The sequence below is a fragment of the Nostoc sp. PA-18-2419 genome (assembly GCF_005869855.1).
GTDB lineage: Bacteria > Cyanobacteriota > Cyanobacteriia > Cyanobacteriales > Nostocaceae > Nostoc.
In genome coordinates this window covers 230,685-288,355 of sequence record NZ_SZNH01000003.1, presented here as the reverse complement: position 1 = coordinate 288,355, position 57,671 = coordinate 230,685, and the positions used below count along the sequence as shown (strand labels likewise).

Sequence of the window (57,671 nt, the reverse complement as noted above, 5' to 3'; positions counted from 1 at the left end):
AAAGTTCCAAAAGACCAATTTTTTGTTATGGGAGATAACCGTAACGACAGTAACGACTCACGTTACTGGGGCTTTTTACCTGAAAAAAATATCATCGGTAGGGCAACATTTCGCTTTTGGCCTCTCAATCGCATCGGGTTTATTTAATTAGAAATGGTCAGTTGTTTTTTGACAACTGACCATTTCTAACAGTTAATTGTAGTTGTGATTAAAGACATCAAGTTCGCATTGCTCAAAAATAGTTGAACTATAAAAACAGTTAAAATTTGCGAGATTGTCTCAGAGGTTGATAAATACGATGAAAAAGAGCAGCCTCACATTTTAACTCCAAACGGTGTAACTCACAATAACCTGTTAAAAACGGAGAAAATACATTAACTGAGCGATCGCATCACCAGGTAGGTCTAGCCGCCGCTGGAAATCAGCTAAGTTATGAAAAGGGCCAGCAGATTGGCGATTTTGCACTACTGCTTGTGCTAAAGATAAATCGAGAAAGGGAATTTGTGCTAAATTTTCGACTGTTGCTGTGTTGGGATTAACTAAATGCGTAGGACGATCTAAAGATTCTTGGTCATAATAGCTAAAATTTAATAGCGGTTTTAATGGTTCGAGTCGTAGTACTGGGATACTCAAAGCCGCAGCAATGTCTTCTATACAGTAAAATTTCACACCTGAGAGTGAAAGTTCTACCAGCGATCGCGCTTGATGAATTGACAAACCTGGTAGACGTAACCAATCATCTACAGTTGCTTGATTAGCATCAATGCAAATACCCAATTTTGCCGCGATTTGAATTTCTTCTCCAGATTGCAAGCGATAATAGGGATCGTTGAGCAGCTTGGCACGAAGTTTTTGCAGTTTCAAGTTCAAAGGTAGCCAATTGTTCATGATTTTCGCTAATCTCAAGAAATTTGGTCTAACAGTTGGCGGCGTTTTTGCTCAAATTCATATTCTGAAATTAGTCCATCTTGGCGTAGAGCATCTAATTCACGCAAAGCATCAGCAACTGCTCCTACTTGATTACTTAAGCGCTGTGAATTCTTGGGAGCTGACTTGCCTAGATTAAAATTGCGATCAAAAGCTTCTTCATCTTGGGCTAAATACCAAACTCCCTCAATAGCACTAGCTACCTTGGGAATAGGCGTCCAGGAAAGCAACACATACAAAATACCCCATAGGTGCTGTCCCAGATAAAATTTATGTAATCCAGAAATTGTCAGCGTGCCAGAAAAAGCTAGAACAGCGGCAACACTTCGGCTTTTGCGCTTAGTCAACATATTCCTAACAAATATACGAGTACCATAGTCGTGACAATCAAACAGCCATAAACAATTCAAAATTTTCAATCAATAAATACAATGGTGGCAACTATCCTGACTATATTCCTAAATTTTTATTTAATAGTGGTCATATAATTATTATTTTAGTCAACTAACCTACCTTACCTTTGCGACTTTTGGTGCAAAGTTTTACGATTTAGTATTTGAGAATAAACTTGAGTAGGTCTCATCTGACTGTGCATTGAGCTTTGATGCTAATTTGAAGTATTTAAGGGATCGGATTATTACGATGTCACAGACTTTCCTACCGCCAAAATGGCTTGAACAGCTTTGCGATCCTTTTGCTGTGCTGGGAATTTCCGTGACTGCTGACGATCGCCAGCTTCTCAAACGCTATCACACTTTAGCAAAACTATTGCATCCAGACGGCCAGACCAAAAGCAGCAATCCAGACCAAAAATTAGCAACGGCAATATTTAGCCATTTAATCAACCCAGCTTATGAACAGTTAAAAAACCAACACAAGCGCTTTAACGCTATAGCTATGCTGCTTTCACAAGCAAGAGTTATCAAACAAGCTTTGTCTTCAGATGCCATAACTGAGGAAATTCGGCAAATGTCTGCACCCGAAGCAGAGTTATTTTATGAAGAAGCGATCGCTTGCTATGCAGAAGCGCAATACAAATCACTACATCAGTTTTATCAAGTAACCCAACAAATTAATATACTGAATTTAGCCTACTTACAATTGCATAAACCTTATCTGTCGCTACCTGAAGAACCCCTCCCCATCATTTCTCAGGTAGAAGTCAAGCCAGTTGAATTGACGTTATCTGAAAAAACTAATGTCAAACCAGTTTTGAAAAACTATGCTCAACGTCACTACGAGCGAGCTATCGAATATACTAAACTAACCAACTGGACGCTAGCTGTCAGAGAACTCCGTGATGCCATCAAGTTAGAGCCAAATAATAGTGATTATCACGCTTTATTAGGTTTTGTACATCTTCAACAAAAATTATTAGGGATGGCTAGGGTTTATATAACTCAAGCATTGAAACTTAACCCGCAAGATTCACTAGCTTTAAAATGCGCTTCCAGACTGAAAATTAAACCTGGTGAAAACCCCAATCCGAAATCAATTGCTAAAGCTTTGAGTATTGCGGCCTTATTAGGTGGGTTTAGAGACGGGAAACGTTCACAAGTCAAGTGTTGAAATTTCGGTAATAAACCGCACTTAAACCGAAGCTTGGTGATTAGATTACTTGCCTAGACTAAAATAATAAATATAAGTCAAACTATTAAGCTACTGAGTCTGGGCGCTCAGTTTTATATAGGCAACATGGGATTCTTCGATTCTGAGATAGTTCAGCAAGAAGCAAAGCAGTTGTTTGATGACTATCAAGCACTTATCAAGCTTGGCAACGACTACGGTAAATTTGACCGCGAGGGCAAAAAGCTATTTATTGAGCAAATGGAAGCCATGATGGAAAGGTATCGCATCTTTATGAAGCGCTTTGAGCTATCAGAAGATTTCATGGCACAAATGACAGTAGAGCAACTGAAAACCCAGTTAGGTCAGTTTGGTGTTACTCCGCAACAGATGTTTGACCAAATGCACCTCACTTTAGAACGAATGAAAACCGAGCTAGAAAAACAGCCTTAACATCAAGTTAGGAGTTATAAGTTATCTGAAATTATGTCTTTAAAACTTTGTTATTGACTTGATTTATCCAAAATTGTAATCTTGCGGAACTTTGGAAAACCTTATTGAACAAGATGTGAAGCCATATCAGGTCTAACTTAGTTAATAACTCATAACTCCTAACTCTAATTAGACTTGGGACGAGGAAACTGAGAAGGTGACTTGAAGTTTTCTACTGGTACGTTCTTAAGTGCCTTCTCCATAAAATCTTTCCAGATCGGAGCAACCATTACACCACCGGTTGCATGGTCAGCTAATTGTCTATTATCGTCTCTCCCCACCCAGATAGCAGTGGTTAACTGGGGCACAGTGCCAACAAACCAAATATCTTTTTCTGAGGAAGTTGTACCTGTCTTCCCAGCAGCCGGGCGACCAATAGCAGCACCCTTACCTGTACCACTAGTAATTACTGTTCGCATCACATCGATAATCGTTGCTGAAGCCCAAGGGTCTAAAACAAGCTGTGGCTTCGGGGTATTATCTAGTAACACGTTACCACTACTATCGCTGACACGGGCAATTACAGTAGGTGGCGACTGCCAACCATAATTAGCAAAGGTAGCATAAGCACTAGCCATTTCTAAGGGAGTGACACCAATTGCGCCCAGAGGCAGAGAAGTAACCGGTTCCATCGGACTCATAATACCCAAGGTACGGCAGGTTTCGATGACTCTATTCATCCCTATAGCCTTACCAACCTTAATTACAGGAATGTTACGTGACTGGGCAAGGGCTGTACGAATTGGCATAGGACCGCTAAAACCGCCATCGTAATTTCTCGGATAGTACCAACCGTTACCATCTCGATAGCTGACTGGAGCATCTACCACTGTTGTGTCTGGGGTGTATTTACCCGTAGAAAATGCAGTATAGTATACAAATGGTTTAAAGGAAGATCCTGGCTGCCGTTGAGCTTGAGTTGCCCGATTAAATTCACTAGTCTTTGGATCTATACCGCCCACGAGTGCTTTAATAAAATGCGTGCGCGGATCGATTGACACCAAGGCCATTTGGTTTTTTGATAATCCTTGTCCCAACAGTGATTGATGCCACTTCGCAACAGTTTCCTCTGCCATAGTTTGGAAACTGGCGTCAACTGTAGTTTGCACCCGCATTCCGCCTTTGAGTAGTGCCTCACGCCCAAACTTCTTAGCCAATTCCTGCGCTACAGTGTTAGTTATGTAAGGTAAAGCACTACCTTGAAAGGATTTGATTTTACCAAGTTTAATTTCTTGCTTGAGCGCATCGTCGTACTCTTGCTGGTTAATCCAATTCAATTCCAGCATTCGTCCCAGTACTTCTTTTTGTTTTTGTTTTGCAAGTTTCATACTCACAAACGGGCTAAATTCTTCTGGTGCTTGAATCAAACCCGCCATCATTGCTGACTCACCCAAGGTCAAATATTCTGATGACTTATTAAAGTAACTGCGTGCTGCTGTCTGCACACCATAGTTATTATGACCCCAATAAACTTGATTGAGGTACATTTCCAAAATTTGGTCTTTGGTGAGAATCTGCTCTAACCGAATCGCTAGTACTCCCTCTGCTAATTTGCGAGTAAAAGCACGCTTGTGAGTTAAAAACAGGTTTTTTACCAACTGCATGGTAATAGTAGAGCCACCTTCACGCACTCCACCAGCTACCGCGTTAACTACTACAGCACGTCCAACGCCAGTAGGGTTTATGCCGTGGTGATCGTAGAAGTGACTATCTTCACTTGCCAATACTGCCCGTTTGAGATTTGGGGAAATTCTATCTAAGGCAACTACCTCTCGGTTAGCTTCTCCGTGGACACTAGCTAAGAGTTTACCTTTAATGTCATAAATGTAAGTTGTTTCTGAAGGAAAGAAGTTACGTAGCTGTCTGACATCTGGCAAATTACGGAAACTAATCGCTAAACCAACCAGTCCTCCGGCTACAATGGAACTTGCCAGCATGGTGATTGATAGGAGAGTACCGCCAGTTACTTGACCAACTCCTTTCAAAAACTCAAAACCTGATGAAGCCCGACGTTGCGGCTGTTTCTCTTCAAAAGTCCTAGATGACACGGCGATTTCACTTCCTCACTTGTAAATTTAACTGTAATTTATTGAGCGAAGCAAGGCGGTTAATTTTTTGCAATTATAGTAGTTTGGCAGATGAGAAAGTGGATAAATTGCCAGTGAATATAACCAACTTAACTTCTAGTGTACAAAGTATAGCTAACAGTGGGTCTTCTAGTATGACGCAAGATATGAGTTGGTTGCGTCGTGGTGTAGTAGAAGTTTTTCCACAACCAGTTGATGTTAACAGTGAAACTTTAGAAAAGCGCTTATTAACTACAAACCAACCTTTGAGGATCAAATTGGGAATCGATCCTACAGGTACTGATATTCATCTAGGTCATAGCATACCAGTACGAAAACTGCGAGCTTTTCAAGATGCTGGTCATATAGCAGTTCTAATTATTGGTGATTTTACAGCACGTATTGGCGATCCGACTGGAAAATCAGAGGTGCGTCGTCAGCTTACCCAAGCAGATGTAGCCCAAAACGCCCAGACTTATCTTGACCAAGTACGTCCTATCTTGGATTTTGACACACCAGGAAGGTTAGAGGTACGGTATAACTCTGAATGGCTTTCCCAGCTAAACTTAGAGAAAATTTTAGAGTTACTCTCCACAATGACAGTCGGACAGATGTTAGCTAAAGAAGGATTTGCCGACCGCTACAAAAAAGAGAATCCGATTTTTATCCATGAGTTCCTCTACCCATTGATGCAAGGTTTTGATTCTGTTGCCGTTAAAGCAGACGTGGAATTAGGAGGAACCGATCAAAAATTTAACATTGCTGTGGGTAGAGATTTACAGCGCCATTTTGGTCAAAAGCCACAGTTTGGGATGCTGCTGCCGATTTTGATTGGGACAGATGGGGTACAAAAAATGTCTAAATCTTTAGGTAATTATATTGCATTGTCGGAACATCCGGGTCAAAAGTATCAGAAGTTACAAGGAATACCAGATAATTTGTTAGAGCAGTATTTTGAATTGTTGACAGATTTACCTTTAGATCGGCTGCCAGAAAATCCCCGCGATCGCCAAACACTCTTAGCATCGGAAGTTGTCAAACACTACCACGGCGAAACAGCAGCTCAAGAAGCGAAAGAAGCCGCCCAAAGTGGCGGTAAGGAAGGTGCAGTTCCAGAATTCTCTTTAGCTGAGATATTACAATTTCCTGTCAAATTAGCCTATCTTCTGAATGTGACTGGCTTGTGTAAAAGTACAGGGGAAGGAAAGCGGAAAATTCAAGAAGGTGGAGTGCGTTTAGATGGCGATCGCATTTCTGATGCCGATACCACTTTCGCTGCTACTGCTGATTTACAAGGTAAAGTTTTACAAGTTGGCAAAAATAAATTTGTACGTTTAGTGCTTTAAATGGGAGCAGAGAATGGGGAGTGGGCAATCGGCACAACAACGAGTAATAGTGGCTTTGGATATGCCGGATGAGAAAAGTGCGATCGCCCTTGTGGAGCTACTTGAGGAAGTGACTTTCTGGAAAGTAGGTTTGGAATTATTTACCAGCACTGGGCCGAAAATTCTAGAAATCCTCAAGTCGAAGCAAAAGCGGATTTTCCTAGATTTAAAGTTTCACGATATCCCCAACACCGTTGCTGGTGCTTGTCGAGTTGCAGCCAATTATGGGGTAGATTTATTGACAATTCATGCTACATGTGGTGTGGAAGCTCTGAAAGCTGCAACCGAGGCAGTACACCAGGGAGCTGCCCAAGCGGGTTTAAAACCATCTAAGTTAATTGCTATTAGTTTGTTAACTAGCATTTCTGGTAGACAGCTGGCATTTGATTTAAAGATTCCTTTAGAATTACCAGAATACGCTTTAGAAATGGCATTGATGGCTCAAGAGGCGGGGTTGGATGGGGCAGTTTGTTCGCCTCAAGAAGTGGCACAACTACGGCAAACTTGTGGAGATAATTTTTTGTTAGTTTGTCCAGGAGTTAGACCGACTTGGGCAGACAAAGCCGATCAAAAGCGATCGCTCACTCCAGCACAAGCAATGATTGCAGGGGCAGATTACCTAGTAATTGGGCGTCCCATCACTACTGCTGCTGACCCTGAGCTAGCTTGGAAGAGAATTTGTGAGGATTTGAGTGCGATCTCATGAACGCAGAAGTTAGAAATCAAATTTATGGCTTGTGGCTTGTAGCTTGTGGCTTCTGGTTTCTAATACCAAATACTTTTAATAACTCAGCATTCGCAAAAAATAACCCTAACCCTTCTTGGTTAGCAGAGAAGAGAAACGTCAACAATGAAGCAAAGTCTTTATGTTCTGAGCAAGATTTAGAAACATTAACTACACACTTGTTACAAAATTTACCTAGTTACACTAATCGCGCTAGTCAACGCGCCCGCAGCCGGAGCGCTGACCTATACAGTTATATGCTGGTAGCAGGAAGACCTGAGTTTACTCCCTTACCCCTTAACCTGGAAGAATATAGTCCACATACTCCAGAAAGTGCTGCATCAGGAGTTGAGCAAGTTTTTTTTAGTACCTTAGAGCGCCAGTACATCAGTAATAAACCAATAGAATTACAAGAATTTCACTGGTTATTGTTGACTAAAACTAAAAGTGGTTGGCGTCTAGTGATGATGTTTTCTCAAATCGGTGCTTATCCAAAAAAGCAGCCACCATCGCCGCCACGCGATAGTAGTAATGGAGCGATCGCTCAAGGAGTTAAAGCTTGGTTACGCGATTGTGAAGCGGGAAGTGTGCGTCAATAAGTCAATTAGGAGAATATTAAATAATGTCTGAAATACTTACTCAAATTCTTTATCAACAGGATTATCAATTATGGCTAGAAACTACATTGAAACAATTGCAAGAACGAGATTTAGCTCATCTTGATTAGGAGCATTTGATTGAGGAGCTTGAAGCATTGGGTAATGAACAGAAACACAAGCTCGAAAGTTATCTACTGCAACTTCTCAAACATCTGCTTTTGTATCAACATTGGTGTCTTCTTAACTGTAAAAATCATTGGGAAGTAGAAATTGATAATTTTTGGGTAGAACTCAGGAAATTAATCAAATCTAAAAATCTCTACAATTATCTGCTTTCAATGGTTGAGGAAGTCTAGATTGATGCATTACGACAAGCAAAAAAGAAAAGTGGGTTAAATTCTTTCCCGCAAACTTGTCCCTACACTATTGAGCAAATTTTAAATATCGATTATTTACCATCATTTTCTTCTTAAAAAGAGGGTAATGTCCACCCTGGAACTTTCCAAAATATTAGTAAAGTATCACGTAGTTACTAACTAGTTATTTAACTGAATTTCATCTAACTTGGCACGCACTGCTTGAATATCCTGCCACATTAACCATTTTGGGCTGCCTCTTTCTTTAGAAGGGTTACGCAGCAAATAAGAAGGATGAAAAATTGGCATACACAAACGCCCTTCCCACTCTAGCCACTGTCCGCGAATTTTAGTAATCGCCCGCTTATCACCTGTTAAACCTTTGAGTGCAGTTGCACCTGTTAAGAGAATGATTTTGGGGTCAACTAAGCGAATTTGTTCTAGTAAATAAGGTTTGCAAGCCGTCATTTCTTCAGTAGTGGGAACTCTGTTATCTGGTGGACGGCATTTATTAATATTAGCAATGTATACATATTGCTCAGTACTCAAATTCACAGATGCTAGAATTTTCTCCAGCAATTGCCCTGATTTGCCGACAAATGGTAAACCCGTTTCGTCTTCATTTTGACCAGGCGCTTCTCCCACAACCATTATTGGTGCTTTGAGGTTACCGCGTCCAACAACAGCATGGGTACGAGTGTTTCCCAATACACATCGGTGGCAGCGATCGCAATCCTGTGCCAACTCGGTAATAGCGGAATAGGTTCCGGGAGGGATAGGAATTTTGGCATCTGTAGGAATCAGCTCTCGTTGGTCAAAGGTTGAGTCGTCAAAGAGGCTGAGTTGGGTTTCACTGCTCATGAAAATTACGATTTTGGTATTAGCATCAGTCTTATTTAACTCAAGTATGTCTTTAGCTGGGTACTTATCAAAAATAGACTTTTACTGAATACATATTTATTTATACAAATCTTATTTTATCAGTTAATTTGAGACAAAATTCAGTCATGATAAAAGTAGTGCTGTCCTAAGACGCTGGGGGAAACTATGTCACAGACCCCACTTTTTGCCGATCGCATCCATGCAGGTGAGGAGTTGGCGCGAGTAATTCACGAGCTTTTGATTCAACAAACCATTGATTGTGGTGTAAAGCCTGAACCAATTGTTTATGCTTTGCCGAGAGGAGGAGTACCAGTAGCAGCACCAATAGCACGTCTTTTGGGTTGTCCATTAACAATAGTTGTAGCGAAAAAAATTAGTCATCCACAAAACCCAGAATTAGCCATTGGTGCAGTCACTAGTTCCGGAAATGTTCTCTGGACTGAGCAAAATCTACTCCACCCCAACCATGATTTGCGCTGGCAAGAAATAGCTTTAAATAAAACCATTCAGCAAGCGAAGTTGTTGGAAGAGCAATTAATATCTGCTTGTCCCCAAGTTAATCCAGAAGATGCGACGCTAATCCTAGTTGATGATGGTATTGCCACAGGTATGACTATGGCAGTAGCTGCTAGTGCCATCAAAGCCCTTTCTCCAGCAGCAGTTTGGCTATGTACTCCAGTAGCGCCACGAAAATTGCTACCCAGGTTGAACCAATGGGGCGATCGCACAATTGTCTTGAATGCACCAGAAACTTTCTGGAGTGTGAGTAATTTTTATCTGCAATTTCCTCAAGTAGAGATATTAGAAGTTATCGCATATCTTCAGCAACAAAAAAGAATCAGTATGGATTTGAACGAGTAATTTTTAGCTTTTTATTTTTTTGCAAGAATTCCTGGAGCATAAGCCTCAATGACTTTGCCAGTAAGAGTGCAACTAATCATCAGGTAGTCACAACTTGGGCATTGTGTCCGAGTTAGGTGATTATCAGTAATATAATAACGCTCAGCATGGCTACCACAATTTGGGCAGTAAATCTTTTGTACTGTCTGCATTTTAAAACCTCTATTTTTAATTATTCTTATTTAAAAAAGCTACTAGTTAAACCAGCAAAATTTCTGGTTCGACCCAACTTAACAAACTGTCGTGAGATTGGCTAATTATTTTAAACAAAATTTTATGTTTAAAAACTTTTAGATATCTTTAATCTATTATCATCAAGTTTACGTGATTTTACCCTCCTACTTAAGATACATAAACTAGTTTTAAATAAATTTTATTTAGAGATTTAGTGATCCCTATGGTTAATCTCTTGAGAGAGGATGATTTTTAGTTCTTTGAGATAAAAAGAAAAAAAGCCTTTCATTGTAATATTCAAAAATTAAAACTATAAAAAAACTGTATCTTTAGCTACAGAATTTCTGTCTTAAGATTTAGTTCATATTTATAGCCGTAGTCACACCCTTTAGGAGATAATGACAAGCGTGAATTACTAGCAACAGTAATAGTTTTATCTCCTGCCTTCTGCCTGCTACTATAAGAGGTCGTTTGAAAAGTATCAGCTTGAGCCTTAAATGCAACTCAGAGAAGCGATCGCAAGTCCCAAAACCCTGATTATCTCGTTCAACTTCTCGATAGCCAGAGTAGTCAAACATACGTTAGATGACTTTTTAAACATCCTTTAAGAAAAGCATGAGATGCTCCGCCCTCAATTGTTTCCAAGAGGAGATCGTCTTGCTATGCGTGCGGTAATACTTGAGATATCTACCTTCGGCTTGTCACTTCAAGAAACGATAGAACGGGCAATTGGTAGGTTCCACAAAACTAAGTAGACTCGACAATAGAGCTTTTGTACATTAAAAGCCCTATTTCGCTATGTGCATATCTTTTTACCTATATCAAGATGGATGAAAATAGTCATAAATATCTTGAGCCAAACGCGGTCCGATTCCAGGAACTTCCGCTAATTGTGTAGTTGTCGCTTGTCGAATATAATCAACTGAACGAAAATGCCCTAATAGCTGCTTTTGTCGATGATGTCCTAAACCAGGAATTTCATCTAAGCGCGATCGCTTTAATTTATCACTGCGTTGCTGACGATGGAAACTCACTGCAAACCGATGCGCTTCATCTCGCAGTCGTCGCAACAACTGTACCCCTGGTTGTTCTGCGTCAGTAGTTAAGGGTTTAGATTCTCCCGGTAAAAAAATCTCTTCTCGCTGCTTCGCTAAACTAACAACTCGCAAGTCTTCTAATAAATTCATTTCTTGCAAAACAGCAACAACTGATGATAATTGACCTTTACCACCATCAATCATAATTAGATCGGGCCAGTCAGGATTACCCAAACGTGCTAATTGTTGATCCTCAGCATACTTGCGAAACCGACGCTGAATAACTTCTGCCAGACTAGCAAAATCATCTGAATGTCCGGCTGTGACGGTGGGATTTTTAATTTTGTAGTGGCGATAGTGCTGCTTAGCGGGTAAGCCATCGATAAATACAACTTGTGAAGCTACAGCATTTGAACCTTGAATGTGGGAAATGTCATAACCTTCAATGCGATGAGGAACATCTGGTAAATCGAGGATAGCAGCTAAATCTTGCATTGCTTGGTGGTTGCGATCGCCTAACTTTTGCATTCTTTGCAATTCATACTGGGCATTTCGCTCTACCATCTCTATTAATTCTGCCTTGGTTTGCCGTAAAGGAGCCAAAATCGTCACTTTTTTACCTTTACGTCCACTCAAAACATCTGCCAATATTTCTGTATCTGGTAACTCGTGCTGTACCAAAATTTCTGTGGGTATTTCCACTGAATCAGCAGTTTGGTAATGTTCTTCTAAGGCTCGTTGTAAAATCGCTCCTGGTTCTGCATGAGTATCTGCGACAAACGCTAAACGTCCCACCAATTGTCCAGCGCGAATCTGGAATAGTTGAATGCAGGCGTGTTGTGCGTCGGCTGCCAAGGCGATCGCATCCCGCGATACTGTATCATCTGGTAAGGATACTTTTTGGTCAGCTGTGAGCGACTTTAACCCGGAAATTTGATCACGAATTCGCGCAGCTGACTCAAAGTTCAAGTCCTCAGCAGCAGCGTTCATCTGTTGGGTCAAAATATCAATCAACTCTTGAGTCCGACCTTGGAAGACCATCGCAATTTTTTGCACAATTTTGCGATATTCTTCTGCTGAAACCATCTTTTGACAGACACCTGGACAACGCCCTAAATCATAATTCAAACAAGGACGGTCTTTGAAAAGCGGTTGAGGTCGTTGTCGCTGGGGAAAGATACGCTTGCATAAGCGTAAAACTTCTCGCAACAGGCCAGCATCGGTATAGGGACCATAAAATTTATCCTTTTCTTTGCCTAATTGGCGTTTCCGGGTGATAAAAATCCGTGGATAGTCTTCCGACCATGTGATGCAGAGATACGGATATTTTTTATCATCTTTGAGCAGCACATTAAAGTATGGTTGGTGCTGCTTAATCAAGTTGGCTTCCAGCGCTAACGCTTCGGCTTCAGTGTCAGTGACGATGAATTCTATTTCTGTCACTAATTTGACCATTGTAGCGATGCGTTCGGTTTTGTTGTAACCATCTCGGAAATAGGAACGGACACGTGAGCGCAACTTACACGATTTTCCTATATATATAATGCGATCGCTTTTGTCCCGCATGAAATAAACCCCCGGCTCGGGTGGAATTTCCGCTAGACGGCTTTCTAGTCGTTCTGGCTCTTTAACCAGTGATAGTATTTGAGTCGATATTGTCACAACCAAAATTAGGTAATCTTTCTCTATTTTAAGAAAAATTATTTTTTCTTGCTGATTGAACGAAGTACTCTCAAGTAAATATACAGTGACTAGGCTTTTAGTCCACACATACAGGAGTCTGAGTCTAGGAAATCTCGATCAACAACTTAGACATAATTTGTGTAGCTGCAAATTTAATCTTTAGTTATTGTCCTCAGAAAAACTTGATTTTTGAGTTTATACTTAACAATTTATATTTATATTTTGTTTAAATGAAAGTATTGTGGTTTCTTATTACGTTTAATTTACATATTATGTAACTCACTCATTTCTAGAAGTTTTAATATTAAGCAAATTAACGGATTTAATAACTTAAATTTACGTTTATTATAAATATAACTATTATAATAATTTTAGAAAAAGGAATTATGAATATGCAAGATTTTGAAGCTCAGTACCGTGAGGCGATCGCGGAAACGCTCAACGATCTGCAAACAGCAGTTTTATTATTAACAGAGGCTCAAAGTAAAATTTCTCAAATTGGCAATTCTGTGCAAAATCTCAGTCAACGTGTTGAAGAGTTCATTGCTGAGCAAAAAGCAGAATAAACATATATCCAGTAGAAAAGTTTATCTGTGGTAATAACTAAACTCTGTATCAATTGTCAAGACAAGATCCTTGAGCTTTAGAGGTTTGATAAAATAGTGACGTGCGCCCAAACTCAGGGCTAATTCTCGATCTGCTTTGAAAGCAAAGGCTGAAACCACAATAATAGGTATTTTCGACAAATCCGGTTTTTGCTGGACTTGTTTTAAGAGTGAATAACCATCAACATCTGGCAATTTCAAATCGAGTAACATTAAATCTGGCTGGAATTTCTCGATAGTTGAGAAAAAAGTAGAACCTTCTGCTAAGCTGTGGACATCGTACCCACAATAACTTAAGTAGTCACTCAGCAACATCCTATTAAGATCGTGGTCTTCGATTAATAGAATTCGTCTAGCTTGATTTGAACGGAATTGGTGATTTATGTTCAGTAATTGTGCTGTCATTGCCCTTTATCTTCATTTTGAGTTACAAGTCAATTATTGCCAGATGAATTGTGAAATTAATAAAAAATTAAGTTGTATAATATACTAAGATAATAAAAATTCACTATATTTACTTATACTGGTATAATTAGATGATATTATCTTAAAATTAAAAAATAATAAAAAATTAAGCTTTTCTTCACAAAGTCTTTATCATTAATAATATCAAATGGTTTGCTGCTAGAGTAGAGTAGTTTTTGTTGCTCATCTAGATAGATTTGGGAATCTAACGAATTAGCTAGACACCAGCTCAAATAGAAGTCTTAATATGATGTCCACCAATCACCCATAATATATCCGAAGCGAGTGAAACGACGCAATCACAACGTTTTTGGGATTGCTTGCTACGGTCGCAATGACGGTTATTGGAGTGGAGACGACATAACGTATCATCTGAAAGCTGGAAGCAAATATTCATAAAAAAGGGAGCTAATAGCTCCCTAATTAGTTTATAGGTTGGACTGGCTATCTCAAATAAATACTTTTTTTAATTTACGTTGTGTAGTAAATACACCAGCAACACCTAATAGACCAAGTATTACTGATGATTCTGGCACTTTCTTTGGAGGGGCAGTGTATCCTGGTGTATGCCAAGTATAATAAGCGCTGTAGGATACGCCATCATCAGAGGCTGTGATTCCAGATGCAGTGGGGTTAAAGCTATAGGCGTAGTAAGTTTTATTATCAGTAACTACTTTGGCGATTTCACTAGCTCCGATTTCACCTTGGTAGACCTTTAATGCAGCTTGGAAGTTGAGAAGATCTTTGAATGATGTCAGTTGTGATATTTGAACTGTCAGCGTTGACTTCGTAGCAGGAGGCGTTAGAGGTGAATTGAGCGTTAGTTGAAGTGATGAAATCTTAGCTTGGACTTGTGAAGCAGTTGCTAGACTTGTGTTGGTTGGAAATAATAATTTTACTCCTCCATTCCACGCTTCATTAAGCTTAGTAGAAAGTGTATCTGAAAGTTTAGTCTTCACATCCAAGTGACCAACCAATGTCAAATCGACACCGCCATTTTGACCAAATTGGAAGCTACCAATGTTCGGGTCTCCCATCCCCAATAAAGGAAAATAACTTGCTATTAATGATTGGGTAGTGGGTGAAAATCCATTCCACACTGACTTGAATGGAGTGTAATAATTCAACAAATCACTCAGCCACTGGGAACCAAAACTATTCCAGTCACTGGCAGTAACACTGGTAACAGTAGCACTATAGTTTTCTTGTGTGGCGGTGAAACCAACGTTAGAAGTAGGATTTTCAGTACTATACCAAAGTTCGACGTTAGAAGAGGGATTGTTATCACTCAAGGCTTTGGAGGCGGCTACAGTATCATTTGCTTTGAATGTGCCATTTGACCCACCAGTATAGGTTCTAATTTCATTAGGGTTGTTGAAACTAAAAGATGTAGCGTGTGCAGGAGCAGTGGCAAGAGCGCTCACACCAATAGCCATTGATGTACCAATCACAAGTTTCTGAAAAGTCATCTTCATTTTTTTCAAGTCTCCGTCAGTTTGAAGTTAAGGTTTAAACTATTGCTGTTTCTAGGCTTGGACTGTCTTGGCTACAGGTTTTTTGGCAATACTGCTGTTTAAAAACACAATTTGTATTGTTAGCCATCTCTGGTAGCTGAACGTACAAACCCAGTTTATGAAACCGGGAGACTCAATTAGGTGAAGTTCCTGTGGATTATCAGTAAATTGATGACAAATATTTTTCTATTAGTACTTGTATAATTATGCAATTTTTAAAAAACTATATGTATTAATTAATAGATTATTCAATATAAAAATCTATGTATTATTACGTTAGGACAGCATAACTCTATTACCCTAAGTAAAAATGCTTGGCATTCAGTTTGAAAACAAGTTCAGTTGAGGAACTTTGCCATTCTTTCCACGGCAGTTTCTAACAAAGATGGCTCATGTACTAAGGCAAAGCGGACATACCCTTCCCCGGATTTACCAAAACCCGCACCTGGGGAAGCAGCTACACCAGTTTGTTTGACTAGTTGAGTGCAAAATTCTATGGAGTTTTGACTCCAAGCAGAAGGCAACTTTGCCCAGATGTACATTGTGGCGTGGGGAGTGGGAACATTCCAGCCAATGCGATGCAGAGCAGCAATAAAAGCATCACGACGTTGCTGGAAGGTAGCGACAGCAGTTTTGACTCCAATTTGAGACCCACTCAAGGCAGCGATCGCCCCATTCAAAATTCCTCGATACTGGTTAAAATCAACAGCCGCTTTAACCTGGCGTAAAGCGTTAATCAACTGAGCATTGCCGATGGCGTAGCCAATACGGAAGCCGCCCATATTGTAAGACTTGGAAAGAGTGAAAAATTCAATGGAGATGTTTTTTTCTAGATCAGCTTGCAAAATTGAAGGTGCTAGGGACTGAGTATTATGTATTGGGTATTGGGAAAACTCATTCCCAGTCCCCAGTCCCGAATCTCCAGTTTCTGCAAATACCAAATCCACGTAAGGGAAATCGTGAACTAAGGCGAGATTATGTTGCTGACAAAAGGCGACAGCTTCTTGGAAAAAAGATAAAGGAGCGATCGCAGCAGTAGGATTGTGAGGATAACTCAACACCATCATCCGCGACTGAGCCAACACTGGGGCGGGAATATCGGCAAATACTGGTAAAAAGCCATTTTCTGCCCGTAGTGGCATTGGATAGATTTGCCCGCTAGCGAGGTAAACTCCTCCAGCATGGGAGGGGTAACCAGGATCGAGTAACAGAGCAAAATCTCCTGGATTGAGTAATGCTAGGGGTAAATGGGCTGTGCCTTCCTGAGAACCAATCAGAGGTAGTACTTCAGTTTGAGGATCGACTCTGATGCCAAATTTTTGTTCGTACCAATTAGCTGCGGCTTCGCGAAAGCCTTGAGTACCATTAAATAACAGATAGCCGTGGGTAGTAGGATCACCAAGAGATTGGGCGATGGCTTCAATAACATGTGCCTCGGCTGGTAAATCAGAAGACCCCAAAGATAAATCAATTAATTGTTGTCCAGCTGCCAAGGCAAGTGCTTTGGCTCTGTCCATATCAGCAAATACATTCGATTGTAGAGGTTGTAAACGTTTTGCAAACTGTATATTAGTCATTTTTCCTTTCTTACAAAGTTCTGCTCACAACAAACCTCTCTACAAGACGCTCTGCGTACGCAAGAGACTTTGCGCTTTGTGATTTGTCATTTATCCTTGATCCTCTGTTACAAAATTGAGGCAGTCCGTTGGCTGTTTTCCCACGCTTAAAGGAACTGGCGTTGAGCCACTGCATTGGACGGGTTTCTTCAGCAACCAAGTAAGTGGCATCTGTTCACCTTTGGAGCTAGCTTTGTGATCGCTGGTGACTTTGCGCTTTGTCATTCATCAGTTACCAATGACTAATGAATAATAACCGATAACTATATAACTAATTACTATCTAAGTGCTTAGCTAGAAGGCTGAGTAATTTTTCTTTACCAATGACTCCCTCAGTGGATTCTAATAGTTTGTCTCCTTGAATTAGCCTGAGGGCCGGGACACCTTCGACTTGATACCGCTTAACTGTGTCTGGGTTGGGGTCAATTTCTATTTTAACGACTTTGAGGCGATCGCTATAAACACTAGCAGCTGAGCTAATCACGGGCGACATTAGTTGACAAGGTCCACACCAAGAAGCCCAAAAGTAAACTAATACAGGCTGCTCGGCTTTTAACACTTCGGTTTCAAAATCAGCATCAGTTATGGTGATTACAGCCTTACTCATTGCAGTCTCCATCAGGTGGCGATCAAAGTTGGCACACACAATACTCTATCCCAAACTGAGTCCTGAGTCATCGAACTTCTAATCTCAGTATGCCTAAAGCTTCAAGGTTAATGCCCAGTACTGACAAAATAGTACAGATCGTCGTCGGGGCACAACATTAATCGTTGTTTTGCCTTACTTCTATTGTTCATTCACATGAGAATTGTTATAGATTCAAGCTAAAGTGAATGTAAATCTTACAGGCTGATGCAAGTTAAGACAGCCAAACAATAGCGCCTGGATATCACTCTGTTTAATTATTAGGATCGAGGTGCAATTGTTTTGCCAAGAGGCTGGCAGAATATTTACAGTGTTGCCGAAAATTATGGATAATTTCCCAGTGGTTGCTCAAACCGATGCATCCCTACCCAATTTCCCTCACGAAAATACACTTATCATGCGGCCTAATACCGACTTGGATTCACCACTAAAGGAAAAAGTAGGAACTGACTTTGACTCTTGTATGATGCAGCGGTGTTTGGAACTTGCTCGCCGCGCTTTAGGGCGTACTTCACCAAATCCGTTAGTGGGAGCGGTGATTGTCAAAGACGGTGAGATTGTTGGGGAAGGGTTTCATCCTCGTGCAGGTGAGCCTCATGCAGAAGTGTTTGCTTTAAAAGCAGCAGGGGTTCGGGCCCAAGGTGCAACAATCTATGTCAGCCTTGAACCTTGCAATCATTACGGACGCACTCCCCCTTGTTCGGAAGCGTTGATTAAAGCAGGAGTGGCAAAGGTCGTAGTGGGTATGGTCGATCCCAATCCACTCGTTGGTGGAGGCGGTATTGCCCGTTTACGTGCGGCAGGGGTCGAAGTGCTGGTAGGAGTCGAACAGGAAGCTTGTCGTCAGCTAAATGAAGGTTTTGTTCATCGCATTCTCTACAAACGACCTTTAGGAATTTTAAAATATGCCATGACTTTAGATGGCAAAATTGCTACTACTTCTGGTCATAGCGCTTGGGTAACAAGCCAAGATTCCCGCACTGAAGTACATCAGCTACGGGCAGCTTGTGATGCTGTAATTGTCGGTGGTAATACAGTACGACTAGATAATCCTTATTTAACTAGCCATCACTCAAGCTCACATAATCCCCTGCGGGTGGTTATGAGCCGCTATCTTAACTTACCGGAAAATGCTCACTTGTGGCAAACTGCGGATGCTCCAACTTTGGTGTTGACACAGCAGGGTGCTAACCCAGCTTTTCAAGAACTGTTGCGAAAACTTGAGGTGGAGGTAGTGGAATTCACATCACTTACACCAGATAAAGCAATGACATATTTATATGAGCGGGGTTTTTGTAGTGTGTTGTGGGAGTGTGGTAGTACTTTAGCTGCTAGTGCGATCGCTCAAGGAGCAGTGCAAAAAGTCTTAGCATTTATTGCTCCAAAAATCATTGGTGGTAGCATTGCTCCTACGCCTGTCGGCGATTTAGGTTTTACCACCATGACTCAAGCACTATCTTTAGAACGAGTTCGTTGGCGTGTAGTAGGCTCTGACTGCTTAGTAGAAGGTTATTTCCGCCAAACCAGTCAATCATCACAAGCAATCAATAGTTAGAATTGGCGACAGTAATCACACTTGTTATGAACATATAGCAGTTGCTAGGTAGCTGAGGATATAAACTGATGGTAAAATCCTGAGATTAAGAGACTTTCAAGCCTGTTCCCTACTATAATACTTGACGATTTTGCTTCGATTAACACTGACGTTCATAAGCAATATCACGTATGAGTGTTAGCCGAGATTGAATGTACTGGCTGAGAAAATCAGTTTCGTTAGAATTTAACAAAATTTGCGTTTCGGTTTGTTTTACCAACCATTGCACTAAGCTAGCATCATCCAGTTGTAAGAGAATCTTAGCTTGGGCGGTTTCGACTACAGACCAAAGCTGACGCATAATTGTAGGAGTCATCAGACCTCAATTGAATCATTAGCTTAGCTGCTTTTAGATTACACAATTTTGATCGCACTTTACTACATGAATGTAGAAGCTGAGACAAGTATTATTAAAAAGTTAATAATGCTATTTATAACTTTATGAAGATTCAGAATCTAAAACTCTGTTTTAAAAATTGGGCGTAAAGCATAGGGTTTAGGAAATAGTGAAGACTGGATTTTCTAAATTTAGTTCCAAAATCTAGAACATAAATTTATTAATCTTAAAATTAGATTTTTGTGCTTATAAACACTGAAATCGTGTTGATTTAGATCCTAGAAAGCCAATTTTATTAAGCTTTGGTTGAATAATTTATTTGTATTGTAGAATACAAAACTCTGAAAAATTCAGAATCTACAATAAAGAATTGGTGAATTAGCAATATTTTTAAACTTAAGATTAATAATCAACAAGAAAATTAAGTAGTCTTACCAAGGCTGATTTGGTAAATATTCTAGATTCTGACTGCTGACTCTAATTTTTGAAATCAATTTTTACTAAAAAATTAACATTTTTTACCTGTAGATGGGCTCACAAAATCATGTAAGTCTTCATCCCAAATACTAATGTAAATAAAATCACATTCTTGACGAATAATTTGACCTTTAACTGAGCCATTCTGAAAACTGAAATTATCGGACTGGCGCTGTTGTACTTGTTTAAGTCCCTGCTTAATGTCTTCAGTAGCTTGCCCATTTAAAAGTCCATTTAAAGTAGCTTCCATAATCTGTGGTTCTACTGTTTGGTTAAAAGCTACCTCTGTTTGACGCAGCATTCGAGAATTGCGATCAAATAAGTAGCCAAGGTCTATTTTGTTTGGTACAAGTTTGTAAACAACAGCGCGGGTATTCCCCCACGCACCTCTTAAATCTTTGCTTGGTTTGCCAAGGCTAGCTTCTACGATATTTCTGGATGTCCCTGTAGGAAATGCAGGAACACTCTGTCTGCTTGCAGTTGCAGCTAATTTACTCCGTGGCTTTTTCTGGGGTGTCGAACGTACTTCTGGTGTAGGAATCGCAAGTTGCTTCTTCGGTTCTGGCTGTGGAGTTGATGTTGCTATTGGTGCTGGAGTCTCTAAAATTACAGACTTATTTTCTGGCTGTGGTGTAGAGACAACTGGCGGAGTATAAGTTGGCAAAGGTTCGGCAATTACTCGCGGTTGTGGTGGTGAGATAGGTACAACTGGGACTGGAGAAGGTCGCAAAGAAATAGGCGGATTGGTAAATGTAGGAGTGGGTAAAGATTTTGGCGATGGAGTGGGATTTGTGGCAATATTTGTCTGTAGCTGTTGCTGACGAGTCATACTAGAAATTGCGACTGCACCAATTAATCCACCTATTAGCAAACTACCAGCGATCGCCGCAGGTTTCTGCCAATTTCCAGGAGTGGCAGAATTATTAGTAATTGGAGGTTTTTGGGGAGAAGATAATGCCTGGGTTTGTCCAGTTGATGTAGCAGTGGGAGACAAACTGACTGTGTTAGCAGTTGTCGGTGATTGCAGGGAAATATAACTAGGAGACTGCAATGCATGTAGCATTTTACTAGCAGTACTATAGCGATCGCCTGCATGAGGCTTAATTGCCTGATTGAGTACCGTCGTCAATTGGGGAGAAACATTAGGAGTGTGCTGGTGCCAAAGTATTTCCCCTGTTTGCAAATCAGTTAGTAGTTCTTGGGGGTGTTTGCCAGTCAGTAGATAAATTGCCGTTAAGCCTAAACTGTAGATATCAGTAGCGTAAACTGGACGCCCAACAGCTTGTTCGCTAGGCATATACCCAGGCGTACCAATGACAAGCGATCGCGTACCGTATCCAGGGGTAGTCACCACCGAACGAATTGTTTCCTTGACTGCACCAAAATCAATCAAAACTGGCTTGCCATCAACAGAACGGATAATGATGTTCTCAGGCTTGATATCTCGGTGAATGATGCCTTTGCTGTGGACATAATCTAAGACTGATAGCAGGCTTAAGAGGATTTCCCGAACAGCAGTTTCGCTTTCAAATCCTTTTACTTCAACAATTTTTGTCAGGGTTTGACCGTGAATCCATTCTTGAACGAGGTAAAACTGCCCGTTCTCAGAAAAATAAGCGTAGAGTTTAGGAATTTGGTTACAACTTTCACCCAAATACTCCAAAGTTGCTGCTTCTCTTTTAAACCGTTCTTGGATTATTTGGTAAGTTTGCGGGTCATTATTAGTTATCGGTTTGAGTTGCTTAATTACACACCGACGCCGAGAAGGCATGTGGGTGTCTTCTGCGAGGAAGGTTTCGCCAAACCCACCAGCACCGATTACTTGGATAACTTGATAGCGATTGTTTAGCAGCGTTGTTATCATGAAAAGTTACAAAATTTTGCCCTTTCCAATGTACATCAGATATATCACTTATCTTGGGTTCAACCTGTGAAATCTGATAATGCTAAGTATCTATCTATAATTTAATTTGATAAATTAACTTCTGCCCAAACTACCGTTTATGGAGAAACTGAATTAGGGTCTGTGAAATAATCTAGATTAACAATAATTAATACTGTGCAACTACAAAGACACCTTTGTGCTTTGAAAGCTGATATTCAGGTTTTTACGAGCTTGTTTATTTGCAAATTAACTAGATTAATAACTTTAAAGTATTTGAGCATAATTAAATACTAAAATTTAAATATATATACTGATATTGATTTAAATTGAAAATTTCTGAAGATTTAATGAAATATTTATTTTCTAAGAAAGAATCAACTATAGTCAAAGATTTTGAAACAAACTGAAGTTTATGAATACAACTAAAAATAATATAAATGTAAATTCTTATTTGAAAGTAGAAAATAAGGGTACAGTATTATACTTTGAACTAAAAGAGCAACAACATATATTGGGGCGCGATCGCACTTTTGCTGATCTGGTTGTCCCTCAAGATTGGCAACTCGTAGGCAGATATCAAGCCCTCTTACGCAAAGATGGCGAAGACTACTGCATTTATGACGGAAATGGTGACAAACCCAGTACCAATGGGCTTTATATCAATCAAATCCGGGTAACTCCAAAATCTGGCTATAGCCTGAAGAACGGTACAGAAATCCGCATTGGGCAAAACTCTCAAGATCAGATAGTACTGACATACCATAATCAGACTCAACCCTCAGCTAACAATACACACGAATTGCAAAGGGTTTCCTTAAAAAATCGGTCAGTTTTATTGGGTCGTGATCGCAATGCTACTTTACCTCTAGAAGCCCCTACTGTTTCTCGCCGCCACGCGACAATTGATACTGACACTCAAGGGCGTTATATTCTCCGCGATTACAGTACCAATGGCGTGTTTATCAATGGGCAAAAAGTTAATAGCACTGCTGTATTGTCACCAGGAGCAAAAATTCGCATTGGCCCATTTTCGCTGGTGCTGCGAGGTGATGAATTACAAATACTCGACCGAGGAAATCAAATTCGCTTGGATGCTTGTAATTTAGTAATCCAAGATAAAGACAAGCGGCGATTGGATGATATTTCTATACCGATTGAACCAGGACAGTTTGTCGCTTTGGTGGGTGGAAGTGGTGCTGGGAAGTCAACTTTGATGCGGACACTACTGGGAGTTGAGCAAACAACTCAAGGTGTAGTCTATTTAAATGGTGAAAATTTGCGAAGCAACTTTAACATGTACCGCACGCACATTGGTTATGTGCCTCAAGACGATATTATTCACCAAGAACTCACCGTGTCTGAAGTTTTAACTTACGCCGCTAAGCTGCGACTACCGCCAGATATTGATGTGGCGCGGGTGGTAGAAAAGACTTTACAAGATGTGGAAATGTCCCATCGTCAGGATGCAAAGGTGTCCCAACTGAGTGGAGGACAGCGCAAACGAGTAAGTATTGGCGTGGAATTACTAGCCGATCCGAAGTTATTTTTCTTAGATGAACCAACTTCAGGACTTGATCCTGGGTTGGATAAAAAAATGATGCAGCTGTTACGGAAATTAGCCGACCAGGGACGCACAGTGATTTTGGTAACTCATGCAACGACAAATATTAAATTGTGCGATCGCGTTGTCTTTCTCGGTCGAGGAGGACGGCTATGTTATTTTGGCCCTCCCGATCAATGTTTACAGTTTTTTGGTGTCAAAGATGACTTTGCCGATATTTATAATCAACTAGAAAAACCAGAAAATATTATTGACCAAGCTACTAAATTCCGGCAATCGGATGATTATCGACGCTATATAGATAATCATCTTAACCCTGGAACTCATTCGCCCCAGTCGGATAGTGTTAATAATCACAGTCATGGCATTTCTTTTGGCAAACAATTTAATATTTTGACGCAACGCTACTTTCAAATTCAAAAGCGCGATCGTGTTAACCTGGCTTTAGCACTTTTAACAGCGCCTATCAGTATTAGTTTAATGACATTCGCTATCCGAAATAAAGACCCTTTAGTATTAGGAGAACAACCCGATCCAACTCTTGCACCTTTAGCTTTGCGTGTGTTATTCGTCTTTACTTGTGCTGCTTTATGGGTAGGACTTTCTAGTTCCTTACAAGAAATTGTCAAAGAGTCAGCTATTTACCTACGAGAACGGCTAGTAAATTTGGGTCTATTTGCTTATCTTATTTCTAAAGTTACAATTCTTTCAGTATTAGCAGGATTACAAACTCTGTTAATGATAATGGTGATTTTTATATTTTTTAAATCCCCGCAGCCAGAATTAATTTCTTGGCAATGGGGATTAAGTATTACTACATTTTTGACTCTTTTGACTAGCATTAGCCTTGGCTTATTTGTATCAGCATTTGTCAAAAATACTAGTCAAGCAAATAGTGCTTTACCCCTGTTGTTACTTCCTCAGTTTATCTTTTCTGGCGTTTTGTTCAAAATGGAAGGTACTGCCAGTAAAGTTTCTTGGTTAATGCTGAGTCGCTGGTCAGTGGGAGCTTACGGTGCTTTAGTTAACCTTAATCAACTGGTTCCCGAACCGATTAAATTACCTGATGGCAGTACAGTGCCCCAACCATTTGAACCAACGTCTGTTTATGAAGCAACATGGTCTAATTTGAGTTTGAATTGGGGAATTTTGTGCTTGCATACACTCATTTATCTAACTGTGACTTTTTATTTGCAAAAACGAAAAGACATTTTTTAAAACTCAACTATTTAGTATCACTAATAACCCACCTGTTATTTTGGGCATCCCATAGAAGAAAAAAGCGTACAGAACCAGGAACTACTTTGCCAGTTTTCATTACGTATTTAAACTGAGCATCAACCGTAGCTAATTCCGTATTTGCTTCTACCAAATTAACTTGCTCAACATCTACGCTTTGAACCTTTCCGCCCCACCAATCAATATAAGAAAGATAGCCATTTGGGTGAAGTCGTCGATTATTTTGGTAGCTAGGAGATAGCTGATTCCACCCAGCTTGATACTGACCCTGATTAATAGTTGCATAATAATTTTGTACCGCTTCTTCTGGTGAGGGTCTATCGATTTGTGGCTCGGTTGAAGAGGGAGTTTGAGGAGATTGGGTAGCACTAGGCAATTGCGATCGCACTGGTGCATTATCTTCAGGTTCAAAAGTGCTAAAAATTGGAGATTGTGTAGGTGAGGGCGTATCCTGTGGTCCTTTCGGGGTTGGGGTAGATTCCGATGAGGTGCTTGACTGTTCGTTGGGAGTTGGGGTAGATTCCGATGAAACGTTTGACTGTACTACTGATTGATTTGGTCTATTGAGAGCAAAACCAATAACTACAGAAGTAGCAATCAAACCACCAGCAATTAAACTACCGAGAAGGATTCCCTTGCGTCCACTAGTTTGATTGGTAGGTTGACTGGAAGAACCTGGACTAACAGCAACCGTATTTTGCTGTGTTGCATGAGGCTGTACGCTCGCTACTGGCGGTTGATTATAAGGTGTTGTTGGAGCAACTGGTGGTTGATTGTAAGGTACTGTTGGAGCAACTGGCGGTTGGTTGTAAGGTACTGTTGGAGCAACTGACCTAAATTGCAAGGCATCAAACATTTCTCTGGCTGTGGCAAAGCGATCGCGTGGATGATAGGCGATCGCTCGATCTATGACTCCTGCTAATGTAGGACTAATACTTAAAGCATGTCTGTGCCAAATAATTTCTCCGCTACGCGAATCTGTCTCCAATTCATGTGGCTGTTTTCCGGTGAGAAGATAGATTGCTGTAATTCCCAAACTATATAAATCACTTGAATAAACTGGTCTACCTACCGCTTGTTCGCTTGGCATATATCCCGGCGTACCAATCACAATCGAACTCGTAGGTAACCCTTGGGAATTCATCACTGTTCCCATTGATTCGCGGACAGCACCGAAATCAATCAGCACCGCCTTATGGTCTCGATGACGCAAAATGATGTTATCTGGCTTGATATCTCGATGAACAATCCGGTGATTGTGTACTTGTTCTAGTACTGGTAATAAATGTATTAATATTTCTCTAACAGCACTTTCACTTAATAAACCTTGTTCGTGGACTTTCGCTGTTAAGGTATCACCTTCTATCCACTCTTGAACCAAGTAGAATTGTCCATCTGATTGGAAGTAAGCATATAAGGTGGGAATTTGGTTACTTATACCGCCTAAGTCTTCTAAAATTGCTGCTTCCCGTTGGAATCTTTCTTGCACCAACTGATAAATCTGCGGGTTATTTTGAATTGGTCTTAGCTGCTTAATTACACAACGGCGGTTGGAAGGCATTTGAGTATCTTCCGCTAAGAAAGTCTCACCAAACCCACCGCTTCCTAAAGTCCGAATAACTCGATAGCGGTTGTTTAGCAGTGTTTGCATAAATTAGCACTGGTAATTATAACGGTGTTTTATGGTATTGTTCTATCTACTTTAGTTTGCAAGTAGAAGGCAGGAGGCAGAAGGCAGAAGGTAAAACTCTTAAGAGTATAAGGTTTCGCTAGTTTGGATTTTACATTTTATTATGTCAGCTTACTTATCCGATTTTTTTCTTAGTAGTAATATAAAGATTACTGAATATAATACCTGTGAGAGAGTAAGGATCTAAAAATAGCGCTGCCCACTCAACAATTGGAAAGCGCTATGCTTTTAGTAAAAATTTTTACCAATGGTATTACCGTTTAACAAAGTGATTTTAACAGTTACCAATGTTGGCTGATTTAAATTTTCTATCAACAAATTTCTCTACTGACCGTCTTCTCGATCCTTAGGCTTGGATCTTTGTCGATGTTGTTCAACCTGTTGGTCAACGGTTTCTTTAATTTTTCGCTCAGTAGCGTCCATTGCAGAATATTTAAAGCGGTTGACTATACTACTGAATAAGTTCCCAAAAAATCTTTCAATTTCTTGCATGGTTTTATACCTCAATACTTAAAGGTAAATTATTGACTCTATATTTGGTTTTGTACTTTCTGGTGGAAGTTGGAAATAAACCCTAATCTCTCTTTTTTGAAGTATCGGTTAGTCTGTTAACGTTTCTAGGTGATAGATTGAAACGTGCTAGACATCCATTGATTGTAATATGTCCAAAGTAATAAATTTGACTTGATAATAATTCGTAATTCGCAATGAGCTTCTCTACGAGACGCTGCGCGAACGCCCTGCGGCGCTAAGGTAATTAATATTACAAAAAATTTACTCAATAGTATCAGGGTCTACATTGAGCGATCGCAACTTTGCTTTTAACTGTTCAATCTCTAATTGTGCTTGTTCTGCGCGTTGATGTTCTTGTTCTGCGCGTCGGCTTTCTTGTTCTGCACGTTCTTCTGCTTGTTGCCTTGCTAAAACTTCCTGGCGTAAAGCTTCTACCAATTCATCGGCAATTAATAATTTTTTCCCTGTATGCTCTTGATAAAACGCAATTAACTTTCCTTCAATCGCTAAACGCAGTTGTAGTGGTTCACTGCGTCCATCTTCTATATATTCGTAGATTTCTCCTCGCAGCCGATAACCACGTAACTTTTGCTCTATCCACTCGGCTTTCGGGTCAAATAGCCAGTATTCTTTAACGCCTAGCTGCTCATAGAGGGTCTTTTTGAAGATTTCGTCGTGTCCTTTAGTACCAAAGGATGTCATTTCAAAAATCACTGTTGGTACTTGACCTTCTTCCCAAATTTTATAGTTGTCCCGACCGCCGGGTGCAACATCAAAAATCACCATTACATCGGGGGCTACCCGTAGCTTAGGAAAACCTTGTGCGTAGTAAAGAAATTGATTTGCTAATACTGTTGCCTGACGATCTGCCAAATACTGTTTGAGTACTTCTAAAGTAGTTAATAAAGCATAAAGGTGGTCGTAGGTTTCTGCCACTGGTTGACCATCAGCACTAGGGTAAAAGATTTCTGATTCGACACTAATAGGTAGAGTAGCCGTCATGGTTATAAAATCAGTGCTACAAGATTATTTTAGAGCAAGTCTGATTTTCCCTAATTTGGGAAGTGCAAGCTTTGTAAAATATAACTAGATAATTCACAAAATCCATCACCTTCGGCAGCAGCAGTAATATAAGCAGGCTGATATTGTAATTTATCTGCATATTCCAGCACGTTTGCCACACCTACAGAAACCGGAAAATAATCGTGATCAAATAAACTTTCATCATTGGGACTGTCACCTACGGTGACAATTTGTTCTGGTGAGTAATCAGGAAAGTATTCGCGCAATACCTGCAACAATCCTACAGCCTTATCTTGTCCTTGAGGTTTAATGTGACACTGGACATTGCTGTAGGTAAATCCCCAGCCCATTTGTTGACAGAGACGATCTAGGGTTTGTAATTCATCTTGACTCAAAGTAGCTACGTCAAAAGTCCAATCAGTGATGCGAAAGCGATTATCAACAGATTCCTGGATTTGGGGAAATTGAGTTTGTAACTTTTCAAAAGTTATAGCCAAGTGCTGGCGATGCTTAGCTAAATCAGCAATGGGTGTTAAGATTACTGGTTTGTGATTCTCAGATGGAAAGTATAAACCGCCATTTTCTGCCATAGCGCCTGCGACTGGCATAATTGCACTCAATCCACTCATCCACCCAGCAGAACGTCCTGTGACAATCAGTACTTTAATATTAGCTGCTGCTAAATTCTCCAAAGCTTGCAGCAGTGCAGGAGTAAATTTTCCTCGTCTAGTCAGGGTGCCATCCATATCTGTGGCAATAAGACGAATATTCGCTAGACAAGTAGATGAAACCTCAGATAGGGCAGTGAGGCTCAGATGTATTGACATATGCAGTTTATAAAAAGCTGTAAAAAATAATAATAATACAGCAAGATGACCTTGAAGATTTGGGAATCCTAAACATTAGGAGTCAAGTTTTTCAGTTTCCCAACCATGCCCACTTCGATGTTTCTTGCCCAATCCTCCGGGACAAAGACTAAAAAGGCATCCCAGGAAGTGCCAGCGAGTAATCCTCAAACACCATCATTCTTGGTGCTAACCTCTGGAGGACTGGCTTTAGTGGTGATTGCTTTGATTGTGTATAGTAAGCTCCAGATCAATCAACTGGAAAAAAAACTTAAGTTTGAACAATTTCGCGCGCGAGAAATAGAAAAAAAATTTAAGCTTGCCTTGGAAACAATTCGCAAAATGGAAACTAATCCTGATTTAGTCAACTCACGGGATTTTAACCTAGATTATCTGCGAATGCGGATGTCAGAGGAAGTGTTTCACTTCGCGATTCTTAATCAAGTAAAAATTAAGGTCAAAGATAAAATTTCTCAAGCGCTGCGTCCAAATCAATCCCAACAGGGAACAGTCGGAATTGCTAACAGTGTCGGTCGGCAGGTAGATGAAATTTTTGATGTAGAGTATGAAACTGGTACTCCACCGAACTCTGCTAAACGCGTACTTTTTCGTATTCAAGTCCGGTTAATGAAGTTACCGACACAAGCAACTTCTGCAACTATTAGCCAAATTATTGATTGTATAGAAACTTACTTAAGTCCTATAGAAGATGAAGATAGTTGGCAACCAACAATTCAAGGTCGGATTGCCACTATGCATTGGGATCAAAAGGCTAAGCCTACACCTTTACTGGTGCTGGAGCAGTCGAATGAAGGGGTGAATGTGACTTTTCGCACTAGTCGCCAACCAAATGCCCCAACTCCGTCAAACCAACCTGGAATTAAAAAATCAGGTTCGGCTAAACAATAATTGTGGTTGTCATTAGTCCTTTGCAAATCACTAATGATTAATTGCACAAAAATTAAGACTGAATAAATGTATTTGAGGAATTACGCGTCAATAGACCATCTTCCATTTCTACGATGCGATCGGCGATGTCTAAAATGCGGTTGTCGTGTGTAACTAATAAGATAGTAGTTCCCTGATTTTTAGCTAGGCTCTGCATTATTTCTACGACATCGCGTCCTGATTGTTTGTCTAATGCGGCTGTAGGTTCGTCTGCTAGGACTAGAGGAGGACGATTCACCAAGGCGCGGGCGATCGCAATTCTTTGTTTTTGACCACCAGATAGATTGTCTGGGTAATAATTAATTCTTTCTTCTAAACCAACAGCCCGCAGCATCATTTCTGATTTAGTGATCGCTTCTGCTTTAGAAATGCGATCATTTAATTCTACTGCCATTTGTACGTTTTGCTTGGCAGTCAAGAACCCCAACAAATTGTGAGCTTGGAAAATATAACCAATGTTACGCCGCATCTGTACTAGCTTGTTCTGATTGACACCAATAAGTTCTTCACCTAAAAACTTCAAACTTCCCTCTTGTACAGACCTCAAACCACCAATTAAGCTCAGTAATGTAGTTTTGCCTGAACCTGATGGCCCGGTCATAATTACAATTTCGCCAGAATAAATTTCGAGGTTGATGTCAAATAAAATTTGTTTTTTCAGGGCGCCTTTGCCATAGTAATGATTCAAATTTTTAATGGCAATTACAGGTTCTTGTCTCTTCATAAATTTGTTAGCTATGAATTAACAGTTTTCAGATATAACTGTGTTGATTGCTGAAATTAGGGTTCCTTAGTTATTAATTACTTTTTAATTAATAATTTTAATTAAAACTTAATTAAAAAATATCTGCTGGGTCAGCAGAACGTAATTTTCGGACTGCGATCGCACCAGAGACAAAACACATAATTATAGTCAAAATCAACACATTTATGGCACGGTCAAAACTCATAAATACTGGTAAAAGTGTTGCATTTCTGGCACTTTGATACATAAATAAAGCAAAAGTTATTCCAGGTAAATATCCTAAAACTGCTAGTAAAAAAGCCTCTTGGAGAATAATTTTTAATAAATAGTTATGTGTATAACCAATTGCTTTGAGGGTGGCGTACTCAGCTAAGTGATCTGAAACTTCTGTATAAAGAATTTGATAAACAATTACAGTTCCGACAATAAAACCCATGATAGTTCCCAGTGTAAAAATAAATCCGATAGCTGTACTACTTGCCCAGTAATTTCGCTCAAAGTCAATAAATTCTTGTTTAGTTAAAACATTTACCTCTTCCTTAGGTAAGTACTTTTTTAACTCTTCGGCAACAGTATTAGCATTGGCTCCCGGTTTCAATCTAATTAACCCAATATCAATTAATCCTTTCTGACGATTATTAAATATCCGCAGAAAGTTAATATCACTAGTAATTAAGTTCCCATCTGCACCAAAAGATGCGCCTAATGTAAATAGTCCGCCTACTTTCATTCGCCGCCTTCGTACTTCTGCTGTCACCGTCTTGCCTTGGTCATAATTAGCAGCAATTGGTCCATACTCGACTCTAGAAGAACGGTCAAATAAAACTACATCTGGTAGTTCAAGTTTGTGTAAATTTTCCTGAACTCCGGGCAAATTAAGTAAGTTAGTTTCTGGATTCATGCCAAATATCAGGATACTACGAGGGCGACCTGTTATCGGATTTTTCCAGGTTGTATAATCTAAATATATAGGATGTACTGATTGGACGGTTGGTAACTCTAAAGCTTTATATAATCGTCGTTGTGAAAAGCTTCTCATAGCCAAAACAGCACTAGATTGACTGTTAATTAAAACGATGTCGCCCTGCAAGCTGCTATGAAATCGAACGTTACTATAATATAAAGCATCCCGAAATCCGAGCTGCATAAACATTAAAATATCAGCAAAAGCAATTCCTGCCAAAGCCACAGTTAGGCGAGTTTTTTCTCTTGTTAGTTGTAGCCAAGACAGAGGGATTTTTTTAGTCATTATTAATGATTAATCTAGAAAAATTTATTTATTAATTTCTACAAGAACTTTTGCATTAGTTAAACCTGAAACTTTCAGACTATCTTCCGGAGACAGAGCAATTTTCACTTCTATGACTCTGGCGTCCACATCTGCTGCTGGATCTGTATTCAGTACATCTTTTTTGCCAATTTTTCTACCAATTTCAGTAACAGTTCCTTTTAGTTCCTCACTAAATGCTCCGTTATCACTGGTGATAGTGGCATTTTGACCGAGACGCACTTTGCTAATACTATCTTCAGGGACTTCAGCAACTACAAACATTTGATTAGTTTGTCCAAGTTCAGCAATGCCATTTGCACCTATAGCTTCACCTGACTTGGCGTAAATCTTTAAAATTTCTCCAGCAATTGGTGCTTGAACGTAGCTCAACTTCAATTCTGCTTCGGCTTTTCTGACATTAGCGATCGCATTACTAACTTGGGCTAGCGCTACTTGCACATCAGTAGGACTAACATCCAAAAGTCTGCTGAGTTTAGCTTTTTCTTCATCGATTTGTCTTTCCAAAGTTGCTACAGTTTTGTCACGATTAACTTTGGCTTCAATCAGCTGCTGTTGCAAAGTTGCTAAATTTTGTACTTGATTAGCTCTAGCCTCTGCAAGCTGCTGTCGTAGAGTTGCTAATGTCTGCTTCAAGGTAGCTTGACTTTCAGCAACCTGCTGATTAGCTGTAATCGCACTCAGGCGTCTTCTATCGCGTTCTTGCTGTGAAATCGCACCTTCTCGGTATAAAAAATCATAGCGTCCAGCATCCACTTGAGCATTGCGCTGTTCGGCTTTGATACGCGCCAGGGTCGCTCTGAGAGCCTCTGTTTGTCCGCTGAGTTCAGCTTCTAAGCGATTGACAGTTGCTTGTTGAACGATTTTGTCACCACTTAACTGAGCTGCAACCCGAGCAATGGTTGCTTGTTGAGCATCCTTTTCCCCGACTAACTGCGCTTGTAAGCGAGCAACAACCGATCTCTGGGCTTGAATATCTCTGGGAGATCCAGCTCTGACTTGCGCTAAATTTGCACGGGACTCTTGGACTTTAGCTTTTGCTTCTTCTAGTGCGGCTATTTGGGTATCGCGGTTATCCAAAATTGCCACAATTTGACCTTGTTTAACCTTTTCACCCTCTCTAACTAGAAGCCGCTGAATTCGTGACGATGGTGCTAATCCTGAGGAGGGTGCAGATAATTTAACAACTTCGCCTCGCGGTTCCAAACGTCCCACAGCACTAACGGTATTGCTAGATGGCATTACAGGTGCGGATACAGTTAGTTTTTTTAACTGCTCGATTTTAGCTGTACCTAACACTCCAGCAGCAATTACTATTGGCACTGCTATAGCGATACCCCACCAAATTTTAGGTTGTTCGGGATTAAACGTCTGCTCAGTTGGCTTTGGCTTCTCAGTCACCCTTAACATAGTATGTTGCCCGTTTATCTCAATTGTGCTGATGCAAGTAAAAATGGGTTTTTAATCAATAGCCAGCCGCTTAGAACAAACAACGATATGGCTTAAAATCCATTGCACGATCCACACTCAACACTCACCTAAAGCTTTGCAAAATCATGCCTCTTGTAGCTGGCTATTTGAAGAAGTATTCAGAATTCTAAATTCAGCAATCTTTATAATGGAGATTGGAATTCATTACTCTTTTATGTACTCATGGCAGTATGAATTCAGATATAGAGACGCGAAATATTGCCTCCGTATCGAAAATTCAAAACTACTAAGGTGCGGTATTGTACTGCTAGATTCACTACCGCAAGGATAAAGTTATTAAGATTAACTAATCAGTGAATATTAAGAATACAAAAGTCAAAAAGTTGGAAAATCAATAGTTGTATACCTGCTTGATTTTATGCTGAGCAAGCTCGGGCATCCAAGCCTATTAATTCTGAATTCTGGATTCTTACATTTCCTGATAGCTAATTAATTGTTTCAAATCGCCAACTTAAATTTTGATTGCTGATAACTGTTTGAGTTACCACAACTTAATCAGTGGAGCTACAATTATTCACAAAATTGAAAAACAAGATCAAAAATCATTTGTTTCAAATACCTGATACCAATTATCGAAAATTTTGCTACACATTATTCACTGCGTCACTGTGTTACTGTGTCGCCTGAAGTTCTGTTCGCCCTTGGCGTTGCTGGAGGCATCGGCAAAAGCTGCCGTTGAGAGAACTCTGAGCGTCATCATCTGTAACTTAGTTAAAGCTAATTGGTGTTAGTACTCTCCCTGCTGCTATTTTGGGACTCCATCAAACTCTCGTTAAATGAATTCTACATTTATCAGTTACCGGAAAACGTAACAGAGCCTACAGATGGGGAATTGGAGAGTGTTGAGTGTTGACTGATGAATAATAACTATTGAGCCTCGCTGGAGACTCCGAAAGCTCCGGTTAGGAATTATTTTCCTTGTCCCCTTGTCTTTTGTGCCCCTCATCTCCGGTTAGTCAGCGTACCCCTGCTCTTAAGCAAGGCTGGGCGTAGCGTCTGGTAGAGAAGTCGAACTACATCTCCCCCTGCCCCCCATCTCCCCATCGCCCCTTATCCCCAGAGGGGGGCCCCACCTTCACCATCTCCTGTACTTGTGTCCCCTCTGCCCCCGTCTTGCGTTAGGGGTTCCTGCCATAGACCTCTGCTCTTGGGGATTTATTATTAGGAAATCTCCTGTGGAAGGTCAAATAGAACTGTAGTCATGTAATGTTCTGCCCAAGCTGGACCAAAGGCTTTTTCTAGTACGCGGCGGGTTTTGTCGTTTTGCTGCTGTTTAGTGCAGTAGTTGTGTTGTCCGGCGAGATTTTGTGTAAGTTGTTCGACTGAAACTGGACTAGAGGCGATCGCTTGGGTACAATGGATTTTTAAAAATTCTCCCACGCGAGACAAAAACATTGTTTCTTCTTCTGGAGAAGTGGGGCGCACAAAGATGCAAAAATCTGAAAAAATATTTCCCCATTCAGGTAATTCGCGCGGTTGGGAAAAGTTAAGCACTGTTAGCTGTGTGAGCGCAGTAGTATAAGATTCTGGTAAGGTACCTTCTACACGTATGGGAGAAAGGTCTGCGATCGCCGCGCTAATTTGACCTCTACCACCCACCAAATCACAACCAAACATCGGCAGGTTATATTCCGGACGGGGAAACATGACGCAATGCAAAATATCGAGCATGTTTCCGATTTTTGCCAGTTCCAAGTGCATTTTTCGGAATTGAGGCGTTTGATAGCAACGGTTTTCAATCGTCAGTTTTTCTCCTTCTAGTCTACCTTCCACATACCCCAACTCAGCAGGCAAATGGTAGGGCGATAGATCCAGGTGGTGATGCCAAGCTGCCTCAATACAATCAGCTAGCTGACGAATCAGGGGATGTTGTTGCTCGCGCAGCGAGGGCATAGAAGTAAATGACATATCTAGTTGGGAATGCGATCTAGTAGCCAGTCTACAACCTGCCGTGCCTCACAGTTATAGCTTGCAATATTAAGCAAACACTTACACCAGCAAACGTAAAGTTATAAGACAGTTGCTTTTTCGAAATATTATTTATTTTGTAGTCTAAATTACAGATAATTTAAGATAATTTTTTTTGGAAGTCCCTTCTCTTATGGATAGTTAAAGCAATGAGAGATGCTTTTGAAGATGTCGAACGCTTCCAAAAGTCATTAGACATTCTTCAGCAACAGATCAACTTCCCGGGCGCTACAGCAGCCTTCATACTTGCTGACGGACAATGCATCGAGTTTGCGACTGGCTATGCTGATCAAGAAAATCAAATTGCAATGACATCCGATATGCGAATGCTCTCAGGCAGCGTGGGTAAGACATTCACATCTGCTGTTGCACTTGATTCGGTACAAGAGGGCAAGCTTAGCTTGGATATCTCGATTGCCAAATGGTTTGCACAAGAGGATTGGTTCAGCCGTCTTCCAAATGGGGAAAATATTTCACTGCGTATGCTTCTTAACCATAGCAGTGGTTTACCTAACCATAATCACAACAAATGCTTCAGTAGCACTCTGCGAACAGCATTCAGTACCGATCCTCCCAATCCTGACTTTTACTTTTCACCCCGAAAGTTATTAGAGTTGGTATTAGATCGGGAGCCTTTATTTCCTGCTGGTCAAGGCTTTGCTTACAGCAATACTGGTTATATTCTTATTGGTCTGCTGATTGAGCAGGTAAGTAACAAGACATATTACGAGGAACTACAAAAACGTTTCCTCAATCCACTGTCTCTCAACCTTACACAACCAGCTAATCACCGTAATATTCCTCACCTATCACCAGGTTATCTCAGTCCAGATAACCTTTTAGGTCTACCAGAGAAAAACATGAAAAATGGTGTATTAGTCTTTCACCCTGCCAATGAATGGACTGATGGTGGTCTGGTGACTAATCCAAAGGATATCGTTCGCTGGGCAAAATTGCTCTATGAAGGTAAGGCTATGAGGGGAGCTTATCTTAATAACCTGTTAACCACGATTCCCCGTAACGCATCTGAGAAGGTTGATTACGGGCTTGGTGTTACCATCAGTGAGACTGAGTTTGGGAAAGCCTACGGACATTCTGGCTGGACTCCTGGCTACCAAAGCATATTTAAGTATTTTCCTAACTACAAAGTTGCTATTGCTATGCAGGTTAATACATCTCAAGACCTGGATATGGCAAGTTGCTTGCAAGTTTTAGCCAAAATTATCCTCACAGCAAAAAATTAAAAGCACCTATAACATTGCAAATGACTATTGCCAAAAATCCGTAACATCGTATCCCAGTTCTGCTAGCATCTGCCGCAGTAAAGGTAAACTTAGTCCAATTACATTGCTGTGACAACCTTCAATTTTTTCGACAAATAGACTCCCAAAACCTTCAAGGGCAAAAGCACCAGCACACTTGAGGGGTTCACCTGTAGCAATATATGCTTCAATTGCCTTGTCGCTCATTGGAGCAAAGTAAACTTTTGTAACTTGAGACTTGACTAAAGTATGCTTTCGGTGAGTATCAATCAAAGCATGACCTGTGTGTAAGTCGCCAAAGTTACCTTGCATTATCTGCCAACGGGCGATCGCTTCACTAGCGTCCCCTGGTTTGCCATGAATCTCACCATTAAAAGATAAAACCGAATCACAACCCATAATCAAAGCTGATTTAAACTGTGGGGCTACAGTTTCGGCTTTGTACTGAGCAAGAGTTTTTACCAATTGTGCAGGTTCACTTAATTGGATTTGCGACTCATCAAAGTCACTCGGTTTAACTATTGGTTCAATACCAACAGTTTGCAGCAAACGTCGGCGGGCTGGGGAAGCTGAGGCCAATACAAAAGGTGGAATACTCATAGAGAACCAGGAGATGAGGGCGATGTGGTTCGACTTCGCTCACCAAGGGGAGATGAGGGAGATGAGGGGCAAAAGAGATGAGGGGAGAAGGAGAATAACTCCTCACTCCTAACAGACGCGATTAATCGCATCTCTACTACTCAATACTCCTAATGACTAATGACTAATAAACAGAAAAAGAATTTACAACTTCATCAATTGTTTGTTTAACTTTTGGCCAGCGTTTTTCAGTAATTGAGGCGTTGAAGGTAAAAACTTTACCACGGCTAACAGCGACGCTGGCGACGTTGTGTCGTTGCTGTTGATTGGGGAGTTTAACTTCATACTCTAAAAGGTAGTATGTTTTACCGTCTACTTCTCGCTGCGCGGCATTGACTAATTCAGCTGAACGACCAGAATCAGGAGGCGCCAGAGCTGCTTTTCCTAATTTATATCCTACTTCTGTAGGAGTTCCCAATTGTGCCAAGGTTTTATTTTCTGGAACTGGGCTAATTACTACAGAAACATTTTCAGATACCTCAATTAAATCGTGAAAAACTACATCTGGTCCGTCGGCAACTTTAACTTGCAGCCAGCCATTAGGATATAAAAACTGATAGCCATCACTGGTGTCTACAAAGCTTTTAAGTCCGGCTGCAACCGCTACACTAGAATTACTTAGGCTGAAGCTCAACACCAATAGCAAAATTAATACAATTCGTTTCCACATTAGAGTTGGTTCCTTTGGGCTGGAGGCAATACCAGGCAAGCATTATTTCTCGCTTTTATTCTCCCACCAAGCGGTGCGCTTCGGATGAAGCATAAGATGGGGAGGGCTAATCAAGAACACAAAAAACCCCGACTTAATAGCCGAGGTAAATGGGAGAAGTCCAAATGTCAATGAGAGATACCGATACCAAAACTTATTTTTCCGCTAACATCCAAGACAACCAAAACTAGAAAGGCCATATACAAAGTGCAATCTTAACTAGATGGCTGCTTTGCTGCTTTGTTAGCTTATGTAAATAAATTTAACAAAATTTATTACAATTAGTCAACTAAACTTGACAAAAAACGTTAATAGCTTTTATTAAACCTACTTATCACAGGAGTACCGATGAAAAATTTTTAGGATTATCCACGAAAAAGCAACTAGTAAGTCATGGCGGAAATAAACCTGCCATATGAATCGGTAAAAAGCTTGAGGTATAAGTATTCTTTGTTTTGAATGGGTGAATACGTGACTTTTGCCTTGTTGTACTAGAGACTGGGGACTGGTATTTTTACATCGCAAAAGTCTTTACAATGCCCTTGTTAACTCAAAAAGTATTTCTCGACATATGATGAATCAAGCTTCTATCCCGGTTATCGTCAACGGCGCTGCTGGTAAAATGGGTCGTGAAGTAGTTAAGGCCGTAGCGGAAGCACCCGATTTAAACTTAGTGGGTGCAATTGATAGCAGCCCGCAGCATCAAGATAAAGATGCTGGAGAACTAGCGGGTTTAAGCGAACCCTTGGAAGTGCCGATTACCAATCAATTAGAACCGATGTTGGGTTATGTGGCTGGGGAGAGACAAGGGCCGCCAGGGGTGATGGTAGACTTTACCCATCCCGATTCAGTTTATGACAATATTCGTAGTGCGATCGCCTACGGTATTCGTCCTGTAGTCGGCACGACTGGATTAAGTCGAGAACAAATTCATGACCTGGCAGACTTTGCCGAGAAAGCTAGTACTGGTTGTCTAATTATTCCTAACTTTTCCATTGGCATGGTACTGTTACAACAAGCTGCAATCACTGCTTCTCAATATTTTGACCACGTAGAAATTATTGAACTGCATCACAACCAAAAAGCTGATGCACCCAGTGGTACTGCAATTCAAACGGCGCAGTTATTAGGAGAACTAGGTAAAACTTTTAACTCTGCCTTAGTCCAAGAAACTGAAAAATTAGCAGGAGCTAGGGGAAGCCAGGCAGAGGAAGGCATTAGAATTCATAGCGTGCGCTTACCGGGATTGGTAGCTCATCAGGAAGTTATTTTTGGCGCACCGGGACAAATTTATACTTTACGACATGATACGAGCGATCGCGCTTGTTATATGTCAGGAGTGCTATTAGCCATTCGCAAAGTATTAACGCTAAAGTCGTTAATATATGGATTAGAAAAAATACTTTAAACTTACTACTTATCACTCAGTACTCAGCACTCATGTTAGTACCATTGACTCGCCAGAAATTTGAACAAATTATCCCCTTAATTGCTACTGGTATTCAGTACAAGCACTACTGGGGAAAATTTGCAAATTTTTTGCAACGGCTGTTAATTTCTGTAGTTGCCTTAGTCGTAATTCTGCTTGTCAAAGCCTTTTTCAGACTGGAGTTTGGTCCAATAATATTTGTGCTGGGAGTAATTAGCGCTTTTTTTTGGCTGTGGTATCCCGTGTTTCAAGCAAGTATGCGGAATATACAATGCCGACGTTATAAATATAGCGGCTTTTTCCGTGGTCGAGTCCTAGATTGGTGGATTACAGATCAGTTAACTGGCAAACAAGAAACCGTCAATAACAAAGGTGAATTGGTAATTGTAGAAAACCGAGAAAAACGGATTAATTTAGAAGTGGGTGATGACACAGGATTTAGTATTGAATTTGACGCACCACTACGTCCTACCCATAAAGCGATCGCTCGCGGTCAAATTGCAGAAATGGTAGTAATGTCAAATCGCCCAGATTTAAGCAGCATCGAAGAATTCAGCGATATATACATTCCCAGTCGGGAGTTGTGGGTCAGCGATTATCCTTACCTGCGGCGCGATTTCTTTAACGAAGTTGGCCGTCGTCTGCGTGAAGATCGACAGGAAAGAAGGCCGCGTCGCCGTCAGCGTAGAGTAGAGGAGTAATTCAAAATTCTCAATCGTTAGAGTCTGATTAATTGCTAAATAAACTGTGAAAAACTGCACCAAGTTAGAGATTTGGTGCGGTGTTTCCTTTGGGGATATAAGTCTATAATTCCTAAAAGAATATGATTAATCTACACTCTTCCTGCTACAACATTGTGAGGTTTCAGTAGCGATACTTTTAATCTAAAATGACCAGCGATGAAAATCCAACAATTGTTCTATGAACAAAGAATTGTCCCCATTCATTAACCATATTGTTTCTAGTTTGCTATCTGCCCGCAGGACTATCAAGGACGGGTTGAGGAAGCGTTTGCACTGCTAACTGTGGATGCAAAATCAATAACTGAGGCGATCCCTATTCTTGAGGCAATTGAGGATGATTTGAGTCAATGGTATGGAAATCGGCGATTAATAATGTGATATTTTTTGCCATCCTTAGCGCGAACATCCCACCTTGATAAGTTTGCCTTTGAAACTATAAGTCACTGGTTCGCAAACAACACTTGCTGAATCAAGCTTGATAGAAGTCGGTGCAAATCGACTTTGTTTAGATAATTGTGATTTCCAATCACCATCTATTTTTTTCAAAGTAGGATGTGCCCTGATAAACTCTGCATCTGCAACAATATCGTGAGGTCCCTTAACATTTACAGAGGAAGTATTGAGATATATATTATAATCAAAAACAACGTTTTTGCTTTTACTATTACTGTTAACACTTTTGCCAGGAAAAGCATAGAGAATATTATTGAAAATTTTGACATCAGATGACATCTGAGTAAATATTTGTCCTAGTTTCAGTTCTGGAGTCTGATTATTTAGAAAAGCTGTATTATTAATAATATCAATACGAGTACTATAAAATGAATGAATGCCCGAACCACCGTTATGAAATGTTAGATTATTTTTAACTAAAGTACGTCCTTTATATGGAACGTATTTTGATTTTTCAGGCTTATTTAAACTATCGATAATAATACCATTACCGTCTGTGATAGTTCCGGTCTTAATCCAAGGAATATATTGTCTATTGTTATAAACCTTGTTATTGGTTACAAACATCTTATATCCCTGGTAGTTATCAAAGTTCCAATTACGCAGCATTGAAATTCCGCTGCCAGCATAGACCCCGTACCAGGCATTATCAAATACTACGTTATTGTCTACTGTCACATAGTCAGATTCAATTGCCGAAATACCTCCTCCACCACAGTTATGTGCCTTGTTGTTGACAATACGTATATGATGAGGATGACCTTGTTTTCTTCCATCGATGCTAATGCAGCCTCCATTTGTTAGTGGGTTTAATTTGTTACTCTTTTGACTCATGGCATAATCAAGAGTTACACTGGCATTATTTCCTATAACTTCAAGCCCGTTTACTTCAATATATGAAGCTCCATTGTGAATCAGAACTCCATGCCATCCATTGTGCCGAAGTTTTGGTAAATGCCCAGGATATGCTTTAAACTTAATCCATCCATTTGCAGTTCCAGAACGAGTAATTGATACTACCTCTCCTTTGGGATTTGCATTTGTGTAGACTCCGTTCATAATAAGTACGGTGTCTCCAGGTTTGGTAAGATTTGCTGCCTTTTGAATAGTCCTAAAAGGTGATGAAGAAGAAAGTCCTTTATTTTTGTCGTTCCCAGTACCACTAACATAGTATGTTTTTCCAGTTGTTTTACTACTAATTAACTGGGGAGTGGGCGCTACTGTTTCTTCAACAATAGATTCCTGACTAACATTTTTAACTACAGGTACTTTTATGTTATCTCCCTGAAGCAAAAGACCTAGAACTACCGGGATTGCAATATATGTGCTTAAACTGAAACTCTCAATTACCACAATACTACGCTCCTTGGTCCGCACTATTCAATTAAAATATCAGGATATTCACTAATTTTGAATACTCTTTTGGATACAAAATAACACAGAGCCTACTTTCCTAGCTTTCCCTATTTCCGTTTTGCCCATAGGCTTGCCAAGCCAAATCAATCAATCCATCAACGATCGCAGCTGCAACAACTGCATTACCTTTGCGATTGTCTATTGTAATGTGAGGAACTAGAGAGTCTTGTAAACGCCCTTTGGCGTGATCGACATTTACGAATCCCACTGGAGTCGCAATTATTAAAGCAGGTCTAATTTCCTCAGCTTCAATTAAATCTACTAGTACTGTTAATGCTGTTTGCGCTTGACCGACCACAAAGATACCCTCTGGATAACGCTTTGCTAGGGTTTCTATTCCCCATGCAGCCCGCGTTTTTTCTTTTTGCGGGCGTGTCAAAGCTTCCATGCTGCAATAGAGTGGATTAGCGAAAGTATTTTGAATGTCGTAAGCAATACCTACTTGTACCATCAGTACATCTACTACAATTGCGGTACGTGCAGCTAATGCTGCTGCTCCAGCTTGCAAGGCACGTTCAGAAAAGCGAATCAAAGACTTATACTCAAAGTCAGCCGTGGCATAGATTACCCGACGTACAATCTCATACTCTGCGGGTGAAAAGACATGATCGCCAATTTCACTATCAATGATTGCTAAACTTTGAGCATCACTTACGTGCCATTCCATTTTTGTTGAGCTTCTCAAATATTTAGCTTTCAGCTTACCAGTTTCAGAGAGTTAGGAGTCAGAATTGGTGAATTGGTGGATTCTGACTTCAGCGCTCATAACTGGGCACTCTTTACTCATTACTAGAAGAAGGCTGACTGAAAACAGGAGAGAGGTAAGCAACTAAGCCGCCGATGAGAAACCCAGAAATGTTGCGAACTAGAGGTAACCAATCGCTTGTACGTGTCACTACTGGCCCTATGCCAAAGGCAATAAATAAGATTCCCCACAAAGGAGAGAAAATTAAAGCCCATTGCCAAGCAAACACTTGTCCTTTTTCACGGGGTTGAGCTGCAAATCCACAAATTATCCCACCAATAACTGAAGTAATCAAAGTGAGAATCCACTGCTCTCGTGGCAATCCAGGGACAACATTGCAACCACCCTTGAGTAAACAGCCTTTAACAGATTCCAAGGCTTGCAGAATAGCTTGGTCTTCACCTTGTTCGCGTACAAAGTACAAATTACCAAACCTCGTTTGTAGTTCTATCCAGAAAGTCCGAGGTAAAAGTTGATAAACAGCATCGCCGACACTAAAGCTGAGGATGTTACCGCCGCGAGAGTCAGCAACTAAGAGAATACTTTTGTCATCTAAACCCCAATAATTTATCACTGCCCGACCCGGAGTACGGTCATACTGAGTCAATACTCGTAATTTCCAACCTGTATCGGCTTCAAACTGCTCTAAATCTTTGACTAGCTTTTCTTCTTGCAGTACAGGGAGCGATTTAGCTAAGTCTACAACTGGCGTAAAGGTCTTTGGAAGTAAGTCAGGATTGTCATAAGCCAGTGCTGGGGGAGAATGCATTACCCAAATTGACCCAGCCAGGAAAAATACTGCAATAGATACCAGGATTCGTCGCCAAAAACAAGACTGCATGAACTTTTTTATAGAAATATCAAAGGTAAAAGTGAACAAGTTGTTTTAAAAGAGTACCGGAAAATCATACTTCTTTACACTTGTTTACTTTACTCTAATCTTAGGGATCAAAGCAAAGCGTTTTTGGTATTGGGGACTGGGTATTTGGGATTGGGGACTAGGGATTGGGTATTGGATATTGGATACTGGGTACTGGGGATTAGAAGATAGTGTTTTTAATGCTATTTCCTAGTCCCTAGTACAGCACAGCCGAAATAAACCAAACATTTTAAATGTCTGAAACCCTTGCCAACAGGTAATTACGAATTACTGCCTTCGCAGCTAAGCCGTGTCTTCTCCCAAGGAGAGACGCTTTAGCGCAACAAGCGTCATTACGTAGCTTGCTTCTCGCCTTTGGCAAGTATTACGAATTACGTATTACGAATTACTGTCTTCGAAGCGGTAGCGATAGCGAAGCGTTAGCGACGGAGGAGCGTCGGAACGAGCGTCATTACGAATTACGCCTTGCAGTATTAGTCCCCAATCCCTAATTCAATCTTCATCATCAAAATCTGTTTCCCAATTAGCAGTCTCGTTATAAGCGTCATTGATGCGGTAGGCTTCTGCTTTGATCCGGTGATTTTGTTGTCTGAACACTTCTCGTTCTCGCAACGTGAGTGCTGGTTTTTCATTGTCAGTGAGGCGATCGCTGATTCGCCTGGTTGGTTTTTGGCGCGTGAGGTTTTTCCAAGCTGCTTTGACGCCAACTAAGACGCTACGTGTACCTACTTGCAGATTTTGAGCCTGTTTTCTTGCAGTATCAAGGCTTTGGTCAACTTGTTTGACGACTTGACTAGCACTTTTGACACCTTGACTGACATCGTCGCTTAAGTCAGTAATTTCTAAACCAGTGACGCGGATAGCATCTAGAGTAGGCGGTAACTCTCGCGAGAGTGTGTCAAATAGCTTTTCTGCACTGCGAGCAGCGCGTGCTAACTCCTGCAAAGCCGGTATAGCCGCCACTAAAACCGCAGTCAAGCTTGTAGCGACTAAGAGTAAGGAAAGTCCCAACCAAAACAGGGGTTCAATCACAGTTACGTTATTTATAAGCGTTCTAATTGGTGGGGAAGAGAATCTGAGTCCTCAACAGATTGCCGCTTCAAGACTTGGCTTTCTTGCTGACTAGCATCTACACCTGCGGCGATCGCTTCCCGTAATCTATCTAAAGTTTCATCTAAGTTTCGCAGTGCGCTAGCAGAAAAACGATCTGCCTGGATTTGCACGCTTGTTGATATATCTTCTGCCAATTCTGGGATAGCATTGGCAGATTTTTGCAAAATTTTACGCGTTTCGCGCCCTGTGCGTGGAGCAACTAGCAATCCGGCTAAGGCGCCGATTGTCGCTCCCAGCATCAAACCGCCAACAAATATTCCAGAACGGTTATTAGACATCTTGTTGTTTCTCTCCTTAGACCCATTTTAGGTGGGTTTTCCCCCCTTGCAAGACTTAAACAATTTTATCTATATGCAGCAGAACCCAAATCCAGCTACCATAATCAACTCACCAGGAAAGGAGCTTAAGCCGCTTGTTTCAGGTAGGCAAGCTTTGATCACAGTGTAGTAGTTACTATCCTGACAAAATTTCAGCCACACATGTTGCTTTTATTCTAAGAATTCACAGCAAAGCAAGGAAAGCTCTGCAAAGGTGTCAGAATTGGGCACTCATAATTCTGATTTCTAATTAAAGAGTTCTTCAATTGTTATCTTTTGTTAATTAACTTATTTTGTGAGTGCTGTTTTGGCTGGTGTTAACTCTAGCCTCTGAAAATAACGCTGCCAGATTTGCCGCCCTAGCAAAATCAGACTGATAATTTGTTGCACTTGTTGAATTTGTATCTGTAATACTTGGTTTCTCTGCCGTAAGTTATAAATGTTCTGCTGACTTAAATAAATATTTTCAGGTGCTTTATAGAGTGTTGCATGGGTAGAACTTTCATAGGCGGTTAACCTATCTGCTATAGATGCTAATTGCTGCTTAAGTTGCCATACCTGCCAAGCGACATAGAGTAGGAGCAACGAAATCAAGGTGTTAATGATGACAACTATAATTACCATTGTTAATCTTAGTCGATGTCAGCTTCGAGAAATTTTTTGCTAAATAATTCACTAACTCGTGAGCCAAAAGTCACAATGAGTTTGAGTCCAACTGGATGGCTTTAAAACCTTGGCTATTTTGGGTTTTATTAAATTCAAAATCTAAAATTGATTTATTGGACTTTTATTTATTCATCTAAATAATGTCGTGCCGAACAATTGAAATTGATTTGTTTGCGATCGCCTTCTAAGCAACTGTGTCAAATCAGTATGGTATAGTGCTAATTCCAGCGATCACATCTGCTACTTTAGTATCAGCAATTACTTTTAATGATGGGGTTGATATAAGCGATCACCAGCTTTTCCTAAATATAGCTTTTTTTCAGAAATAAGAGCAATCAGCTAATGGTTAAAAATCACTAATTCCCCAATTTTGTAACAAATACATATCCACACCTGGCGAAACCACAGCTACAATTGCCTTAGATTCACGACTTGGTTTGCTTCCATCAACCCCTACGATTGCTCGCCCCATTATCCTATGTTCCTTTCCTTAATCAATTTGCCACTTTGACGGCAGATCGGCACGATGGTATAGTTGCTTGATGCTTCTATCAAAGACACCCTAGCATCGCCTCGTATCTTGGTGCTTTTACCTTTAGCAGTTTTGCAACCCGTTGCGTGAAGCTACATTTTATCTACAAAAACTTTGTTTGTTGAATTCTAAATTTTGAATTCATCAATCCTGACTTGTTCAAGAATATTGATTATCTTTTTTTATGCATCCACTAGGAGATAAGGATGTCAAAAAAATCACACAAAAAAACTTTATTCCGAGGTATACTTATTGCATTAATGATTGGATTTGTTGGGTGTCAAAATCAAGCTATAAAAACTACATTTACTCAGACTAGTACCGAGGTAAATGAGAATCTTCCCCGAGTTGTAGCAACTACAAGCGTACTCTGTGACTTAACTAAACAAGTTGCCGGGAATAGAGTTAACCTCACTTGTTTGATTTCCCCAACTACCAATCCCAAAATTTATAAACCAAAACCAGAAGATCGTAAAGCTATAGAGCAAGCCAATCTGATTTTCTATACTGGTTACAATTTTGAACCAAATTTAATCAAATTAATCAAAGCGACTAAAAATTCTGCACCAAAAATAGCTGTCGGGCAAGTTGCAGTATCTAAGCCGCAAAAATTTCAGAAAGGGGATAGGATATTAACCGATCCTCATGTTTGGCACAATACTAAGAATGCGATAGAGATGGTAAAAGTAATTAATAGTAACTTGAGAAAGTTAGCATCTAGTGATGCAGAAGTTTATACCAGCAATACCAAAAAAATCACAAATGAACTCACTCAACTAGATAGCTGGATTAAATCAAGAGTTGCGAGTATTCCTACTAAACAACGCAAGTTGGTTACTACCTCTGATGCCCTCAGTTATTATGCTAAAGCATACGGTATCTCATTAGCAGGGGGAATGGAAGGTATTAGTAGTACAGAAAAACTGACAGCTGCACGAGTGAATAATTTAGCTAAAAATATTAAACAGACTAAAGTACCAACCATTTTTTCTGAGGTAGCAATTAATCCTAATTTGATTCAATCTGTAGCCACACAAGCTAATGTGAAAATTTCTGACAGGGAACTGTATTCCGAGGGACTTGGAGAACCTGGAAGCGAAGCAGATACCTATCAAAAAATGATGATTGCGAATACACGCACCATTTTAGAAGGTTTAGGAGGAACGTATTTGATGTTTCAAGTGAAATGATTGTAGTAAAATCTTGAGTTCTTTAAGGTTTATAGCAACAGCTTTATAGGCGTACTATTGTACGCCCTTACCTATAATTTGATATGCATTAATCAATAGGGTGTGTTACGCCAAAGGTTGATGTACCATTCAATCTCAGCATTAATAAATTTGCAATTGCTTTTACAACTTCACAAGTTAACGAACCTCTTTGAGAGTATCAACTTGCTTAGTAAATAACTCAGTAAACAGACTCAACACAGTTCGTTCTTCCCGCACTTTTATATTGGCACTGATAGACATCCCTGACTGTAAAGTCACGTTTTTACTCTTAATAACTAACGATTGTCGATCCAAATGGATTTTTGCCGGGAACCGATAAAATTGATGTGTTTGATCTGGGGGTAATGCGTCCGATCCTATTCCCATTACTTCTCCTTTAATATCGCCAAACTCGCTGTAAGGAAAAGAGTCAATTCTGACATCTGCTTTCATACCTTTTCGCACAAAACCGATATCTTTGTTTGTGATGAAAACTTCACCGATATAATTTTCATTCGGGACAATTTGCAGCATTTTTGTAGTTGGATTTGCTACAAATCCAGGATTTTTGGCTTGTAAATCGAAAACTGTTCCGGCTACCGGGGCGCGGAGCTCTTGATATTTAACATTTAGCTGTGATTGAGAGATTTTACTATTGATATCTGCTAAACGCTGCTCATTCTCCAATACAACTTTCATGAATTGGCTATCTATTTCAGCAATACGTTTTTTATTATCAGCTATTTTATCCAAAACGTCTTTATCAGTGATAGCTACTGTATTGCTTACCTCTTGCTGTCCTTTTTCAATATCCAACTGGAGACGTTTCACTTCTTCGCCTAATTGCGCTACTTCCGCTGTGCGGTTTTGTACTTCTTGTTGTTGGTTAAGATACTGAAGCTGAGAAATGCCACCTTCTTCTGAGAGGATTTTCAGTTTATCTAAAATTCTCTGTTGAATAGCTAAACTTGATTTACTGTCTTCCATTTTCACTTCGGTTTGAGTAAGTTGTTTCTTAGTTTTTTCTACTTCTAACCGTGCTGCTGAAGAACGAGAATCTAATTCTTGCTTGGCAACTTGTAAACGTTGCTGTTCATCAATTCCTAGTGCATAATCTTGACCAGATTTTCTTAATTGAGACCGCAATAAATCATTTTCTGATACTAAAGCTGATCGATTTTTTAATAAAAAAGCAGTTTCTGGTGCTAACTTACTACGCAAAAATAATAATTCCGATGTAGTACCATTACTTGCTCCCATTAATTGCCGATAAATTTGGTTTTCTTTAGTTAATGCAGTACGAATTTTATTCAAAGAATTTAATTCAGCAACAGAGGCGATGGAATCAAAAGTCAGTAGCAAATCTCCTTGCTTGACTTCTTGCCCATCTTTGACATAAACTGCTTTGACTACTCCACTGACAGGAGCCTGGACTTCTTTAACTGTTCCTTCCGGTTTTAATTGTCCTGTTGCTGGTACTACTTGCTCAATTTTGGCAAAATAAGCCCAAGCAACTCCAAAACAAGCTAAGGCTATTAAGGTCACCATGATTGTACGCGACCAAACTGGAGATTGGCGCAAAATAACCGACTGCTCAAACTCTTGAGGATTTGAGTTAATTAAAGATTCTGGAGCAGTTTTCTGTTGTTTTGTAACTACTCGTGAATCTTGTTTTGCTCCGTTCTTATGATTCCCGTTGGTGTGATTTCCATTAAGTTGAGTCATATTGATTTGGGATGTGGGATTTGGGATTGAAAATGAAATTTTTGTAGGGTGGACACCAACATCGATAGCTAGTGTCCACCCTATAGTTATTGCTGAATTCTGTTAGTGCAGTGAAATATAGTCGATTGGGAATTCTGATTCCTGCTCATAAGTTCACTTCTTGCTGGTGATATAAGTAGTAATAATGACCTTTAGCAGCCATTAATTCTTGATGGCTACCTTGTTCTATAACTCTGCTGTTATCCATCACAACGATGATGTCTGCATTACTAACAGTGTTCAATCTGTGGGTAATAAAAAATACTGTATTTCCCTGGAATGACCTAGCTAAGTTGAGACATATTTGGCGCTCTGTAGGATAATCTAATGCGCTGGTTGCTTCATCTAAAACGAGTAATTTTGGTCGTTGTAACACCGAACGGGCGATCGCAATTCTTTGGCGTTGTCCACCAGAAAGTGCAGAACCTCGTTCTCCTACCCGTGTGTTATAACCGTTGGGCAAGTTCATGATAAATTCGTGAGCGCAGGCTACCTGAGCCGCTTGGATAATTTCTTCGGTTGTGGCATCGGGATTTGTCAGAGCAATATTTTCTTGAACGCTTCCATCAAATAACAATGTTTCTTGAGGGACTACACCAATTTGTCGTCGCAGTGAATAAAGTTCTACTTTGGCAATATCATAACCATCAATCAAAATTCTGCCCGACTCGGTTTCATAAAGCCTCAGCAATAATTTCATCATCGTACTTTTGCCAGAACCACTTTGTCCAACAATTCCGATAAATTTTCCAGGAGGAAATTCGAGGTTGACGTTAGAAAGTTGGAGAGGGCCACTGGTACCAAATCGAAAGGAAACATTCTCGTATTTGACTGCTCCGGTAATCGTTGGTAAGGGTATATTGTAACGGTCTGTTTCTGCTTCTTCTGGCGTATCGACAATATCGCTCAAACGTTCTATGGACAAGGCAGTTTCTTGGAAGCTTTGCCAAAGTTGAGCTAAGCGCAATACTGGACTGGTCACGTAACCAGAGATAATTCTAAAGGCGATTAATTCACCTAAGGTTAATTGTTGTTCGAGTACTAAATAAGCTCCTACCCATAAAACTAGTAAGCTGCTGAGTTTGTTGAGAAAGTTACTGGTAGAGTTGGCGAGAGTAGAAGTGACAACTGTTTTAAAACCAGCAGCGACAAAACGAGCATAACGCTCTTGCCAGGAAAAGCGCGATCGCAATTCGATATTTTGCGCTTTTACTGTTTGAATTCCTGACATTACCTCCACTAAATAAGATTGAGTTTCGGCATTACGTTCAGCTTTAGAGCGTAATTGTCTGCTAATCGTGGGAGATGCTATTAAAGTAATAATCACAAACACCGGAATTGTGCTTAAACCGACCAAGGTGAGTTGCCAGCTATAAATCAGCATCACACCGATATAAACCAAGGAAAATAAAGCATCCAACCCCACTGTTAAAGCAGTACCAGTGAGGAATTGACGGATGTTCTCTAATTCGTTAATCCGAGTAGAAAGTTCGCCCACCGGTCGGCGTTCAAAGTAGCGCAGTGGTAGACGTAGTAAGTGGTCGATAATTTGCGAACCTAGACCCATATCGATGCGATTTGTGGTATCGACAAATAAATAGGTTCGTAAGGTAGTTAATACTGCTTCAAATAGCCCAACTACTAATAGTAAAACACCCAAAATATGTAGAGTACCAATACTATTTTGGGTAATAACTTTGTCGATAATTAACTGCACAACTAAGGGATTCGCCAATGCTGCTAACTGTACGAAAAAGGAAGCAATAAATACTTCGATCAGTACTCGGCGATAGCGTGACAAATAAGGAAGAAACCACCGCAAACCAAAACGTTCTTGGGGTGTTTCTTTAGTGGGTGTTAGCAGTAATACCCTAACTTGCGGCGGAAAGTTAGTAGGGTCGATATCTAATTGTTCAACAAATTGAGCGGGTTTGCAGCGAACAATTCCTTCGGATGGTACACCCACAACCATAGTATTCGCATCGGCTGCATATAAAACGGCAAAATTATCAGCATAGCGAATCAACGCTGGTGTCGGAATGCGCGTTACTGACGCCACAGGTAGCTCTACAAGTTGTACTTTAAGTCCAATCAACTCTGCTAGGTAGGCAATAGCTGGAAACGAGATAGTACCCTGGCGTTTGATTTGCTCGTTTAAAATGCGGCGAATTACTTCTCGACGAAACGGTATTTCTAAGTGTTTCGTGAGCATTTGGAAGCAGGCGAAGGCTGTATTTAATTCTCCTTTACCGCCAAAAAATGGGTATTTTATCCGTTTTGCCGAACTATTTGAGGTCTGACTGGTTGTTTGTGGTACAACTATCTCATCCGATGCGTAGGGAATATCTATTTCGTCTTGACTATGCGATTGGCTCTGACTGACTGCAAGTTGTATTTGATGACTATCTTGCAAGATTAAATTAGAGGGATTTAGACCCACCAACCGTACAGGACTTCCACCGATAACTTCGATCTTGTCGCGATCATCCTCTGCTTCTAGCCGCTCGCCAACAGAAAAATTTGTTACTGTACCCCCACCACTGACAAACCAAACGCGTTTGCTATCGAGTTGCTCGAATGAATTTTTCCCTGGAGGCAAATAGTGAATTGTCGCTTCTGGTAAAGCTATTTGTGTCAATTCTTTGAGATTTAATGTCGCGATCGCTTGCTTTTGCCAATAGGAACCGAGAATGTCAAAAACTTCGACTAAATTACTGCGGTTTTTCCGAGCTTGTGCAAAAGCTGGGTAGGTATCTAAAAGCTGAAAATATACTGCTGCATTCAAGGTTAAACATATTACTTCAGTGGAGGCGATCGCTGTTTCACAAGGAATATCGCGTAATAAACCAATTTCACCGATGATTTCCCCTGGTTGCAGTAATTTCAAGGTGGTTGGGATCTGCGTTTGGGGTTCGTATCCCAACAACCGCACTTGTCCCTCATAAACGATCGATATTTGTTGCGGCAGATTTTCTTTACCGATTAGTTTTTGACCCAAGCGATAGCGCCAAGCTTGTAGTTGTTCGGATACGTTGGCGATCGCTTCGTCCGGTAAGCGATCAAACCCTTCTAGGTTAGTGAGAAATTCCAGAAAAGTGTTCTTTATATAAGTCATGTCAAATAAGTTACAAGGTAAAAGTGAGTTGTCAAGTTACGAGTTAGCGATGAAGAATTAATACAGTTCTTAACTCCTTCGGGGTTTGCCATTCCCTCATCAAGAAAACCTTTAAGACTAAGCTGGCTCACTTCTAACTCCTAACTTTCCGACTGGGGATTGGGTGTGTATAAATACGTCATACCACAGATAACAAATTTACTAATTACAAACCTATATTTAGCTCACATGGTTACTGCTGTTAGATTATTCAATACAAAGATAGTTTGTAATAATTCTTCAAATTCGAAGTCAGAATAGCTGCAAAATCAAGATTGGTATGACTGCTCAATTGTCTGCAAAGTATCAAGGTGGAGTCTTGAAGTTTCATCAATTCAGCGATTTAGCTGTTCTGAATGGGAGAATTCTAACGATAGTTTTAATAAATTAAGCACAGTTTGTTAGTTGGTTAATTTTACATAATTTATACAAAGTTATATTTAAGATTTATTGCAGTTATGCAAAATTGATACTCGTCATCCAATCAGTACATTTAAGTGTGTTTACTGAGTTTAGTTTGGTGTTTTTAAAATTATCTTAGTCAACATGAAAGTATCACAAATGCTTTCCTAAGTAAATACCCTAATTCAAAATTAGTAATAAAAAACTTTAAATTTGTGAATTATTTTTTATAAATTCTTTTATCTAGAGAATGACAGCATTATTGATGAAGAAAGACGGTCAGCTTTCTTGAGCAAATAGCACCCATATCCGATTGTCAGAGAATTCTCCATTAATTATTTATTACCAGTTCAGTTGAATATCAATCAACCAGAAAACTATGGTAAGGGAATCAATAATTAAATTTATGAAGTAAAAACAATCAGTGGCTTCAGTAAAATTACTAGATTCATAAATATCCAGCTTTTTTAATTACTATACATAAAATAGTCTTATATTTCTTAGAGATGAGTTTGTGTAATTTTTCTCTGTAATTACCGAGATTTTATTCCACAAAAAAGTATAGATAGCAATCTCCAAACTAAATTTACTTTTCCGTGAAAGTACATAATAAGTTTGTTAATAGTTATCAATTTTGTGCCTTGGCTGAAAGTGTTCCCAAAAAGTTGGTGGTAAGCGTTGATGCATCGTAACAGCACACCATAAATCTGATAACTGTTTGCTATTTGCTGATTTAAGAAGAAAAGACGAGAATCTTAGTCATTTGGGAATAATAAATTGTCAAGGTTAGAATTTAACAATATGGCAATTACCCAGATCAATATTCCAGGGTATCAAATTAGTGAAGAACTTTATAACGGTTCGAGAACCTTGGTTTATCGTGCGATTCGAGATAGCGATCGCAAATCCGTAGCAATTAAGCTGCTGAAGAATCCTTATCCTAGTTTTAGTGAACTCTTGTCGTTTCGCAACCAATACACTATTTCTAAAAATCTCAACGTACCAGAAATTATCCAAACTTACAGTCTAGAACCATATCAGAATGGTTATGCATTAGTAATGGAATTTGGGGGAATTTCTCTAGCAAAATGGATTCTTAAACAAGGAATATTACTATCTCTAAATAATTTTTTATCAGTAGCTATTTCTTTGTGCAATATATTGGATATACTTTATCATCATCGCATTATTCACAAAGACATCAAACCTGCGAATATTTTAATTAATCCAGAAAGTAAACAAGTTAAATTAATTGACTTTAGTATTGCATCTTTATTACCACGAGAAACTCAAACATTAATCAGTCCCAATGTATTAGAAGGAACACTTGCTTATATTTCCCCTGAGCAAACCGGACGGATGAATCGCGGGATTGACTACCGGACTGATTTTTACTCTTTAGGTGTAACTTTTTATGAATTATTAACTGGGCAATTACCATTTGAATCAAAAGAACCGCTGGAATTAGTACATTGTCATATTGCTAAACACCCAAAAGAAATTAAAAGTGAAGAGATTCCGCAAGTTCTATCAGACATTGTGATGAAATTGATAGCGAAAAATGCCGAAGACCGCTATCAAAGTGCTTTAGGGCTAAAGTTTGATTTAGAGAATTGTTTGGCTCAATTGGAAGAAACTGGTGAAATTAAAGATTTTAGGATAGCACAACGCGATGTGTACGATCGCTTTATCATACCAGAGAAACTCTATGGTCGTGAGGGTGAAATTGAAACTCTGCTAAAAGCCTTTGACCGCATTACTAATAATCAGACGGAACTAATGCTGATAGCTGGTTTTTCTGGGATTGGTAAAACAGCTGTAGTCAATGAAATTTATAAACCTATTGTTCGCCAACGAGCCTATTTTATTAAAGGTAAATTCGATCAATTTAATCGCAATATTCCTTTTTCTGCCTTTGTACAAGCGTTTCGAGATTTGATGCGGCAATTGCTGACTGAAAGTGATGCTCAATTGTCAACTTGGAAAAATAAAATTTTACAAGCATTAGGCGAAAATGGGCAAGTGATTCTCGAGGTAATTCCAGAACTAGAAAAAATTATTGGCAAACAACCACGTGCAACAAAAGTAACACCAAGTGCAGCCCAGAATCGCTTTAATTTACTCTTCCAAAACTTCATTCAAATATTCACCACAAAAGAACATCCATTAGTAATTTTCCTTGATGACTTGCAGTGGGCTGATTCGGCATCATTTAAATTAATTCAGTTGTTGATGCAGTCAGAGAGTGGATATTTACTCTTAATTGGAGCTTATCGCGATCATGAAGTCTCTACTACGCATCCCTTGATGTTGACTTTAGCAGATATTTATAAGACCAATGCTAAGATTCACAACATCACTTTAGCTCCCCTTTCTCAAGCTAGCTTAAATCTTTTAGTGGGCGATACTCTCAATTGTTCGGGTAAAATTGCCCAACCATTAACAGAACTTATTTCTCTAAAAACTCAGGGAAATCCATTTTTTGTAACTCAATTTCTTAAAGCATTGTATGAAGACAAACTGATTACTTTTAATTTTGACCAACGGCATTGGCAATGTGATATCGCTGCTGTTAAAGCGCTGGCTCTAACTGACGATGTGGTAAAGTTCGTAGGACTACAGTTACAGAAATTGCCAGCAGCAACACAGAATGTGCTGAAATTAGCTGCGTCTATTGGTAACTCTTTTGATTTGCTCACATTAGCAATTATTTCTCAGAAATCAGCAGCCGACACAGCAGCATCTTTGTGGAAAGCCTTAGAGGAAGGTTTAATTTTACCGACTAGTGAAGTTTATAAGTTTTATCAACAGGAATTATTTGTTAATAATTGTTTGTCATTTGGAGAGGCTAATAAACAAACAGTCAATGACCAAGAACAAATGACAGTTACTTATAAATTTTTACATGATCGCGTGCAGCAAGCAGCCTATTCGCTGATTCCAGATGAGCAGAAACAGTTTACCCATCTGCAAATTGGTCGATTGCTCTTAGAAAATACGCCACAGCTTCAGCAAGAGGAGCAAATTTTTAAGATTGTCAGTCAGTTGAATTGGGGAACAGCACTAATCACTGAGCCAAATGAACGCCAACAATTAGCTCAATTAAATCTGAATGCTGGTCGAAAAGCGAAAGAAGCTACCGCTTATGCTACAGCAATTCATTACTTAAATTCTGGAATTCAACTTTTGGCAATTAATAGTTGGGAAGTTGCTTACAAATTGACTCTCAATTTATATGAAGAAGCCGCAGAAGCAGCTTTTCTCAACAATGAATTTCAGCAGATGGAATCTTTGATTGAGGTTGTACTCCAACTAACAACCACTTTTCTTGATAAAGTAAAAGTTTATGAAGTCAAACTCCATGCTTATCAAGTTCAAGGTCAACCATTGCAAGCGATCGCAACTGGATGCGAACTTCTCGCTCAACTTGGGGTAATATTACCTGAATCAGTAACACCTCCAGATATTCAACAATATGTAATCAACACGTTGTCCACCTTAGCAGGCAGAAATATTAACAGCTTAGTAGATTTGCCATTGATGGATGATACCAAAGCTTTGCTTGCATTACGGATTATGGCTAGCATTGCTCCGGCTATCCACCAAACTTCCTCATATCTATTACCAGTTATTGCCTGCCAACAGGTGAATTTATCCCTGAAATATGGCAATGCGCTACTCTCTGCACCAGGGTATGCAGATTTTGGAATTGTACTTAATACTTGTAATCAACTAGAGCTAGGTTACGAATTTGGTAAACTAGCTTTAATGCTTGTGGACAGATTTGAAGCAAAATCAGTGCAAAGCATGACTATGTTTAAGGTGGCTGCATTAAATCAATTTAATAAACAACACGTTCGTGATTCAATTAGATTATTACAGGAATCCTATACTATTGGATTAGAGACGGGTGATTTTTTTCACGTACTTGCATCAATAATTTTCCAGTTATTTTATATATATTTAAGTGGCACAGAAGTTTTAGAAATCTTGCTAGCAGATATTAAAAAGTACGAGTCACATTTTGCTAAAAATCAGCGCTTATTAAATTGGTCTATTATTCTCTGTCAAAATATTCAAAATTTAACTAAATATAGTGAGCATCCAGAATTTATCATTGGGAAATATTGTGAAGAAGAACAACTCTTGTCAGCACTAATTGAACAAAACGACCAATTAACACTCCATATACTTTTCCTTAGTAAGTTAACACTCAGTTATCTGTTTGAGAATTTTATTGCAGCAGTTGAAAATGCAAATCAAGGAGAGCAATATCTCAGCGGTGCTGCTGGAATGCTATCTGTACCAATTTTTTACTACTACGATTCTTTATCCAGGCTTGCAGTCTATCCCAAAACTGAGTCTTCTCAACAAAAGCAATTACTTTTGAAGGTTAATGATAACCAGGAAAAATTGCAGTTTAAAGCTAAATTTGCCCCAATGAATTTCCAGCATAAATATGATTTGGTGGAGGCAGAACGCCATCGGGTTCTAGGGGAAAAAATGGCAGCAATGGAACTGTATGATCGCGCTATTTCTCTTGCCAAAGAAAATGAATACATCCAAGAAGAAGGCTTGAGCAATGAGTTAGCAGCTAAGTTCTACTTAGATTGGGGCAAAGAAAAAATTGCCCAAGCTTATATGCAAGAAGCCTATTACTGCTATGCTCGTTGGGGTGCTGAAGCCAAAACCAACGACCTAGAAAAACGCTACCCCCAACTTCTTGCCCCAATCTTACAAACGCAACATTATCGTGTTGAACAAAGCTCAAATCTTGATAAATCTTTATTCAAACATCAAACCATCCAAACAAATCTTTCTAAGAATAGTATTTCAGAGACACTAGATTTTATCACTATTTTTAAAGCTTTACAAAGTCTATCCAGTGAAATTAAATTAGAGCAATTGTTCACTACCTTATTGCAATTAGTGATTGAAAATGCAGGAGCAAAAAAAGCTGCTTTACTTGTACTTAAACAGAATAATTTAATAGTT

49 protein-coding genes and 1 pseudogene (2 of these 50 cut by a window edge) are annotated in these 57,671 nt (G+C 39.8%); 17 read left to right on the top strand and 33 right to left on the bottom strand.

Annotated elements, in window-relative coordinates:
* Positions 1–147, top strand: partial view of a signal peptidase I gene (gene lepB, locus FCR06_RS05000; RefSeq protein WP_138497736.1) — the 3' end only. The gene continues 426 nt to the left of window position 1, outside the view; 147 of the gene's 573 nt are visible here — the last part of the coding sequence; its start codon lies beyond the left edge, outside the window; it ends in the stop codon at positions 145–147.
* A gap of 207 nt (positions 148–354) precedes the next feature.
* Here lepB and FCR06_RS04995 read toward each other — a convergent pair whose 3' ends face one another.
* Positions 355–888 (bottom strand): helix-hairpin-helix domain-containing protein, encoded by a 534-nt coding sequence (locus FCR06_RS04995; protein WP_138497735.1) that lies wholly within the window; start codon positions 886–888, stop codon positions 355–357.
* 14 nt (positions 889–902) lie between these two features.
* Positions 903–1,277: an NINE protein gene (locus FCR06_RS04990; protein ID WP_138497734.1), complete on the bottom strand. Its 375-nt coding sequence runs from the start codon at positions 1,275–1,277 to the stop codon at positions 903–905.
* Between the two features lie 292 nt (positions 1,278–1,569).
* Between FCR06_RS04990 and FCR06_RS04985 the strand changes: the two genes are divergently transcribed.
* Together FCR06_RS04985 and FCR06_RS04980 are read left to right on the top strand one after the other, a co-directional pair.
* Complete coding sequence (locus FCR06_RS04985) at positions 1,570–2,496, top strand: J domain-containing protein (RefSeq protein WP_138497733.1); 927 nt, start codon at positions 1,570–1,572, stop codon at positions 2,494–2,496.
* A 126-nt stretch (positions 2,497–2,622) separates the two neighbouring features.
* Positions 2,623–2,946, top strand: a complete 324-nt coding sequence (locus FCR06_RS04980) for a DUF1825 family protein (protein WP_138497732.1) — start codon at positions 2,623–2,625, stop codon at positions 2,944–2,946.
* A 164-nt stretch (positions 2,947–3,110) separates the two neighbouring features.
* Here the strand turns inward: FCR06_RS04980 and FCR06_RS04975 are convergent, their stop codons facing one another.
* The gene (locus FCR06_RS04975; protein WP_138497731.1) at positions 3,111–5,033 is read right to left on the bottom strand and encodes a transglycosylase domain-containing protein; all 1,923 of its coding nucleotides are present in this window, start codon (positions 5,031–5,033) and stop codon (positions 3,111–3,113) included.
* Between the two features lie 173 nt (positions 5,034–5,206).
* On the opposite strand from FCR06_RS04975, the gene tyrS reads away from it, so the two are divergent.
* From tyrS to FCR06_RS04955, 4 genes and pseudogenes are all read left to right on the top strand, one after another.
* On the top strand, positions 5,207–6,397 hold the full coding sequence (tyrS, locus tag FCR06_RS04970) for a tyrosine--tRNA ligase (protein WP_138497860.1): 1,191 nt from the start codon (positions 5,207–5,209) through the stop codon (positions 6,395–6,397).
* A gap of 13 nt (positions 6,398–6,410) precedes the next feature.
* The gene (gene pyrF, locus FCR06_RS04965) at positions 6,411–7,142 is read left to right on the top strand and encodes an orotidine-5'-phosphate decarboxylase (RefSeq protein ID WP_138497730.1); all 732 of its coding nucleotides are present in this window, start codon (positions 6,411–6,413) and stop codon (positions 7,140–7,142) included.
* On the top strand, positions 7,139–7,759 hold the full coding sequence (locus tag FCR06_RS04960; protein WP_138497729.1) for a hypothetical protein: 621 nt from the start codon (positions 7,139–7,141) through the stop codon (positions 7,757–7,759). The genes pyrF and FCR06_RS04960 overlap by 4 nt, the downstream gene beginning before the upstream one ends.
* Positions 7,760–7,782: 23 nt before the next feature.
* A pseudogene (locus FCR06_RS04955) lies at positions 7,783–8,232 on the top strand (DUF29 domain-containing protein).
* Between the two features lie 63 nt (positions 8,233–8,295).
* Here the strand turns inward: FCR06_RS04955 and FCR06_RS04950 are convergent.
* Positions 8,296–8,976 carry a uracil-DNA glycosylase family protein gene (locus tag FCR06_RS04950; protein ID WP_138497728.1) on the bottom strand — a complete coding sequence of 227 codons (681 nt, stop codon included), beginning with the start codon at positions 8,974–8,976 and terminating at the stop codon, positions 8,296–8,298.
* 186 nt (positions 8,977–9,162) lie between these two features.
* Between FCR06_RS04950 and FCR06_RS04945 the strand changes: the two genes are divergently transcribed.
* Positions 9,163–9,858, top strand: a complete 696-nt coding sequence (locus tag FCR06_RS04945; protein WP_138497727.1) for a phosphoribosyltransferase — start codon at positions 9,163–9,165, stop codon at positions 9,856–9,858.
* Between the two features lie 11 nt (positions 9,859–9,869).
* On the opposite strand, the gene FCR06_RS33370 is transcribed toward FCR06_RS04945, so the two are convergent.
* From FCR06_RS33370 to uvrC, 3 genes are all read right to left on the bottom strand, one after another.
* A complete protein-coding gene (locus FCR06_RS33370) occupies positions 9,870–10,049 on the bottom strand; it encodes a replication restart DNA helicase PriA (protein WP_138497726.1) in 180 nt (59 codons plus the stop codon).
* Positions 10,050–10,427: 378 nt separating this feature from the next.
* Positions 10,428–10,649, bottom strand: coding sequence for a hypothetical protein (locus tag FCR06_RS04935; RefSeq protein WP_138497725.1), 222 nt, complete (start codon positions 10,647–10,649; stop codon positions 10,428–10,430).
* A gap of 243 nt (positions 10,650–10,892) precedes the next feature.
* Complete coding sequence (gene uvrC, locus FCR06_RS04930; protein WP_138497724.1) at positions 10,893–12,770, bottom strand: excinuclease ABC subunit UvrC; 1,878 nt, start codon at positions 12,768–12,770, stop codon at positions 10,893–10,895.
* A 407-nt stretch (positions 12,771–13,177) separates the two neighbouring features.
* Between uvrC and FCR06_RS04925 the strand changes: the two genes are divergently transcribed.
* Positions 13,178–13,357, top strand: coding sequence for a hypothetical protein (locus FCR06_RS04925; RefSeq protein WP_138497723.1), 180 nt, complete (start codon positions 13,178–13,180; stop codon positions 13,355–13,357).
* A gap of 21 nt (positions 13,358–13,378) precedes the next feature.
* On the opposite strand, the gene FCR06_RS04920 is transcribed toward FCR06_RS04925, so the two are convergent.
* The 5 genes from FCR06_RS04920 to FCR06_RS04905 form a co-directional block, all read right to left on the bottom strand.
* Positions 13,379–13,801, bottom strand: coding sequence for a response regulator (locus FCR06_RS04920; RefSeq protein WP_138497722.1), 423 nt, complete (start codon positions 13,799–13,801; stop codon positions 13,379–13,381).
* Between the two features lie 509 nt (positions 13,802–14,310).
* Complete coding sequence (locus FCR06_RS04915) at positions 14,311–15,336, bottom strand: NF038130 family PEP-CTERM protein (protein ID WP_138497721.1); 1,026 nt, start codon at positions 15,334–15,336, stop codon at positions 14,311–14,313.
* Between the two features lie 377 nt (positions 15,337–15,713).
* A complete protein-coding gene (locus FCR06_RS04910; protein WP_189523327.1) occupies positions 15,714–16,952 on the bottom strand; it encodes an LL-diaminopimelate aminotransferase in 1,239 nt (412 codons plus the stop codon).
* 90 nt (positions 16,953–17,042) lie between these two features.
* Complete coding sequence (locus tag FCR06_RS32415) at positions 17,043–17,216, bottom strand: hypothetical protein (protein WP_189523326.1); 174 nt, start codon at positions 17,214–17,216, stop codon at positions 17,043–17,045.
* 46 nt (positions 17,217–17,262) lie between these two features.
* Positions 17,263–17,598, bottom strand: a complete 336-nt coding sequence (locus tag FCR06_RS04905; RefSeq protein ID WP_138497720.1) for a thioredoxin family protein — start codon at positions 17,596–17,598, stop codon at positions 17,263–17,265.
* A gap of 364 nt (positions 17,599–17,962) precedes the next feature.
* Between FCR06_RS04905 and ribD the strand changes: the two genes are divergently transcribed.
* Positions 17,963–19,192: a bifunctional diaminohydroxyphosphoribosylaminopyrimidine deaminase/5-amino-6-(5-phosphoribosylamino)uracil reductase RibD gene (gene ribD / locus FCR06_RS04900; RefSeq protein WP_138497719.1), complete on the top strand. Its 1,230-nt coding sequence runs from the start codon at positions 17,963–17,965 to the stop codon at positions 19,190–19,192.
* A 139-nt stretch (positions 19,193–19,331) separates the two neighbouring features.
* Here ribD and FCR06_RS04895 read toward each other — a convergent pair whose 3' ends face one another.
* Together FCR06_RS04895 and FCR06_RS04890 are read right to left on the bottom strand one after the other, a co-directional pair.
* Positions 19,332–19,547 (bottom strand): hypothetical protein, encoded by a 216-nt coding sequence (locus tag FCR06_RS04895; protein WP_138497718.1) that lies wholly within the window; start codon positions 19,545–19,547, stop codon positions 19,332–19,334.
* 529 nt (positions 19,548–20,076) lie between these two features.
* Positions 20,077–21,909 carry a serine/threonine-protein kinase gene (locus tag FCR06_RS04890; protein WP_138497717.1) on the bottom strand — a complete coding sequence of 611 codons (1,833 nt, stop codon included), beginning with the start codon at positions 21,907–21,909 and terminating at the stop codon, positions 20,077–20,079.
* A 433-nt stretch (positions 21,910–22,342) separates the two neighbouring features.
* On the opposite strand from FCR06_RS04890, the gene FCR06_RS04885 reads away from it, so the two are divergent.
* The gene (locus FCR06_RS04885) at positions 22,343–24,709 is read left to right on the top strand and encodes an ATP-binding cassette domain-containing protein (RefSeq protein WP_138497716.1); all 2,367 of its coding nucleotides are present in this window, start codon (positions 22,343–22,345) and stop codon (positions 24,707–24,709) included.
* Between the two features lie 7 nt (positions 24,710–24,716).
* On the opposite strand, the gene FCR06_RS04880 is transcribed toward FCR06_RS04885, so the two are convergent.
* From FCR06_RS04880 to FCR06_RS04870, 4 genes are all read right to left on the bottom strand, one after another.
* Complete coding sequence (locus FCR06_RS04880) at positions 24,717–26,381, bottom strand: serine/threonine-protein kinase (protein ID WP_138497715.1); 1,665 nt, start codon at positions 26,379–26,381, stop codon at positions 24,717–24,719.
* Positions 26,382–26,744: 363 nt separating this feature from the next.
* Positions 26,745–26,912, bottom strand: a complete 168-nt coding sequence (locus tag FCR06_RS32410) for a hypothetical protein (protein ID WP_189523325.1) — start codon at positions 26,910–26,912, stop codon at positions 26,745–26,747.
* Between the two features lie 282 nt (positions 26,913–27,194).
* A complete protein-coding gene (locus FCR06_RS04875; RefSeq protein ID WP_138497714.1) occupies positions 27,195–27,935 on the bottom strand; it encodes a Uma2 family endonuclease in 741 nt (246 codons plus the stop codon).
* Between the two features lie 50 nt (positions 27,936–27,985).
* The gene (locus FCR06_RS04870) at positions 27,986–28,783 is read right to left on the bottom strand and encodes an HAD family hydrolase (RefSeq protein WP_138497713.1); all 798 of its coding nucleotides are present in this window, start codon (positions 28,781–28,783) and stop codon (positions 27,986–27,988) included.
* Between the two features lie 105 nt (positions 28,784–28,888).
* On the opposite strand from FCR06_RS04870, the gene FCR06_RS04865 reads away from it, so the two are divergent.
* A complete protein-coding gene (locus tag FCR06_RS04865; protein ID WP_189523324.1) occupies positions 28,889–29,710 on the top strand; it encodes a hypothetical protein in 822 nt (273 codons plus the stop codon).
* A gap of 52 nt (positions 29,711–29,762) precedes the next feature.
* Here the strand turns inward: FCR06_RS04865 and FCR06_RS04860 are convergent, their stop codons facing one another.
* The 4 genes from FCR06_RS04860 to FCR06_RS04845 form a co-directional block, all read right to left on the bottom strand.
* Positions 29,763–30,473: a DevA family ABC transporter ATP-binding protein gene (locus tag FCR06_RS04860; RefSeq protein WP_138497712.1), complete on the bottom strand. Its 711-nt coding sequence runs from the start codon at positions 30,471–30,473 to the stop codon at positions 29,763–29,765.
* A 112-nt stretch (positions 30,474–30,585) separates the two neighbouring features.
* A complete protein-coding gene (gene devC / locus FCR06_RS04855) occupies positions 30,586–31,743 on the bottom strand; it encodes an ABC transporter permease DevC (RefSeq protein WP_138497711.1) in 1,158 nt (385 codons plus the stop codon).
* A gap of 24 nt (positions 31,744–31,767) precedes the next feature.
* Positions 31,768–33,192 (bottom strand): HlyD family efflux transporter periplasmic adaptor subunit, encoded by a 1,425-nt coding sequence (locus FCR06_RS04850; RefSeq protein ID WP_138497710.1) that lies wholly within the window; start codon positions 33,190–33,192, stop codon positions 31,768–31,770.
* Between the two features lie 1,242 nt (positions 33,193–34,434).
* On the bottom strand, positions 34,435–35,181 hold the full coding sequence (locus FCR06_RS04845; protein ID WP_138497709.1) for a phycocyanobilin:ferredoxin oxidoreductase: 747 nt from the start codon (positions 35,179–35,181) through the stop codon (positions 34,435–34,437).
* 209 nt (positions 35,182–35,390) lie between these two features.
* Between FCR06_RS04845 and FCR06_RS04840 the strand changes: the two genes are divergently transcribed.
* Positions 35,391–36,485, top strand: coding sequence for a serine hydrolase domain-containing protein (locus FCR06_RS04840; protein WP_138497708.1), 1,095 nt, complete (start codon positions 35,391–35,393; stop codon positions 36,483–36,485).
* Positions 36,486–36,509: 24 nt separating this feature from the next.
* Here the strand turns inward: FCR06_RS04840 and FCR06_RS04835 are convergent, their stop codons facing one another.
* Together FCR06_RS04835 and psbP are read right to left on the bottom strand one after the other, a co-directional pair.
* Positions 36,510–37,103, bottom strand: a complete 594-nt coding sequence (locus FCR06_RS04835) for a Maf family protein (protein WP_138497707.1) — start codon at positions 37,101–37,103, stop codon at positions 36,510–36,512.
* Positions 37,104–37,266: 163 nt separating this feature from the next.
* On the bottom strand, positions 37,267–37,812 hold the full coding sequence (psbP, locus tag FCR06_RS04830; RefSeq protein ID WP_138497706.1) for a photosystem II reaction center PsbP: 546 nt from the start codon (positions 37,810–37,812) through the stop codon (positions 37,267–37,269).
* Positions 37,813–38,422: 610 nt separating this feature from the next.
* On the opposite strand from psbP, the gene dapB reads away from it, so the two are divergent.
* Positions 38,423–39,259 (top strand): 4-hydroxy-tetrahydrodipicolinate reductase, encoded by an 837-nt coding sequence (dapB, locus tag FCR06_RS04825; RefSeq protein ID WP_138497705.1) that lies wholly within the window; start codon positions 38,423–38,425, stop codon positions 39,257–39,259.
* 32 nt (positions 39,260–39,291) lie between these two features.
* Positions 39,292–39,981, top strand: a complete 690-nt coding sequence (locus FCR06_RS04820) for a phosphate ABC transporter permease (protein ID WP_138497704.1) — start codon at positions 39,292–39,294, stop codon at positions 39,979–39,981.
* A 435-nt stretch (positions 39,982–40,416) separates the two neighbouring features.
* On the opposite strand, the gene FCR06_RS04810 is transcribed toward FCR06_RS04820, so the two are convergent.
* The 7 genes from FCR06_RS04810 to FCR06_RS34165 form a co-directional block, all read right to left on the bottom strand.
* Positions 40,417–41,829, bottom strand: a complete 1,413-nt coding sequence (locus FCR06_RS04810; RefSeq protein ID WP_138497703.1) for a right-handed parallel beta-helix repeat-containing protein — start codon at positions 41,827–41,829, stop codon at positions 40,417–40,419.
* Positions 41,830–41,929: 100 nt separating this feature from the next.
* Positions 41,930–42,559: a precorrin-8X methylmutase gene (locus FCR06_RS04805; RefSeq protein ID WP_138497702.1), complete on the bottom strand. Its 630-nt coding sequence runs from the start codon at positions 42,557–42,559 to the stop codon at positions 41,930–41,932.
* A 112-nt stretch (positions 42,560–42,671) separates the two neighbouring features.
* A complete protein-coding gene (locus FCR06_RS04800; protein ID WP_138497701.1) occupies positions 42,672–43,478 on the bottom strand; it encodes a TPM domain-containing protein in 807 nt (268 codons plus the stop codon).
* 531 nt (positions 43,479–44,009) lie between these two features.
* The gene (locus FCR06_RS04795; protein WP_138497700.1) at positions 44,010–44,549 is read right to left on the bottom strand and encodes a DUF948 domain-containing protein; all 540 of its coding nucleotides are present in this window, start codon (positions 44,547–44,549) and stop codon (positions 44,010–44,012) included.
* A gap of 11 nt (positions 44,550–44,560) precedes the next feature.
* Positions 44,561–44,908 (bottom strand): YtxH domain-containing protein, encoded by a 348-nt coding sequence (locus FCR06_RS04790; RefSeq protein WP_138497699.1) that lies wholly within the window; start codon positions 44,906–44,908, stop codon positions 44,561–44,563.
* 327 nt (positions 44,909–45,235) lie between these two features.
* A complete protein-coding gene (locus FCR06_RS04785) occupies positions 45,236–45,571 on the bottom strand; it encodes a hypothetical protein (protein WP_138497698.1) in 336 nt (111 codons plus the stop codon).
* Between the two features lie 388 nt (positions 45,572–45,959).
* Entirely contained in the window at positions 45,960–46,085 is a 126-nt protein-coding gene (locus tag FCR06_RS34165) for a hypothetical protein (RefSeq protein ID WP_262984643.1), read from the bottom strand.
* Positions 46,086–46,351: 266 nt separating this feature from the next.
* Between FCR06_RS34165 and FCR06_RS04780 the strand changes: the two genes are divergently transcribed.
* Entirely contained in the window at positions 46,352–47,335 is a 984-nt protein-coding gene (locus tag FCR06_RS04780; RefSeq protein ID WP_138497697.1) for a metal ABC transporter solute-binding protein, Zn/Mn family, read from the top strand.
* Between the two features lie 177 nt (positions 47,336–47,512).
* On the opposite strand, the gene FCR06_RS04775 is transcribed toward FCR06_RS04780, so the two are convergent.
* Entirely contained in the window at positions 47,513–49,081 is a 1,569-nt protein-coding gene (locus FCR06_RS04775; protein ID WP_138497696.1) for an HlyD family efflux transporter periplasmic adaptor subunit, read from the bottom strand.
* 145 nt (positions 49,082–49,226) lie between these two features.
* A complete protein-coding gene (locus FCR06_RS04770; protein ID WP_138497695.1) occupies positions 49,227–52,235 on the bottom strand; it encodes a peptidase domain-containing ABC transporter in 3,009 nt (1,002 codons plus the stop codon).
* A 1,242-nt stretch (positions 52,236–53,477) separates the two neighbouring features.
* Here FCR06_RS04770 and FCR06_RS04765 point away from each other — a divergent pair.
* Positions 53,478–57,671, top strand: partial view of an AAA family ATPase gene (locus tag FCR06_RS04765; protein ID WP_138497694.1) — the 5' portion only. It continues 1,635 nt past the right edge of the window; 4,194 of the gene's 5,829 nt are visible here — the first part of the coding sequence; the start codon lies at positions 53,478–53,480; its stop codon lies beyond the right edge, outside the window.

What these genes read in the sequence shown, in the direction of transcription:
- FCR06_RS04990 (WP_138497734.1), bottom strand. Translation starts at nt 1,277, where the DNA reads ATGTTGACTAAGCGCAAAAGCCGAAGTGTTGCCGCTGTTCTAGCTTTT.
- FCR06_RS04910 (WP_189523327.1), bottom strand. Translation starts at nt 16,952, where the DNA reads ATGACTAATATACAGTTTGCAAAACGTTTACAACCTCTACAATCGAAT.
- FCR06_RS04915 (WP_138497721.1), bottom strand. Translation starts at nt 15,336, where the DNA reads ATGAAGATGACTTTTCAGAAACTTGTGATTGGTACATCAATGGCTATT.
- FCR06_RS04935 (WP_138497725.1), bottom strand. Translation starts at nt 10,649, where the DNA reads ATGTTTGACTACTCTGGCTATCGAGAAGTTGAACGAGATAATCAGGGT.
- FCR06_RS04805 (WP_138497702.1), bottom strand. Translation starts at nt 42,559, where the DNA reads ATGGAATGGCACGTAAGTGATGCTCAAAGTTTAGCAATCATTGATAGT.
- FCR06_RS04980 (WP_138497732.1), top strand. Translation starts at nt 2,623, where the DNA reads ATGGGATTCTTCGATTCTGAGATAGTTCAGCAAGAAGCAAAGCAGTTG.
- FCR06_RS04995 (WP_138497735.1), bottom strand. Translation starts at nt 888, where the DNA reads ATGAACAATTGGCTACCTTTGAACTTGAAACTGCAAAAACTTCGTGCC.
- FCR06_RS04860 (WP_138497712.1), bottom strand. Translation starts at nt 30,473, where the DNA reads ATGAAGAGACAAGAACCTGTAATTGCCATTAAAAATTTGAATCATTAC.
- FCR06_RS04865 (WP_189523324.1), top strand. Translation starts at nt 28,889, where the DNA reads ATGCCCACTTCGATGTTTCTTGCCCAATCCTCCGGGACAAAGACTAAA.
- FCR06_RS04785 (WP_138497698.1), bottom strand. Translation starts at nt 45,571, where the DNA reads ATGGTAATTATAGTTGTCATCATTAACACCTTGATTTCGTTGCTCCTA.
- FCR06_RS04835 (WP_138497707.1), bottom strand. Translation starts at nt 37,103, where the DNA reads ATGAGTATTCCACCTTTTGTATTGGCCTCAGCTTCCCCAGCCCGCCGA.
- devC (WP_138497711.1), bottom strand. Translation starts at nt 31,743, where the DNA reads ATGACTAAAAAAATCCCTCTGTCTTGGCTACAACTAACAAGAGAAAAA.
- FCR06_RS04770 (WP_138497695.1), bottom strand. Translation starts at nt 52,235, where the DNA reads ATGACTTATATAAAGAACACTTTTCTGGAATTTCTCACTAACCTAGAA.
- FCR06_RS04895 (WP_138497718.1), bottom strand. Translation starts at nt 19,547, where the DNA reads ATGACTCCTACAATTATGCGTCAGCTTTGGTCTGTAGTCGAAACCGCC.
- pyrF (WP_138497730.1), top strand. Translation starts at nt 6,411, where the DNA reads ATGGGGAGTGGGCAATCGGCACAACAACGAGTAATAGTGGCTTTGGAT.
- FCR06_RS04800 (WP_138497701.1), bottom strand. Translation starts at nt 43,478, where the DNA reads ATGCAGTCTTGTTTTTGGCGACGAATCCTGGTATCTATTGCAGTATTT.
- psbP (WP_138497706.1), bottom strand. Translation starts at nt 37,812, where the DNA reads ATGTGGAAACGAATTGTATTAATTTTGCTATTGGTGTTGAGCTTCAGC.
- FCR06_RS04985 (WP_138497733.1), top strand. Translation starts at nt 1,570, where the DNA reads ATGTCACAGACTTTCCTACCGCCAAAATGGCTTGAACAGCTTTGCGAT.
- FCR06_RS04925 (WP_138497723.1), top strand. Translation starts at nt 13,178, where the DNA reads ATGAATATGCAAGATTTTGAAGCTCAGTACCGTGAGGCGATCGCGGAA.
- FCR06_RS04775 (WP_138497696.1), bottom strand. Translation starts at nt 49,081, where the DNA reads ATGACTCAACTTAATGGAAATCACACCAACGGGAATCATAAGAACGGA.
- FCR06_RS34165 (WP_262984643.1), bottom strand. Translation starts at nt 46,085, where the DNA reads ATGGGGCGAGCAATCGTAGGGGTTGATGGAAGCAAACCAAGTCGTGAA.
- FCR06_RS04845 (WP_138497709.1), bottom strand. Translation starts at nt 35,181, where the DNA reads ATGTCATTTACTTCTATGCCCTCGCTGCGCGAGCAACAACATCCCCTG.
- FCR06_RS04960 (WP_138497729.1), top strand. Translation starts at nt 7,139, where the DNA reads ATGAACGCAGAAGTTAGAAATCAAATTTATGGCTTGTGGCTTGTAGCT.
- FCR06_RS04890 (WP_138497717.1), bottom strand. Translation starts at nt 21,909, where the DNA reads ATGATAACAACGCTGCTAAACAATCGCTATCAAGTTATCCAAGTAATC.
- tyrS (WP_138497860.1), top strand. Translation starts at nt 5,207, where the DNA reads ATGACGCAAGATATGAGTTGGTTGCGTCGTGGTGTAGTAGAAGTTTTT.
- FCR06_RS04850 (WP_138497710.1), bottom strand. Translation starts at nt 33,192, where the DNA reads ATGTTAAGGGTGACTGAGAAGCCAAAGCCAACTGAGCAGACGTTTAAT.
- FCR06_RS04840 (WP_138497708.1), top strand. Translation starts at nt 35,391, where the DNA reads ATGAGAGATGCTTTTGAAGATGTCGAACGCTTCCAAAAGTCATTAGAC.
- FCR06_RS04790 (WP_138497699.1), bottom strand. Translation starts at nt 44,908, where the DNA reads ATGTCTAATAACCGTTCTGGAATATTTGTTGGCGGTTTGATGCTGGGA.
- FCR06_RS04875 (WP_138497714.1), bottom strand. Translation starts at nt 27,935, where the DNA reads ATGACGGCTACTCTACCTATTAGTGTCGAATCAGAAATCTTTTACCCT.
- FCR06_RS32410 (WP_189523325.1), bottom strand. Translation starts at nt 26,912, where the DNA reads ATGCAAGAAATTGAAAGATTTTTTGGGAACTTATTCAGTAGTATAGTC.
- FCR06_RS04905 (WP_138497720.1), bottom strand. Translation starts at nt 17,598, where the DNA reads ATGAGTAAGGCTGTAATCACCATAACTGATGCTGATTTTGAAACCGAA.
- ribD (WP_138497719.1), top strand. Translation starts at nt 17,963, where the DNA reads ATGGATAATTTCCCAGTGGTTGCTCAAACCGATGCATCCCTACCCAAT.
- FCR06_RS04820 (WP_138497704.1), top strand. Translation starts at nt 39,292, where the DNA reads ATGTTAGTACCATTGACTCGCCAGAAATTTGAACAAATTATCCCCTTA.
- dapB (WP_138497705.1), top strand. Translation starts at nt 38,423, where the DNA reads ATGATGAATCAAGCTTCTATCCCGGTTATCGTCAACGGCGCTGCTGGT.
- FCR06_RS33370 (WP_138497726.1), bottom strand. Translation starts at nt 10,049, where the DNA reads ATGCAGACAGTACAAAAGATTTACTGCCCAAATTGTGGTAGCCATGCT.
- FCR06_RS32415 (WP_189523326.1), bottom strand. Translation starts at nt 17,216, where the DNA reads ATGACAAAGCGCAAAGTCACCAGCGATCACAAAGCTAGCTCCAAAGGT.
- FCR06_RS04880 (WP_138497715.1), bottom strand. Translation starts at nt 26,381, where the DNA reads ATGCAAACACTGCTAAACAACCGCTATCGAGTTATTCGGACTTTAGGA.
- FCR06_RS04780 (WP_138497697.1), top strand. Translation starts at nt 46,352, where the DNA reads ATGTCAAAAAAATCACACAAAAAAACTTTATTCCGAGGTATACTTATT.
- FCR06_RS04870 (WP_138497713.1), bottom strand. Translation starts at nt 28,783, where the DNA reads ATGTCAATACATCTGAGCCTCACTGCCCTATCTGAGGTTTCATCTACT.
- FCR06_RS04920 (WP_138497722.1), bottom strand. Translation starts at nt 13,801, where the DNA reads ATGACAGCACAATTACTGAACATAAATCACCAATTCCGTTCAAATCAA.
- FCR06_RS04945 (WP_138497727.1), top strand. Translation starts at nt 9,163, where the DNA reads ATGTCACAGACCCCACTTTTTGCCGATCGCATCCATGCAGGTGAGGAG.
- FCR06_RS04885 (WP_138497716.1), top strand. Translation starts at nt 22,343, where the DNA reads ATGAATACAACTAAAAATAATATAAATGTAAATTCTTATTTGAAAGTA.
- FCR06_RS04950 (WP_138497728.1), bottom strand. Translation starts at nt 8,976, where the DNA reads ATGAGCAGTGAAACCCAACTCAGCCTCTTTGACGACTCAACCTTTGAC.